This window comes from Enterococcus gallinarum (assembly GCF_021496385.1).
GTDB lineage: Bacteria > Bacillota > Bacilli > Lactobacillales > Enterococcaceae > Enterococcus_D > Enterococcus_D gallinarum.
In genome coordinates this window covers 3209971-3267641 of the sequence record NZ_CP050816.1, presented here as the reverse complement: position 1 = coordinate 3267641, position 57671 = coordinate 3209971, and the positions used below count along the sequence as shown (strand labels likewise).

51 protein-coding genes (2 of these 51 only partly in view) are annotated in these 57671 nt (G+C 40.0%); 45 read left to right on the top strand and 6 right to left on the bottom strand.

Annotated features, from left to right (window positions below; all coding sequences use genetic code 11):
• From HED61_RS15735 to HED61_RS15705, 7 genes are all read left to right on the top strand, one after another.
• A protein-coding gene (locus HED61_RS15735) for a GNAT family N-acetyltransferase (RefSeq protein ID WP_081131899.1) crosses the window boundary here: on the top strand, nt 1-107 show its 3' portion. It extends 367 nt beyond the left edge of the window; the window shows 107 of its 474 coding nt (coding positions 368-474); the start codon falls outside the window, past its left edge; its stop codon occupies nt 105-107.
• A 224-nt stretch (nt 108-331) separates the two neighbouring features.
• Nucleotides 332-2941, top strand: a complete 2610-nt coding sequence (mgtA, locus tag HED61_RS15730) for a magnesium-translocating P-type ATPase (protein ID WP_234981438.1) — start codon at nt 332-334, stop codon at nt 2939-2941.
• A 593-nt stretch (nt 2942-3534) separates the two neighbouring features.
• Nucleotides 3535-3687, top strand: coding sequence for a hypothetical protein (locus HED61_RS15725; RefSeq protein WP_167757166.1), 153 nt, complete (start codon nt 3535-3537; stop codon nt 3685-3687).
• A gap of 95 nt (nt 3688-3782) precedes the next feature.
• Entirely contained in the window at nt 3783-4253 is a 471-nt protein-coding gene (locus HED61_RS15720) for a hypothetical protein (RefSeq protein ID WP_219645082.1), read from the top strand.
• Nucleotides 4254-4264: 11 nt separating this feature from the next.
• Entirely contained in the window at nt 4265-4930 is a 666-nt protein-coding gene (locus HED61_RS15715) for a cell division ATP-binding protein FtsE (RefSeq protein WP_219645083.1), read from the top strand.
• 95 nt (nt 4931-5025) lie between these two features.
• Complete coding sequence (locus tag HED61_RS15710; RefSeq protein WP_234981401.1) at nt 5026-5622, top strand: hypothetical protein; 597 nt, start codon at nt 5026-5028, stop codon at nt 5620-5622.
• A gap of 6 nt (nt 5623-5628) precedes the next feature.
• Nucleotides 5629-7764, top strand: a complete 2136-nt coding sequence (locus HED61_RS15705) for a peptidase domain-containing ABC transporter (RefSeq protein ID WP_219645085.1) — start codon at nt 5629-5631, stop codon at nt 7762-7764.
• Here HED61_RS15705 and HED61_RS15700 read toward each other — a convergent pair.
• The 3 genes from HED61_RS15700 to HED61_RS15690 all read right to left on the bottom strand — a co-directional run bounded on the left by HED61_RS15700 (nt 7745) and on the right by HED61_RS15690 (nt 10146).
• A complete protein-coding gene (locus tag HED61_RS15700) occupies nt 7745-7942 on the bottom strand; it encodes a hypothetical protein (RefSeq protein ID WP_135172159.1) in 198 nt (65 codons plus the stop codon). The genes HED61_RS15705 and HED61_RS15700 overlap by 20 nt on opposite strands.
• A complete protein-coding gene (locus HED61_RS15695; protein WP_228073923.1) occupies nt 7918-9309 on the bottom strand; it encodes an MATE family efflux transporter in 1392 nt (463 codons plus the stop codon). Before HED61_RS15695 ends, HED61_RS15700 begins: the two co-directional genes overlap by 25 nt.
• 210 nt (nt 9310-9519) lie before the next feature.
• A complete protein-coding gene (locus HED61_RS15690; RefSeq protein ID WP_219645086.1) occupies nt 9520-10146 on the bottom strand; it encodes a helix-turn-helix domain-containing protein in 627 nt (208 codons plus the stop codon).
• A gap of 604 nt (nt 10147-10750) precedes the next feature.
• Between HED61_RS15690 and HED61_RS15685 the strand changes: the two genes are divergently transcribed.
• From HED61_RS15685 to HED61_RS15675, 3 genes are all read left to right on the top strand, one after another.
• Entirely contained in the window at nt 10751-13699 is a 2949-nt protein-coding gene (locus HED61_RS15685) for a MucBP domain-containing protein (RefSeq protein WP_219645087.1), read from the top strand.
• 425 nt (nt 13700-14124) lie between these two features.
• Nucleotides 14125-15468 carry a ribosome small subunit-dependent GTPase A gene (gene rsgA, locus HED61_RS15680; RefSeq protein WP_219645088.1) on the top strand — a complete coding sequence of 448 codons (1344 nt, stop codon included), beginning with the start codon at nt 14125-14127 and terminating at the stop codon, nt 15466-15468.
• 30 nt (nt 15469-15498) lie between these two features.
• The gene (locus HED61_RS15675; protein WP_086268995.1) at nt 15499-15927 is read left to right on the top strand and encodes a VOC family protein; all 429 of its coding nucleotides are present in this window, start codon (nt 15499-15501) and stop codon (nt 15925-15927) included.
• Between the two features lie 166 nt (nt 15928-16093).
• Here HED61_RS15675 and HED61_RS15670 read toward each other — a convergent pair whose 3' ends face one another.
• Nucleotides 16094-17395: a PTS sugar transporter subunit IIC gene (locus HED61_RS15670; RefSeq protein WP_029486393.1), complete on the bottom strand. Its 1302-nt coding sequence runs from the start codon at nt 17393-17395 to the stop codon at nt 16094-16096.
• An 11-nt stretch (nt 17396-17406) separates the two neighbouring features.
• Complete coding sequence (locus HED61_RS15665; RefSeq protein ID WP_003125462.1) at nt 17407-18024, bottom strand: AAA family ATPase; 618 nt, start codon at nt 18022-18024, stop codon at nt 17407-17409.
• A gap of 40 nt (nt 18025-18064) precedes the next feature.
• Between HED61_RS15665 and HED61_RS15660 the strand changes: the two genes are divergently transcribed.
• The 28 genes from HED61_RS15660 (at nt 18065) to HED61_RS15525 (ending at nt 49555) form a co-directional block, all read left to right on the top strand.
• Nucleotides 18065-18757, top strand: coding sequence for a MurR/RpiR family transcriptional regulator (locus HED61_RS15660; RefSeq protein ID WP_219645089.1), 693 nt, complete (start codon nt 18065-18067; stop codon nt 18755-18757).
• Nucleotides 18758-18949: 192 nt separating this feature from the next.
• The gene (locus HED61_RS15655; RefSeq protein ID WP_219645090.1) at nt 18950-19672 is read left to right on the top strand and encodes an ABC transporter ATP-binding protein; all 723 of its coding nucleotides are present in this window, start codon (nt 18950-18952) and stop codon (nt 19670-19672) included.
• 2 nt (nt 19673-19674) lie between these two features.
• The gene (locus HED61_RS15650) at nt 19675-20391 is read left to right on the top strand and encodes an ABC transporter permease (RefSeq protein ID WP_219645091.1); all 717 of its coding nucleotides are present in this window, start codon (nt 19675-19677) and stop codon (nt 20389-20391) included.
• A 143-nt stretch (nt 20392-20534) separates the two neighbouring features.
• Nucleotides 20535-22520, top strand: coding sequence for a HelD family protein (locus HED61_RS15645; RefSeq protein WP_219645092.1), 1986 nt, complete (start codon nt 20535-20537; stop codon nt 22518-22520).
• A gap of 10 nt (nt 22521-22530) precedes the next feature.
• A complete protein-coding gene (locus tag HED61_RS15640; RefSeq protein WP_219645093.1) occupies nt 22531-23301 on the top strand; it encodes a MerR family transcriptional regulator in 771 nt (256 codons plus the stop codon).
• 56 nt (nt 23302-23357) lie between these two features.
• Entirely contained in the window at nt 23358-24044 is a 687-nt protein-coding gene (locus tag HED61_RS15635) for a M23 family metallopeptidase (RefSeq protein ID WP_219645094.1), read from the top strand.
• A gap of 271 nt (nt 24045-24315) precedes the next feature.
• Nucleotides 24316-25911: a type I restriction-modification system subunit M gene (locus tag HED61_RS15630; protein WP_219645095.1), complete on the top strand. Its 1596-nt coding sequence runs from the start codon at nt 24316-24318 to the stop codon at nt 25909-25911.
• Nucleotides 25901-27067, top strand: a complete 1167-nt coding sequence (locus tag HED61_RS15625; protein WP_103300131.1) for a restriction endonuclease subunit S — start codon at nt 25901-25903, stop codon at nt 27065-27067. The genes HED61_RS15630 and HED61_RS15625 overlap by 11 nt, the downstream gene beginning before the upstream one ends.
• A 12-nt stretch (nt 27068-27079) precedes the next feature.
• Entirely contained in the window at nt 27080-30229 is a 3150-nt protein-coding gene (locus HED61_RS15620; RefSeq protein WP_219645096.1) for a type I restriction endonuclease subunit R, read from the top strand.
• Between the two features lie 67 nt (nt 30230-30296).
• Nucleotides 30297-31220, top strand: coding sequence for a DUF5655 domain-containing protein (locus HED61_RS15615; RefSeq protein WP_219645097.1), 924 nt, complete (start codon nt 30297-30299; stop codon nt 31218-31220).
• A 231-nt stretch (nt 31221-31451) separates the two neighbouring features.
• A complete protein-coding gene (locus tag HED61_RS15610; RefSeq protein WP_219645098.1) occupies nt 31452-31787 on the top strand; it encodes a nucleotide pyrophosphohydrolase in 336 nt (111 codons plus the stop codon).
• An 860-nt stretch (nt 31788-32647) separates the two neighbouring features.
• The gene (locus tag HED61_RS15605) at nt 32648-33916 is read left to right on the top strand and encodes a PTS sugar transporter subunit IIC (protein WP_219645099.1); all 1269 of its coding nucleotides are present in this window, start codon (nt 32648-32650) and stop codon (nt 33914-33916) included.
• A 29-nt stretch (nt 33917-33945) separates the two neighbouring features.
• Nucleotides 33946-34869, top strand: coding sequence for a DUF7916 family protein (locus HED61_RS15600; RefSeq protein ID WP_021150459.1), 924 nt, complete (start codon nt 33946-33948; stop codon nt 34867-34869).
• 424 nt (nt 34870-35293) lie between these two features.
• Nucleotides 35294-35710, top strand: coding sequence for a PTS sugar transporter subunit IIA (locus tag HED61_RS15595; RefSeq protein WP_103300139.1), 417 nt, complete (start codon nt 35294-35296; stop codon nt 35708-35710).
• The gene (locus tag HED61_RS15590) at nt 35707-36177 is read left to right on the top strand and encodes a PTS sugar transporter subunit IIB (protein ID WP_176332902.1); all 471 of its coding nucleotides are present in this window, start codon (nt 35707-35709) and stop codon (nt 36175-36177) included. Before HED61_RS15595 ends, HED61_RS15590 begins: the two co-directional genes overlap by 4 nt.
• A 12-nt stretch (nt 36178-36189) precedes the next feature.
• Nucleotides 36190-36957, top strand: coding sequence for a PTS mannose/fructose/sorbose/N-acetylgalactosamine transporter subunit IIC (locus tag HED61_RS15585; protein ID WP_081131920.1), 768 nt, complete (start codon nt 36190-36192; stop codon nt 36955-36957).
• Between the two features lie 12 nt (nt 36958-36969).
• Entirely contained in the window at nt 36970-37782 is an 813-nt protein-coding gene (locus tag HED61_RS15580; RefSeq protein ID WP_219645100.1) for a PTS system mannose/fructose/sorbose family transporter subunit IID, read from the top strand.
• Between the two features lie 54 nt (nt 37783-37836).
• Complete coding sequence (locus tag HED61_RS15575; protein WP_230322291.1) at nt 37837-38802, top strand: SIS domain-containing protein; 966 nt, start codon at nt 37837-37839, stop codon at nt 38800-38802.
• 369 nt (nt 38803-39171) lie between these two features.
• Nucleotides 39172-41898 carry a sigma 54-interacting transcriptional regulator gene (locus tag HED61_RS15570; protein WP_138371216.1) on the top strand — a complete coding sequence of 909 codons (2727 nt, stop codon included), beginning with the start codon at nt 39172-39174 and terminating at the stop codon, nt 41896-41898.
• 10 nt (nt 41899-41908) lie between these two features.
• Entirely contained in the window at nt 41909-42535 is a 627-nt protein-coding gene (locus tag HED61_RS15565; protein WP_219645101.1) for an HAD family hydrolase, read from the top strand.
• A 469-nt stretch (nt 42536-43004) separates the two neighbouring features.
• Nucleotides 43005-43607, top strand: a complete 603-nt coding sequence (xrtG, locus tag HED61_RS15560; RefSeq protein WP_113849266.1) for an exosortase family protein XrtG — start codon at nt 43005-43007, stop codon at nt 43605-43607.
• Nucleotides 43607-44941 (top strand): TIGR03111 family XrtG-associated glycosyltransferase, encoded by a 1335-nt coding sequence (locus HED61_RS15555; RefSeq protein ID WP_103300143.1) that lies wholly within the window; start codon nt 43607-43609, stop codon nt 44939-44941. Before xrtG ends, HED61_RS15555 begins: the two co-directional genes overlap by 1 nt.
• Nucleotides 44942-44947: 6 nt before the next feature.
• The gene (locus tag HED61_RS15550; protein ID WP_113849268.1) at nt 44948-45319 is read left to right on the top strand and encodes a 6-carboxytetrahydropterin synthase; all 372 of its coding nucleotides are present in this window, start codon (nt 44948-44950) and stop codon (nt 45317-45319) included.
• 13 nt (nt 45320-45332) lie between these two features.
• Complete coding sequence (locus HED61_RS15545; protein ID WP_219645102.1) at nt 45333-46037, top strand: glycosyltransferase family protein; 705 nt, start codon at nt 45333-45335, stop codon at nt 46035-46037.
• Between the two features lie 21 nt (nt 46038-46058).
• Entirely contained in the window at nt 46059-46874 is an 816-nt protein-coding gene (locus HED61_RS15540; RefSeq protein ID WP_219645103.1) for a glycosyltransferase family protein, read from the top strand.
• A complete protein-coding gene (locus tag HED61_RS15535) occupies nt 46874-47581 on the top strand; it encodes an EAL domain-containing protein (protein WP_021150446.1) in 708 nt (235 codons plus the stop codon). The genes HED61_RS15540 and HED61_RS15535 overlap by 1 nt, the downstream gene beginning before the upstream one ends.
• A 17-nt stretch (nt 47582-47598) precedes the next feature.
• Nucleotides 47599-48768, top strand: coding sequence for a GGDEF domain-containing protein (locus HED61_RS15530; protein WP_219645104.1), 1170 nt, complete (start codon nt 47599-47601; stop codon nt 48766-48768).
• A gap of 109 nt (nt 48769-48877) precedes the next feature.
• Nucleotides 48878-49555: a Firmicu-CTERM sorting domain-containing protein gene (locus HED61_RS15525; protein WP_229073454.1), complete on the top strand. Its 678-nt coding sequence runs from the start codon at nt 48878-48880 to the stop codon at nt 49553-49555.
• A gap of 152 nt (nt 49556-49707) precedes the next feature.
• Here the strand turns inward: HED61_RS15525 and HED61_RS15520 are convergent, their stop codons facing one another.
• Nucleotides 49708-50703, bottom strand: a complete 996-nt coding sequence (locus tag HED61_RS15520; RefSeq protein WP_103300147.1) for a LacI family DNA-binding transcriptional regulator — start codon at nt 50701-50703, stop codon at nt 49708-49710.
• A 179-nt stretch (nt 50704-50882) separates the two neighbouring features.
• On the opposite strand from HED61_RS15520, the gene HED61_RS15515 reads away from it, so the two are divergent.
• The 7 genes in view from HED61_RS15515 to HED61_RS15485 are tightly spaced (at most 58 nt apart) and all read left to right on the top strand, a layout consistent with a single transcriptional unit that may run on beyond the window.
• Nucleotides 50883-52202, top strand: coding sequence for an ABC transporter substrate-binding protein (locus HED61_RS15515; RefSeq protein WP_103300148.1), 1320 nt, complete (start codon nt 50883-50885; stop codon nt 52200-52202).
• On the top strand, nt 52202-53077 hold the full coding sequence (locus HED61_RS15510; RefSeq protein ID WP_003125478.1) for a carbohydrate ABC transporter permease: 876 nt from the start codon (nt 52202-52204) through the stop codon (nt 53075-53077). Before HED61_RS15515 ends, HED61_RS15510 begins: the two co-directional genes overlap by 1 nt.
• A gap of 58 nt (nt 53078-53135) precedes the next feature.
• A complete protein-coding gene (locus tag HED61_RS15505) occupies nt 53136-53900 on the top strand; it encodes a carbohydrate ABC transporter permease (protein ID WP_234981399.1) in 765 nt (254 codons plus the stop codon).
• A gap of 12 nt (nt 53901-53912) precedes the next feature.
• Nucleotides 53913-55421, top strand: coding sequence for an alpha-amylase family glycosyl hydrolase (locus tag HED61_RS15500; protein ID WP_219645106.1), 1509 nt, complete (start codon nt 53913-53915; stop codon nt 55419-55421).
• Nucleotides 55418-56323 carry a DUF1861 family protein gene (locus HED61_RS15495; RefSeq protein ID WP_219645107.1) on the top strand — a complete coding sequence of 302 codons (906 nt, stop codon included), beginning with the start codon at nt 55418-55420 and terminating at the stop codon, nt 56321-56323. Before HED61_RS15500 ends, HED61_RS15495 begins: the two co-directional genes overlap by 4 nt.
• Nucleotides 56324-56334: 11 nt before the next feature.
• Nucleotides 56335-57402, top strand: a complete 1068-nt coding sequence (locus HED61_RS15490; RefSeq protein ID WP_219645108.1) for a BtaManbiosPhlase — start codon at nt 56335-56337, stop codon at nt 57400-57402.
• On the top strand, nt 57399-57671 hold the 5' portion of the coding sequence (locus HED61_RS15485) for a phospho-sugar mutase (RefSeq protein WP_219645109.1). It continues 1431 nt past the right edge of the window; 273 of the gene's 1704 nt are visible here — the first part of the coding sequence; its start codon is at nt 57399-57401; the stop codon falls past the right edge of the window. Before HED61_RS15490 ends, HED61_RS15485 begins: the two co-directional genes overlap by 4 nt.

The window sequence follows — 57671 nt, the reverse complement described above, 5'->3', positions numbered from 1 at the left end:
CAGAAGCCTATCAAGCAGATGCTTTGATCTTGAAGGTTTTCAAAAAAGACTTGTCAGTTGACCGATATTTTTTCAACCGGAAGGAGATGAAAACAAATGGACGATAGTCATTCGATACCAAAGGGTTTGGCAGAAGAGGAACAAAGAGATAGTCAGATACTATTGTCTATTTGTTTTTAGCGCCTTCTTCTTCAAACCCTCGCAAAAAAACAACAATGCTAGGAAACAATTTTCTTGATCATTCGAAGAGAGTTGTGGCGAACTATTTGGAGAGAAGGTAGAAAAAGTGGAAACAAAAAAACGACCTATTCAAAGCATTAATTACGGATTAATGGCAAAAAAAACGATCGAAACGATCTATGAAACCTTTCAGACTTCTAAAAGAGGACTGACTGAAGGACAAGCAATCGCGGCTAGGAACAAGTATGGATCAAATCAAATTTCCTATGGAAAGAAGACCCCATTCATTATGGAAGTCTTAAAAGCGTATATCACTCCCTTTACATTAGTGCTGATTGGGTTAGGGATTACCTCTTTTATCACTGAAGTCGTTATTGCGGCACCAGAGGAACGGGATTATTTTGGCAGTGGGATAATCTTTGTCATGATTTTGATTAGCGGCACCATGACGTTGATTCAATCTGTGCAATCAAATAAGGCTGCCGAAAAACTAAAGTCATTGGTTAAGGTTACTGCGACAGTGAAGCGTAAAAGCGTCTACGCAGAAGTACCGATGGAAGAAATCGTCTGTGGAGATATTGTGAAATTGTCTGCGGGAGACATGATTCCAGCGGATATCCGCTTGACTGCAACGAAAGACTTGTTTATTTCTCAATCTGCTTTAACGGGAGAAAGTTATCCGGTTGAAAAAAATGCCGAAGCAGTTGTTACAAGCCGTGATTCTGAAACAAGCTATGAAAATTTAGCCTTTATGGGAAGCAATGTCATCAGTGGTACAGCGGAAGGGGTTGTGATCGCTACTGGCAACCATACTCTTTTCGGTGATGTGGCAAAGTCATTGTCCACTAAGCCTATTCGAACCAGCTTTGAGTTAGGGATTCGCAAAACCTCGTTCTTATTCATCAAGTTCATGGCATTAATGGCACCGACGGTCATTGTCATTAATGGTTTCACGAAAGGCGATTGGATGGAAGCATTCCTGTTTGGCTTGTCAGTAGCTGTTGGGCTGACGCCAGAAATGTTGCCGATGATCGTAACAACGAATTTGGTCAAAGGCGCAACTGGAATGGCGAAAAAAGGCACTGTGATCAAGAACTTAAATGCGATCCAAAACTTTGGTGCGATCGATATCCTCTGTACGGATAAAACTGGCACGCTAACGCAAGACAAGATTATTTTAGAGTACCATTTGGATTTGACTGGAGAAGAAGATGAGCGAGTATTGCGGCATGCCTATCTTAACAGCTATTACCAAACCGGATTGAAGAACTTATTAGATGTTGCGATCATTGATGCGGCTAAAAAAGAATTAGGAGTCCCTGATCTCCCATATAAAAAGATCGACGAGATTCCCTTTGATTTTGAACGGAGACGAATGAGTGTGGTCGTAGAAGATCCGTCTGGAAAAACACAAATGATCACCAAAGGCGCAATCGAGGAAATGCTCAGCATCTCAAGTTATGTAGATTTCAAAGGAAAGGTGACTGCATTAACTGAGGAGATAAAACAAGAAGTTCTAAAAAAAGTCAATGAACTAAATGAAGATGGGCTACGTGTGATCGGGGTAGCTCAAAAAACGAATCCAAGCGTGGTAGGTGAATTTTCTGTAGCAGATGAATCTGAGATGGTTCTCATTGGGTATCTAGCGTTTTTGGATCCGCCAAAAGAAACCACGAAACAAGCACTGGAAACGTTAAAGAAACACGGAGTTGGCGTGAAAGTGTTAACTGGCGACAATGCGTTAGTAACGCAGTCTGTATGTCAGCAAGTTGGATTAGGGGCAGAAAAGCTGATCAGTGGAGAAGACATTCTAAATGTATCGGATAAAAAACTTAGTCAACTTGTTGAAAAATACAATGTTTTCGTCAAATTGAACCCGCAGCAAAAGCAGCGAATTACCGGGATTTTGAGAGAAAATGGGCACACAGTAGGATTTTTAGGAGATGGGATCAATGATGCGCCAGCAATGAAGGCAGCAGATGTCGGAATCTCAGTAGATACGGCAGTAGATATTGCCAAAGAATCGGCCGATGTTATTTTGTTAGAAAAAGATTTAATGATTTTAGAACGTGGGATCATTTCAGGACGAGAAACCTTTGGGAATATCATGAAATATATCAAGGCGACCGCAAGTTCTAATTTCGGCAATATGTTTTCGGTTCTCGTTGCTAGCACGTTTCTGCCATTTTTGCCAATGTTGCCGTTACAGATTCTTTTCCTCAACCTTATTTACGATATTTCCTGTGTATCGATTCCTTGGGACCACATGGATAAAGAATACTTGGATAAACCAAAGCGCTGGGATGCATCGAGTATCGGTAAATTTATGATTTGGTTAGGTCCAACAAGTTCAGTGTTTGATATTACTACCTATTTATTGATGTACTTCATTATTTGTCCAGCGGTAGTTGGTGGCGATTTCCATACGTTGACGCCAGAACAACAAGTCGCTTTTATCGCTGTCTTTCATGCTGGCTGGTTTGTAGAATCGTTATGGTCGCAAACACTCGTGCTCCACGCCTTGCGGACACCAAAGATTCCATTTATCCAAAGCCGCGGCTCATTCATTATGACAGCGATCACTTCATTAGGAATTGCCGTCGGGACATTCTTACCGTTTACGAACTTTGGCCAAAGTTTAGGCATGGCAGTTCTTCCATCAGCGTACTGGCTATGGCTGACCGCAACCATCATTGCCTACTTAGCCCTAGTAACGATTGTCAAACGTTTCTACATTCATCGTTATCAAGAATTGCTCTGAAAAAAAAATCTTTGACCGTAGAGCAAAAAATTTACCTTTAATAATCAGATAGGCTTTAAAGCAGTCCAGTAGATATGACCGAAGGATGTAGTCTTTTAGAAGAGTTGTCGTAGTAATGATTTAGCGTTTTTGATGGTAAAACAGGTTTTCTTGAGCGAAGCAGAGACGATTCAACTAGTAACTATGAAAAGACAGAAGTGATTGCGATTTGGATGGCCCGAGGATCAGGTGATAGCCTATTTTACCGGTGATCTGAAAAATATGCTTGCTTCTTTAGATCAAGCAACTCTTTGGTATAGTCAATGAAGAAAATAATCTTAGTTGGATTTCTAAATAGAGAGAATGTTGAATGCTCCACATTCTCTCTATTTGTTTTACCTTTTAATAATGAAGCGTATTTCTCTTTTTTCTATGTTTTAGCAGAAGCGCCAAAGTGATCATCCATCTATGACAGGAGCTTTTTCGTTTCCAAATATCGCCTGTTAAATTTTTGTATTTTGAAAATAAATTTATATTGTAATTGTTATAAATAAATATTATCATTATATTTGTAATATTCGGAATATTATAGCATTAAGAAGGAGGTAGTCCATATGAGGACAATGACTGAGACAGAAACTCGTTCTGTTAAAGGTGGATTTCATTGGCATTGTTGGGTATGTGGTGCTGGTGGCGGTACAAAAGCTGGTTACTTGCGTCATGTTCAAACAAATTCATTCCATATTTTCATTTCGTATTGGTCGTAAACCCGACTATCATTAGCATGCTATAATAATCAATTGATGGAAGAATGCTATAATTATTTGATTATAGTATTCTTTTTTAGGAGATGGATGCACGGATGCGCATAATAGATAAATGTATACTTTTAGGAATAACATTGGTATCTTTGGCAGCTTGTACAAATCCTGAGAGTTTAATCGAAAAAGATAGAAAATCAGAGGAAGAAAAAATCCTTGAGACCTTTTCTGATAAAGAAATCATCAAGCTAGCAGACTTGGATATCCAATTGAAAGAGGTAGAACAATCCAATGAGGGAGATCGGTCGGTGATCTCACTGACATTAGTGGTCATCAGTGACTCTTTACCGGAAAAAACCGAAATCGATAATCATATTTTCTCAGTAACTGCAGAACAGAATCAAGAACCCCTGACATCCATTGATGCGATTGATTCTTTTGTTTTAGACAACAAAAAAGAGCTAACCTATCGCTTTATCCTACATTCGAATACAGAAGTGGTTCTTTTCACTTTTGACTACATGAATAACTCGCAACATATGACCAAACACTACGATGTATATCTAGAGTAGGGGGAAATGTGATGATTCAGTTTAGAGATGTAACCATCCATTCATTAGCCAAAAAAGAAGTACTCACCAAGGTCACCCAACTATTTCCAGATGATAAACCTAGTTACATTATTGGTAAAAGTGGTGCAGGAAAGTCGACGATACTCAAAGCAATTTTTGGCGAAGTTCCTGTAGCTTCTGGAGAAATCATCTTAAATGATGAAGAACTGAACTATGATACACTGCCCGACACTCTCTCCAATCGACGGAAAATTGGCTTTATTTTTCAGGATTTTCGATTGATTGAATCTTTTACAGTATTTGAGAATATTGCCTATGTCCTTCATATCAAAAATGAACCTGTAGAAAAAATTCGTTATGAAGTCGAACAACTAGCTTTTGAGCTAGGCATAGAAGAGAAGTTAGCTGACTATTGCCATCAGCTCTCTGGCGGAGAACAACAACGAGTGGCGATTGCTCGTGCATTGATCAAGCAGCCGCAGGTTATTCTTGCAGATGAGCCAACAGGGAATTTGGACCCACTCCGTGGGAAAGAGATTATTCAGCTTATCAATAGTCTTTCGTTACAAAAGAAAATCACGACACTGATCGTTACACATGACTATACGCTTATTCCAGAAAATAGTAACGTCTATCAATTAGAGAACCAGCAAGTGCTAAAACTAGGTGAACAGTAGTAAATCGTTTACCAGAAGGGAGCAATAGGTGCTGTCGGATGAATCAGATAAAGAATTCAATCAGGATTATCAAAAAGAAAATAAGCAGAAACAAGTTGGTACTATCACGATTCTTCACACCTACGTTTTTTTCAGTCGTCTTAGTTGAAGGAATGTTACGATTGTATCTTTTCTTTTATGTATTCAGATCATTTCAAGAGCAAGAAAACAAACGTATTCCATTATTGGCAAAACTGTTAAATCCAAACACTGGTGATGAACTAGCCTTGTTTCTTTCAATATTAGAAATCAGCAGTTTGATTATGATGGTTGCCGGTGCAGCCTATTTGTTCTTTTTTTCTGTTCTTTCACTTAAAAGAGAACGAATTTTAGAAGAAACAGAATTAAGAGTGAAAGCAAGTTTAGGGGTTTCGCCCAAAATCTTAACTTTTGAGTTTATAGGCGAATCGATGGTGACAATGATTGTGGCATCCGTAATGAGTATAGGCTTGGTGAACCTGTTGTATACGAGCATCTACATATTGTTTCAATCAAGTTGGGTAGCAGCCTATTTGATTGCTCCGCTTACTCTTTTTGTTCACTACGATTTAGTCATTAGTGGCTTATTGCTGCTTTTTCTGACTGTATTGACTGGTCATACCTATTTTAGAATCAAAAACCAATATTATAACCATCGGTGGAAAAGGAGCTGAATTTCCATGCTGAAGAGGGTGAGACAAAATGAACAAAAAGATTGTGGGGCTGCTGCCTTTGCGACATTGGCTAATTTATGCGGAAGAAAGATGTCCTTGGCTGAGGCAAGGGATTTAACCAGAAGTAACAGCACAGGAGCAACTTTACAGGGACTGATTGAAGCAGGAAGTAAAGTTGGCTTAACAGCCGAAGGATTAGAAGGATCGATTGGAGAACTAAGGGACGGTATCAGAAGCAAAGAGATTAACCTGCCTTTCATTGCTTTAGTCGTATTGGAAACAGGACTTTCTCATTTTTTGGTAGTAGAGGAATGGTCTGACACTAAGATAAAAGTATTCGATCCTGCACAAGGAGTAAAAAAGATTTCTGTAGGATATTTCGAAAAAATCTGGGGAGGATATATCGTTATCTTCCATAAGACAGAGTTGTTTTCCCCCGAGCAGACAACTTCTATTTCATATTATGGGACGCTTTTTTTTAAAGAGAAGTCACGTCTGTTGCTGGTTCTGCTTTTTTCCGTGGTTATCGCCCTTTTTTCTTTTCTGGGAAGTTTTTCCTATCAACGCATTATAGACTCGTTTATTTTGAACAGCGAATCTGCCATTCATGAGGAACATGCGCATACTTCAATTTTTGAAGAAGCATTCCACGAGATCTTGTATAATTTTCAATATTTGATTTTAGCTGTAGTTATATTGTATCTTTTTCAAGCAATCCTAAGTATTGTTCGCGCTTTCTTTATTGCAAATGTCTCTAAAAGAATGAATGACGATCTCTTTGCAGCTTTTTTTAAGAAAATTCTTTTTATGAAAGCGACTAATTTAAGAGCGAGAGATTCAGGCGAATTGATCACGCGTTATAATATCACAACGCAAGTACAACAAGTATTGACAAGACTTGTGCTCTCTATTTTTTTAGAAATATTTGTGGCTATTACTGGTGGAGCGATTTTATATATTATAAACAAGCAATTATTTCTTGTTACTACAGGGATTCTTTTAGGGTATACCGCTGTAAGTATAATTTTTATTAAACCATTAAACAAAATCAACAATGAATTGATCGAGAAAAATGCGCGAACATTAAATGTGTTGAATGAGACATTTACTGGATTTGAAACGATCAAACTTTTTCAAAGAGAGTCGTTTTTTTTAGGAAAATTTCTGAAGCAGGCCAAATCGTTTACTCATACTGGGAAATATAGTGTGATCTTACAAAATAGCCAAGCTAGCTTCATTCTTTTGCTTGAGTCATTGGGAACAATTCTTGTGTTGTGGCAAGGAAGTACGCTGGTTGTTGCTGATAAATTGAGTTTAGGCGCTCTGATTGCATTTATCTCACTGATTACTTTTTATACCTCACCGGTTCGAAATATTATCGAGTATCAAAGAGAAATTCAAAATGTCCTTGTAATGATGAGAAAGCTCAGTGATGTGATGGATGATGTAAGTGAGGAAAATGAAGAAGAAAACGAAGTATTGAACGATACTCTGAAGAAAGAGTGGCGATCAATAGAGTTTAAGGACATTTACTTCTCCTATGCCGCAGACAGCTATATCATTAATAATCTATCTGTTAGATTCAAAGCTGGGATGTCCTATGCTTTGGTGGGCAAAAGCGGGAGTGGGAAAACAACATTTATGCATCTTCTTTCTTCCTTATACAGCCCGGATAAAGGAACGATTTTGCTGAATGATGAAGAAATACATGAGAACAAGAAAAACTACAGAAAACAGATTGCTTATGCATCAAATGATCCATTCTTAATGTTCGGAACAATTAGAGAAAATCTGACATTAGGAATGGAGGTCAGTGATGAAGGCTATCTTATTGAAGTATTAGAGGCAGTAGGTGTCACTGAAATGACGAACAGCTTTGCAAATGGGTTAGATACTGTTGTGCTGGAGAATGGGGAAAATTTATCGAGTGGTCAAAAACAGAGAATCGCAATTGCTCGTGCTCTGTTAAAAAAACCGAAAATTCTATTATTGGATGAAGCATTCAGCAATTTAGACACCAATAGTAAACTGGGAATCCTCAAATTTATTGAAAGCAAATTAAAATCCTGTATACGCATATATGTTTCTCACGATGACTTAGTTTCTTCAAAAGTGGATGAAATCATTCGATTTGGCTCGTAACTAATGAATTTGGAAGACTATACAAAACAGAAGCAACAAAATAAACGGTTGCTCCTGTTTTGTAAACGGAAAGCTTAAGCCATAGACGGGGAATTTTTTTACTAGTACTGGTGATTGTCACTACGGCAAAGATTGGCAATATCTTCCAAACACCTAAGTCAACTGATGATGATGCCATTTCTTTCCTCGAAAACGCAGCAAGAAGATCAAACCTCGAACACCCCATTCCAAAGTCATCACAAAATAGATCCCCGTTAAACCGTAACCCCAAACGATGCCGACTAGATAGCCCATACCGATTCTGAAGATCCACATCGATAGTAACGAAGTCAAGGTAGTGAAATTGGCATCGCCAGCTGCCCGAAGAGCTGATGGAAGAATAAAGCCAATGCTCCATGTCAAAAAATGCATCACAATGGCAATCAGATACAAGCGATAAATGTCCGGTAAAATGGCAGCGGGTGGATTGAACAGCTTCATGCCTAGCGGAAAGAAGGGCAATAAACTTAAGTCAACTAGGAGAAAGGCAATCATTCCAGTAATAACAAAGGTTTTGGTCAGCTTTCTTGCATCAACAATATTACCTCGACCAATGCATTGTCCGACGATCGGGACGAGTGACGTAGCTAATGCACTCGGAACGATTTCAGAAATTTGGATCCAAGAAGAAGCAATCGCATTCGCAGCAATTACGTTCGTTCCAAAGCTGACGATCATTGTTTGTATAATGATTTTCCCACCATTAAAGAAAATAGATTCCGCTGCAAAGGGAATGCTGACTTTCAACACTCGAGCGATCAATGGAATCTGAATGCGGAGAAAATCTTCCTTCTTTAACAAAAAAAGGGAACGATTTGCTCGTAAAGTATAAAAGGCAAAGAGCATACCAAGAAATCGCGAGATCAGCAATGAAGTAATTAACCCAATCATTCCCATTTCAAAAATGCTGATGAATACAACATTACCAACAATATAAACGAAATTCATGAGTAATGAGAGCTTTAAAGACGCTTTGGTACGGCCAATTCCCCGCAAACTTCCATTGGTTCCTTCGATGACCGCTTGCATGGGATAAGAAGCCAATAAACCCAGTAAATAAAGTTGTGCGTTTGCTAGAACAAGCGGTTCTGCATGACCGAATAAAAGATGCAAGATTCCTTGATGGAAACAGGCGATGAGAAGACTGATCATCAAAGCCATCAACACTGCACCATAAACAGTCCCACTGCAAACTTTACTTAGCTGCTTCATTTCTTTTTTGCCAAAATATTGTGCCATCAGCACGGTTCCACCTAATCCTACAGCAGTGAAGGCATTAACGAGGAAAAAGTGCAGACTGCCAACCATGCTGACTGCGCTGACCGCAGTGGTTCCAGCCGAACTGATCATAGCGGTATTGATAAAATTAAAACTGACCAAAAAAAATTGATCGAGGACAACTGGAAAAACAAGCGACAAAATAAAACGATGCGACACATCTTGACCAGAATAAAAATGTTTGATCCGACCCACAATGCTACTGACTGTTGAATGGACAGTTTTCAAGGAGACACATCCTTAATTTTATTGAAATGCACACGTGTTCATTTCAATGCTATCCTTTCTAGCTGCTTCTGTCAATGAGGAAAAACAGTTACAGCACAAATTTGTGGTTGTACAAAAAGACGACCGAAATTCCTATAATTTCGGTCGTCTTTTATTTTGATGGACATTGAGAGCATGCGTTCGTCAGGCTCTATTTTTTATTAGCCAAGGTTAAAAGACAAATTTACGTCGGTCAAAGATCAGCAAAATCCCAGTTGCTTTGAAAGCTAGATAGATAAAATGACCATAGTTATGACCAATCTCAGTTAAGACGGATGAATTGGCAGTTCGATTTGACCAATAAGTAAAGCCTAAAATAATCGTTAGTATCAGAAGTCCTTTACTAATTGTGAGAACAATCGTTTTGATTGAAAGAGTCTTTTTTTTGAGAATAAAAAAAGCAATCAAAAGGATTATATCTGCTAAAAGCAGAAAGTGGCTGATGCTCGTCCAAAGAGAAAGAGTGCCAGTTGGTGTCAAGAAATCCACAAAAACACAAAGGATCACAACAATTAAATTTAATAGATAAGGAATCCGATAAAAAATTGTTTGGTTTGTTTCTTGTAAGAGATCATTGTCGACTTCGCTATTTGGCATTTCCTGATCTGTGATTAACAAGGAATCTAAATTTATTTGATACAACTCACTTATTTTTACTAATGTATCAATATCTGGCGTACTCCGATTGTTTTCCCAATTTGAGATGGTCTGTCTAGTCACGAATAGTTTTTCGGAAACTTCTTGTTGTGTAAAGCCCATTTTTAAGCGGCTTTCCTTCATTTTTTCTGCTAAGCTCATTTTTCTGCTCCTTTAGATTTATCCTATCATAGGTTGAAAAAAACTAGCAACTTTTAAGTTGCGATACTTGAAGACTTCACAAAATAGGATCGCACCCTGACTAAATTAAAAAATAATGATAGTTCCATTATTTATTTTATTGGAAAGAGAGATGCTCGTTTTTTCATTTCATGAATGAGTGCATTTAGGACAAGTTTTGTTTTGGTGATCTGCAGCTTTTTTTTATGGAATAAGGCAAAAGTTGCTATCTGTTAAGTTAGAAAAGTTTACTGCAGAAAAAAGATATACAATGAATCCTGTTTTTATAAAATGCTGATATACCAATGATGCAAAGAATCTTTGCGTTGATTTGACATGTGTTTGCTTGATAAAAGAAGTTCATTAGACATAAACTTCATACGAGGTGATTGGGATGCAAAGAAAGTAATTTGTGGAATAAATGTTTGATTAAGAGAATTGTTTTTATGACCGAACAGAAAACGAATGAAACCAAATGATTGATGGAATCAAATAATTGTAAATTAAAAAAAGATAAATTATACTGTTTTGACATCTGAAATAAGCGAGTTTAATTTTAAAAGGAAGAAGGTTAAGGTGAATGTTTGTGAAACAGAGAATTAAGATTTATTTGTCAGTAATCATCCTTTTAAGTGCAGCATTAGGGATACCTGCATTTACAGTTTATGCTGAGTCTCAAACGATGGCTGTTTTAGAAGATGCACAAGAAACACAAGAGACTTCAGTGGAAAGTCAAACGAAGGAAAAGATGTTAGCTGTCACAAGTTCAACGACAAGTTCTACTGATGATCTACCTTCCTCAAGTCTAGTATCGGAGCAGACAGATAACAGTCAAAAAAGAAGTGAAGAGACAGAACAAAATACAGACGAGAGGGAGACGCAGGTTTCAACAGATGAAAAATCACAATCTTCTGCAGAAATAGAGTCTCGAGCGGCTAAAGTAGCGGAAGCACAGTTGAAGATCCATGTTTCGGATAGCAACGTTAATCAAGGGATTTCGGGTGCTTATTTTACCTTTACTTCTGTGCATTCAGGCGCAGAATACTTATTAGTTACTGACATAAATGGCGATATTTCTGTTAATGTACCCGCAGGAGCATATATGTTGAAACAAGTTGGTACAACTGACCAAAAAGAAAATTATGCTTTTACTTCCACGGGAAATTCTATCGAACTTCAACCAGGTGAAGTGAAGTCTTTATCTTTATATGAACGGCATATCACTGGCGAATATGCTTTTGGTAATAGCCCGGATACCATTCATCTCCCAGTTGGGGGAACATTTGACTTTACTACGCAAGCACTAGGAATTGAAGCGTTCAAACTGAATTTTTCAGGTGCGATTGAAAAAAGTATTTCTGCATCACAAATCTATCCCTATTACAGCAATGTTGATACAAGTGTGCCTGGAAGTTATGTGGCGATATTTATGGCAAGGCAAGCTACCTATAGTGTGAATACAACACATGTTGTCCATGTAATCGTTGATCCGGCAAGTGTAGGCGAAGTGACAGTCAAGTATGTCGACACAGATGGGAATGAAATCCATCAGGAGCAATCATTAACAGGAGCTGTGGGAGAAACGTATGATACAACTACAACTGACTATCAGCTAGCAATCGATGGGTATACATTAGATACTACGCAGTTACCGGATAATATGACGGGCACTTTCAGTGATACAGCCCAAACCGTGACCTACGTTTATACCAAAGATCCCATCCATGCAGCAGATGTGATGGTGGAATATGTGGATAATGAAGGAAATCAAATACACGAACCACAAACACTAAGTGGTAATATTGGGGAAAAGTACGATGTCAGCACGCCAACGTATCAGTTAACAATCGATGGCTATACATTAGATAGTACGCAATTACCAGACAACATGACGGCCACTTTCAGTGAAAATGCGCAAACAGTGACTTACGTCTACATCAAAGATCCCGTTCCCGCCGCGGATGTAACAATTGAATATGTGGATAGTGAAGGAAACCAACTTCACGAATCGCAAATCTTAAAAGGCACTATTGGGGAAAAATACGATGTCAGCACGCCAACGTATCAGTTAACGATTGATGGGTATACACTAGACAAAAATCAATTACCAGATAATATGACTGGAGTTTTCAGTGATACAGCCCAAACAGTGACCTACGTCTACACTAAAGATCCGATGCTAGCAGCGGATGTAACAATTGAATATGTGGATAGTGAAGGAAACCAACTTCACGAATCGCAAATCTTAAAAGGCACTATTGGGGAAGAGTATGATGCCAGCACGCCAACGTATCAGCTAACAATCGATGGCTATACATTAGATAGTACGCAATTACCAGACAACATGACGGGCACTTTCAGTGATACAGCCCAAACAGTGACCTACGTCTACACTAAAGATCCGATGCTAGCAGCGGATGTAACAATTGAATATGTGGATAGTGAAGGAAACCAACTTCACGAATCGCAAATCTTAAAAGGCAATATTGGGGAAAAATACGATGCCAGTACGCCAACGTATCAGCTAACGATTGACGGCTACACATTAGATGCTACGCAATTACCAGATAATATAACTGGAGTTTTCAGTGATACAGCCCAAACCGTGACTTACGTCTACACCAAAGATCCTGTTCCGGCAGCGGATGTGACAATCAAGTATGTGGATAGTGAAGGCAAAGAAATACATGAATCACAAGCAATAAGTGGAAAAATTGGGGAAAAATACGATGCCAGTACGCCAGACTATCAGTTGACAATCGATGGGTATACATTAGATACTACGCAGTTACCGGATAAGATGACGGGCACCTTCAGTGATACAGCCCAAACAGTGACCTACGTCTACACCAAAGATCCTGTTCCGGCAGCGGATGTAATGATTAAATATGTGGATAACGAGGGCAAAGAAATTCACAAGTCAAAAACCTTAACAGGTAATATTGGGGAAAAGTATGATGCCAGCACGCCAACGTATCAGCTAACAATCGATGGGTATACATTAAATACTACGCAATTACCGGATAATATGACGGGCACTTTTAGTGATACAGCCCAAACCGTGACTTACACGTATACAAAAAATCCCTTCCTAGCAGCAGATGTAACGGTAAAATATGTGGATAATGAAGGAAACCAAATTCACGAATCACAAACCCTAATAGGCAACATTGGGGAAAAGTATGATGCTAGTACGCCAGACTATCAGTTACCAATTGATGGTTATACACTAGACACAAATCAATTGCCAGACAACATGACCGGGACTTTCAATGAAACTGAACAAACAGTGACTTATGTCTACACAAAAAATACTTTTCAAATAATCGATAATTCGAAACAAGTAACGTCGAATACAAAAACTGAGAACAATAACATAAAAACAAATCTAAAGGTAACAACTGCTAGAACAGCTAAAACAACATCCACAGCCCAAAGAACATTGCCTCAAACAAATGAAAAAAGCAATGGCTATCTTTTTCTTGGATTGGGCTTGACGAGCTTTGTAGGCTGGGTCTTATGGCGCAGAAAATGATGAATACACACATTGTTTGAAGTTCAATAGAAACTTTTGCTAGCTTTCAATGACATTCGTTGAAGCTAGCAGAAGCGATATTGACTCAGAGAAAGCGATTTGTTATACTGACCCTGAAAATAACTATGCCATCTAATATGATGAATGGAGTATGCTTGGTGAGTGTCACAGATATCTAATCAATAAGCTGAATAGACAAATAAACAGAGGTTTATTTGTTGTGCTTGTAGAAGTGATATCTGTCGATAAAGAGGATTATTGTGATCTCAGACGATAGGATGACTATCGTCTTTTTTTATACCCTTAGATGGCTGATTATTTTAGACAGGTATCTCTTTATTACGAAGAGGAATTTCAATGACTGAAGGGATTGGGGGCCTTCTAGTTGAAGAATAATTCCTTTTCTGAAGTAGGAGAGAAAACAAATGAATACAAGAAAAACGACTGATTTAATTGAAACAAAGGCCCAAATCACAGCTGTTCATAAGGATATCTTTGAACTAATGAGTGAACGTGGAAGAGGATTTGCACAAATAAAACGTGGCAGCTATTCCACAACCCAAGAGAATTATCCGGTAACGGGGGATTATGTCATGGTCGATTGGCGGGGGCAAGATCATAGTCTGATTCTGCGAACATTGCCTCGAAGGGCTGCTCTTGCTCGTGCCAATGAAGCAGAAAACAAGGCGCAGATCATTGCCGCAAATTTTGATTATGTGTTTATCCTGCAAGCATTAAACCGAGACTTTAACCTTCGCCGTTTAGAGCGTTACTTAACGCTTGCCTGGCAGTCTGGGGGGATTCCGATCATCATTTTGACTAAAAGTGATCTTGGAGAAGAGAATGCAACAAAGATTGCTGCCGTCCAACAGATGGCCATTGGCACTAATGTCCATGCGATCAGTACTTTTACTGAATCTGGAATCGCTGAACTTGATCCATATTTCCAACCCAATAAAACCGTTGTTTTAGTCGGTTCATCTGGCGTTGGGAAATCAACGTTGGTTAATTATCTAATGGGCAAAAACGTGATGAGAACGAAAACTATTCGTGAGAAAGATGGCCGAGGCAGACACGCCACGAGTCACAGACAATTACTAGTGTTAAGAAATGGTGCCAAAATCATTGATACACCAGGAATGAGAGAAGTTGGGATTTGGGATGCTACCGATGGATTGAAACAGAGCTTTGCTGATGTAGAAAGTTATTTTGGGCAATGCAAATTTAAGGATTGCCACCATCAAAGTGAGCCAGGATGTGCCATCAAAGAAGCATTGCGAGCAGAGAAATTGTCTTTAGACAGATGGGAAAGCTATCTTAAACTACACGCAGAAGCAAAATATACGGACGATAAAACAGCCTATTTGAAAGAAAAGACAAACAGGGAAAAAGGTGTCAGTAAAATGGTGCGTCAACTAAAAAGCGATTACCGACAGACGGCTTGTTTTGACAGTTTTATCTGTGAAGAATGCGGTCGACCGGTAAATCCTGAAAATGCAGGTAGTCAGCATCGCAACCACTGTCCCCACTGTTTAACGAGTCTTCATGCGGATACTCTTCCCGGAGACCGAGCTTCTTTGTGCCGAGGGAAGATGGATCCTATCAGTATTTGGTCCAAGGAGGATGGCGAATGGGCAATCATTCACCGTTGCCGAAATTGTGGTACTCTAAAGACGAATCGAATTGCGGCTGACGACAATCAGGAAAAACTCATTCACTTGGCAACAAGAGCGATTCAGTACCCACCCTTTGCTATCGAGAACTGTTAACTGTTTTGGTTTATAACGAAAGGAGAGCCACTGATGTATCAAATCCACCACATTCAAATTACTGTCAACGATGTAAAAAAAGCGGAACCCTTTTATGATCAATTGTTCCATTTGTTAGGTTTTGATGTTCAAAAGAAATATTCAGGCTATCTCGAACATGCCGACATGGAAGTAGTAGAGTATTTGAGTGATACCTTTGATTTTGGGATCTGTTCGCCAAAGCAAGAATGGATCAATGAGACAATTGATTCTAGAAAGCCTGGTTCCCTCCAACACATTGCTTTTAAAGCAGAAAGCAGGGAAGCCGTAGACGCGATCTATCCAAAAATCAAAGCACTAGGAGTAAAGATTCTTCATGGGAAACCAATGGAATACAAAGAACGGATCGCGCCTAATTATTATGCACTATTCTTTGAGACGCCAGAAGGCCTCCGCTTTGAAATCTTTCATTATGCCTAAACCTGTGCTGACTTTTCAGGTCTTTTAAATGAAGGAGTTTTAACCAAAAAAGACAAATCCTTTTCTGATTCGAATCGAGTTGATTCGATGAATGGGAAAGGATTTGTCTTTTTTTTAGTATAAAGCAAAATCATTTAGCTGTTCTAGTTTTTGTTACGAAGAATGGTTATAGATTTTGATCGACTAATTTTGTCTTATTGTTCTCCATTACTTTAAAGAATGGATAGTAAATGAAGATACTGATTACGATCAACAGTAGGCAAAAGAGAATGTTGCGCCAGTCCATACTTGAAAGATAAGCTTGTGCAAAAAATGGTGTGAAGGAAGGATCAACGATAAAGCCAATACCGATCCATCCAAGACTCTGAGCAAAGTAGGTCAGCAATAACGAAATGATCGGAGTGACCAAAAATGGGATTGCTAGAATGGGATTAAAAACGATTGGCAAGCCAAAGATCACTGGTTCGTTGATGGAGCATATTCCAGGAATCAAGGACAATTTTCCGATGGTGCGATATTCGGGAACTTTGCTTCGCATCATCAATAAAACCAATCCCAAAGTACCACCAGCTCCGCCAAGGACTGAAATCCGAAACATTTGTAAGTTCATTAAGTGTGTCATGGTTTCGCCATTTGCCATTTGCTCGGCATTCAAGCCAGTTTGAGCCATTCCCAGTGTAAAGACGATGGGAAAGATGATTGAAGAGCCGTTGATGCCAAACAGCCATAAGATATTACCTAAGGTCACGATCAACAAGAAACCGCCGAGACTGCCAGCGATGTTCGTTGCAGGAGTCAGAACTTCCATCACTGCTTCAGGAAAGATTTTGTTTGTTGCTGCTAAGAAGATCAAATTGATCCCATAGAAGATGATGATATTTGTCAACAGCGGAACGAGCATATTGATGAAGGTTGCCACCATGGGTGGAACGGTATCTGGCAGTTTCAATTTGATCTGTTTCACTTCAAACAAACGATTGATTTCTACCACTAACAAGCCGATGATGATTGCGACGAAGAGTCCGTTTGTTCCTAGAAAATTGAGGCTGATCGCGCCTTCTTTCACTGGTGTACAAACCATTAGAAAAATGACGGATGCAACCATACCATTCATGGAAGGGTTGATTTTGTATTCATTTGCAAGAGAGAAGGCAATCCCAAAGACGCTGATGAAACCAATGATGCCCATCGTCAATTGATAAGGTGCGGTGATGAGATCATAATTTGCTACAGCGAAATCTTTCCAGCCAGCCATAAATGTCATAAAGATATTGGCTGTTTCAGGATGGTACTGATCCATGTTGATGGGAGGGTTGGCAAAGATTAGAAAAAAAGATCCGATAACAATAAAGGGTAGTCCAAACATCATACCGCTGGATATAGCTTTTAAGTGGCGCTGATTGCCGATTTTTGCTGCGATGGGGCTTAGGACATCATTCAGCTTCATGATAAATGCAGAGTTTTCCATGTAACTTCCTCCTATACTTGCCAAGGATTGAATGAAAACGCGCTTGGCACAACGTGATCTGGATCATAGTTCTCGATGATTTTTTCGTATTGTTCTTTGTAGTCATTAGTGACTTTTGCTTGTGGGATTACTTTGCTGGCTTCATGTAAGAAGTGTTCGGAACCACGACCCATTTCCTGCCCGCGGACAGTATGTTTATCCAAGGCAATATCAGGAATTTCTGGAACATAGCCCATCGCGAAACTCTTGATCACAATATTCTTGAGTAAGTCTGATGAGCGGTCTTTTTCCGACTGACATAAGTAACGAATCGCATGGAAGAAATACATTGCCCGATCGGATTCGTTGTATTGGAATTCCTTGCGCATCGTGTTTAAGTTATTGATCATAATGGCAGCCATTGGATTTCCCATACCTACATCTTCAACACTGATCGCTAGTAATCTTCTCCAGAGTTTTTCTTCAAATTGCGGCGAGGTGATATACATTTCATAGGCAAATTCACATGCCTCTTTTTCTTTGCCTCGACGGATCGATTTTTGCAATGCCGAGATAACTTCATCTCCGCGTAAACCGTTGCGGGTCGTCATTTTTGCCCAGGGATCTTGAATAAATTTCGTTTCTGTCATGATATAATACTCCTAATTGATAAAATTTGAGGTGGATCTTATGGATGTTGAAATGCTTATAGATAAATACCAACTGAATGATTCAGAAGCAGAAGTCTTGCGGTTTATGAAAAAAAATCGGCAGTCAGTAAAAACTATCGGGATTCGCGATGTGGCTAAAGCATCCTATGTCTCTACAGCAACAATCATCAATATGGCCAAGAAAATTGGCTATTCCGGTTATAGCGAGTTGGTTTTTGCACTAGGTAACAGCCAATCGGATATTGCGATGCCAAGCACTTTCTCCGATGAGGAAAAGGCGGCATTTATCGATTTACTCTCTGAGTATCGCGACAAGCGCATCATGATCCTTGGCTCCGGTTTCTCTCAGAATCTCGCCAATTATTTTTCGGAATCTCTTAATTTATATGGCTTTCGTGCGACTGCCAATAGTCATCTGGAATTTCTTAGACAGCAAGTGCAGCAAGACATTCTGCTCGTTATTATTTCTAATTCTGGGGATACAGTTCGGTTAGCTGAGCTAGCGAAAATGGCTAACGACCACCATATCGATGTGATTGCTTTTGTTGGTCAAAAAAATTCAAAAATCGGCAGCCTAGCCACACTGACCATTAGCACAGAAACATATACTCCCAAAAGAATCTCCGATTACCAACCGAATCTTTTCTTTGGCACAACACTGAACCAATTTGAGCTTTTGCTAAGTGCAGCACTGAAGGCTATTTTTGAATAGAAGAACGATGTGGCCACTGTTTCTTCAAAACCTAGTATAAAGAATCTCTTTTGAAATGTAAGTGTTTTCCCTTTGTTCTGAACATGTTTAGGAATTTGCAAACTTGTTTAGAAAAAATTTCTATTCCCTCCACTATCCCATCATTGTTTGATTTTCGGCTAAACTGAGTCCAGATCAGATGGGAGGGAATGTATGAACAAACAAGCAGCGATACAGGTTCATGGATTGAGCAAAACATTTGGGAAGAAACGAGTGATTGATGATCTTAGTTTCACAGTCGAAAAGGGCACCATCTTTGGTTTGTTAGGACATAACGGGGCAGGGAAATCCACGACGATCGATTGTATTTTGGGCACGCAAAAATGTGATTCAGCAAGGATCTCGCTTTTGGGAAGAGATCCTAAGGCTGAACGGAAACGACTGTTTCAGTATGTGGGGGTCCAATTCCAAGAATCTGCCTTTCAAAATCAATTGAAGGTAAGAGAGATTTGCGAGATCACCCATTCGTTGTACGAAAACCCGCTAAACTGGAAGCAGGCGCTCCATGAATTTGGCCTTGTCTCTAAATTGAATTCATTTCTCGGAATATTATCGGGGGGCGAGAAACAGAAGCTATGTATCCTTTTGGCTATCATGGGGAATCCGCAAATCATTTTTTTGGATGAATTGACAACCGGACTGGACCCCCAGGCCCGGCGCGAGGTTTGGCGATACTTGCTCGCTTTAAAAGACAAGGGGGTCACTATCTTTCTGACCTCTCATTACATGGATGAAGTGGAAACGCTGTGTGATCGGATTCTAGTGTTAAACAAAGGCAAAGAAGTTGCTAGCGGGACGGTAGCTGATATTCTAGCAAAAGTGAATAAGAGGAATCTCGAAGAGGCTTTCTTGACGCTTGCTGGGGAGGAAGTGTAGGAATGAAAACATTTTGGTTGTTGTATCAATCAGAAGCAAAACTTTCTATGAGAGAGATGTCTTCAGTGATCTTTGGGATTTTTGTTCCAGTCGGGATCATTTGTCTGATGGCATTTATGGATCCGGACAATCACTCCTTGAATACGAACTTTGTCGCTGTCTCAACCGTCGGGATTTGTTCAGCTGGTGTGATGGGGCTTCCGCTAGCATTGTCTTCTTATCGGGAACGCAAGATCTTAAAGCGATATCAAGTAACACCGATCAGCCCGGCACAGTTACTTTTCGCCCATCTGTTGTTTTGTTTTACGATCAGTATTGTTTCCATGCTGTTGATATTAGGCGTTTTGATCACGTTTTTCCAATTTTCCTATGTCGGTCATTGGGGGCAATTTATTTCTGCCTATTTGTTGGTGATGGTTTCGATCCATGCCATCGGGTTGATCGTCGCCAGCTTGTCTCCTAGCGAAAAAGCCACTGGTGCGATCAATTCAGCGATTTTCTTTCCGATGTTTTTTCTTTCAGGAGCAACCGTTCCATATGAAATCTTGCCAACCGGCTTACAGAAGGTTGCCGATGTCATGCCACTGACTCAAGGAATCAAATTGCTGAAGGCAGTCACATTCCATGAAGAAACAGGAATCTTTTTCACGATAACACTTTTAGTGGTCATTACATTGATCGGTCTATTTGTTGCGATCAGATATTTCCGTTGGGAGTAAAAGCAGTTCAAATAAGTGGACCAAGCAGAAAAAGGATGCAGATTTTGATCGCTGCATCCTTTTTCTTTGCGATACCAAACCCTACACTATACCACCAATGTATAGTTTCTTGCTAAACTCCTGAAAGAAAGGTGGTTTAAGAGATGACGATGACCAATGAAAACAGCTACTTAACAGACGTGACTAAAAAGATCACCGCGCAAATCCAAGAACTTGAAACAACGGTGGATACCAATGAACAAGCCTACAAAGAAATCAAAAAATATACGGTGGATTATAAAAACGAATTAGACAAATACGAAGTCTATAACCATCAGCAGAACTTATCGTTTATCGATAAACGGAATACCTTTGAGACCAATCGCATCGCAAAATTGTCGTATCTGCAAGAAACACCTTATTTTTCTCGGATCGACTTTCAATTTGACGGGGAAGAGGAAGCCGAGAAATTTTATATTGGCAGATATGGGTTTGTCGACAATTACGGGCAGCAACTGGTCTATGATTGGCGCGCACCGATCTCTTCTTTGTATTATGATTTTCCTTTAGGGAGCGCTTATTATGAGTCGATGGGAAAGAAATTTACCGGCAGCTTGCAATTGAAGCGACAATTTGACATCAAGAATGGCACAATCCGTTTCTTGGTAGACAGCAACGACGCCTTGAACGACGACTTTTTGATCAATGAACTGAGTAAGCACACGACCAAAGAGATGAAAACCATCATTCACACGATCCAAAAGGAGCAAAATGAAGCGATCAGAGATTCCAAAACAAAAAATTTACTGATTCAAGGGGTTGCCGGTTCTGGAAAAACTTCCATCGCATTGCATCGGATCGCCTACCTGCTTTATCAAAAAAGGGCAGAACTCGCCGCATCGGAGGTGTTGATTTTATCTCCCAATGAGGTCTTCTCTGATTACATTTCCACTGTGTTGCCTGAATTAGGCGAGGATGATCTCTTTCAATCAGATATCACACAGTTGATGCAGCCATTGATGGGTGAATCACTGGTGATTGGTGATCGTCAAGGGGAAATCGCAGCAATCCTCAGCAAGCCTCAATCGAAAAAAGCCCAGTCCTATCTCCATAAACGGTCTGCATTCTTCTTTGGGGCCATGGGTGAGTACCTCGAAACGATCCCAAAGAAGCTGTTCCGTGAAGACATAGTGATCGAGCCGGACATCCGTCTTACAAAACAGCAAATCCAAGCAGCGTTTATCAACCTTCCAACCGCAGCCCTTTGGCAGCAAATAAAAGAATTGGCACAACGCTTGTCCAAAGAGTTGCCTGGCGATCAAAATAAATCTGCGGCATGGATTGCCCGTGAATTAAAGAAGCGAACTGGAATCACCCAGCCATTGAGGGAATATGAAAAATTCCTAGCCACGCAAAAAGAAGTGTTGATCAGAGAAGAAAATACGCTTGCCTATTCCGATGCCTTCCCGTATCTTTTTTTTAAATGGAAGATCGTAGGACTGCCGATCAATCACCAAATCAAGCATCTTGTCATTGATGAAATGCAAGATTATTCTCTGCTCCAATTTTATTTACTGGATCAATTGTTTCCCTGTCAAAAAACGATCTGCGGAGATGTTAGCCAAAATCTACTCAGTGAGGATCCGGATTTTTTGACCCAAATACAAACAATCATTCCCGACAGCCGCGTGATTACCTTCAATAGGAGTTACCGATCCAGCTATGAAATCATGTCCTATGCCAAACGCTTTACCACCAATCAGGATCTCCAGCCGGTGGAACGTCACGGAAAAGCAGTGGCAGAGATCCACCTAACAAAAGAGCAAGACAAATGGATGGAACTTCGGCAGCAGATTGCTTCTTTTCAACAATCGTCGTATCGAACCTGTGGCATTATCTGTCAGACCGAAGCCGCAATGACTGCGATCAAACAGCAGCTTGTTGAGGTCCCCTTGACTTGCCTGACAAAAGAGACAAAAGCAATGGCAGAAGGAGTAATCCTTACCACGCCTCAATTTGCGAAAGGATTGGAATTTGACAAAGTGATCTTGCCGGATGTCCACGCGCATCAGCTAACAAAAAAGAGCAACTTGCTTTATACTAGTTGCTCTCGGGCGCTGCATGAACTAACATTGTTAGTAACAAGCTAGGAGGGGGAGAATGAAGACCTATAGCACTTCCGAAGTTGCCAAAATCGTTGGCTTTCACCCAAATACCATTCGCCGCTATGAAGAATGGGCATTGATCCCCACGCCGCTGCGCAAGCAGAATGGCTATCGGATCTACACTGACTACCATCTAGAATTGATCAAAACAGCGCGCATCGCTTTCCAGATTGAAGTTCTTCAGTCTGGGCTGCGAGAGCGGATGCGAGAGATGATCAAAGCATTAGCAAATTACGACTTTGATCACGCACAAACCTTGTTGGATCAGTATATCGTCGCGGTCGATCAAGAAATCGCGCAAGCCGAAGAAGCCATCCACATCGTGGAACATTTGCTGAAAGGAGAGTCCGCAGACAGTAAGCTTTCCTTCAAGCGAAGAGAAGCAGCAGATTACTTAGGTGTCACCACCGATGCGCTGCGAAATTGGGAATTAAACGGACTTCTTACCTTAAAGCGCAGTCGGAATGGGTACCGTATTTATGAAATGGACGACTTGAACCGCTTGAAAATCATTCGGATTCTACGCTCTGCCAACTATTCATTAGAAGCCATCTTGCGATTACTCAATTCTCTGGATCAATCGCAGGAACCAGACATTAAGTCTGTTCTAAACCAACCCGATCCCGACGAAGACATCATTTCTGTCTGTGACCGTTTGATTGCATCCTTAGAAAAAGCCAAAGAAAACGCCCTCGGATTAACAGCCAAGATCAAGCAATTACAGAAACTCTCTACAACGCTAGAAAGCCCTCCCGCCAGCCATTGAACACTGTTGAAAAAAATGCACCGAGAGGAACCATCTGTAGAATTGGAGGAAAAACCATGGATCCATTCAAAAGCCCCATCCGCATCGAGTTTCCCTTAAGGGGAGAGTGGCAAGCCCCCACGACCCCTGTCAAACGCGTCCCCAGTCATGGAACCAATCGTATGGGAATGAGGTATGCCTTTGATTTTGTCCAAGTCAATTGGAATAAGCCCCATAAGCCGTTTTATGATACCTCTTTTGCCAGATATTTCCTATCCGGTGTACCATTAGCGAACTGTTACTGTTGGGATCAACCAATCTACGCCCCATGTGATGGTGAAGTCATTGCTGTGGTTGACGGTATTCCGGAACGGCAAACCGTTCATTGGTTATCCGACGGCGCTCTCGCAATCAAAAATGCCCGCACCTTTAATGAATATCAAGACGATTTTAGCCAAATCGCTGGCAACTATTTAATCGTGAAACACGCCCCACAAGTCTATCTCGCTTTCGTTCATTTGCAGACCAACTCCATCGCTGTAGCTGTCGGTCAACAGTTGCAAAAAGGCGAGTTTCTAGGAAACGTCGGTCACTCTGGCAACTCCACCTCGCCTCATTTGCACTTTCAAGTCATGGACAGCGACGACATTGCCCATGCCAAAGGCTTACCCTTCGTCTTCGAGAAGTATGAACTCTATCAGGATAATCATTGGGAAATGGTCTATGATCAATGGCCTTCGGATACGGATCGGGTGAGGTATTGAGGGAAAGCGACATTTTCCCAATTGAGTCAGCAAATATTCCTTCATTATCTGTTTGCTTATCGAACGTATGTTTCTTATAATAGGGATGTATCTCTATGCTAAATTTCTATCGCTGGAGGGTTACTTGATAGGGATAGAGAAGACATTTTTGATAACATAATGAATAAAAATCAAAGAAAGCATAAAAAGAAGAAATTACCCAAAACTTCTTCTTTTTGTGTTTTATAGTGATAAAATTAGGAAAAGAACGAAATATAGGAGTGTGCATGTAGTGGGACAAGAATTGAATCAGCGACTATTTAGTGCAGCGGACAATCTTCGCAGCAAAATGGATGCATCAGAATATAAAAACTATCTTTTAGGCTTGATTTTTTACAAATATCTTTCAGATAAATTATTGCAACAAGTTGTTCTATTAGCAGATGAATCCTTAGAAGAATATGATGAAGTCGAGAAGCAGACGAAATTGTATCAAGAGTTACTGGCAGATGAAGATTCAAGAGAAGATTTGTTAGCAACGATTGTGGATACTTTAGGTTATGAAATCGAACCCAATCGCTTGTTTAATGTCTTAGCTGATCAAGCAAAACAAAATATCTTTCAGTTAAATGATTTGAACAAAGGGTTTACCGAGCTGTCATCAAAATTTGAGCAATTTAATGGGTTGTTTGATGATGTCGATTTACAATCAAAAAAACTTGGTTCGGATGACCAGCAACGAAATGTCACAATAACTGAAGTATTAAAGAAACTGAATGATATTGATGTATTGGGACATGACGGCGATGTGATTGGAGATGCTTATGAATTTTTGATCAGCCAATTTGCTTCCGAAGCGGGAAAGAAAGCTGGTGAGTTCTACACACCAAAAAAGGTTTCTGAAATGATGGCGCAAATTGTAACTATTGATCAAGAAGAAAAAAAATTATTCAGCGTTTTCGATCCGACAATGGGATCAGGCTCTTTAATGCTGAATGTACGGAATTATTTGAAATATCCTGAGAATGTCAAGTATCACGGTCAGGAAATGAATACCACAACTTTTAATTTAGCAAAAATGAACCTAATTCTTCATGGTGTAGACGCAGAAGATATGAATTTGAGAAACGGCGATACGCTTAATAAAGATTGGCCTACTGATGAGCCCTATTTATTTGATTCAGTAGTGATGAATCCTCCATATTCAGCGAAATGGTCTGCAGATGCGACCTTTTTAGATGATTCCCGATTTAACCGATATGGAAAACTAGCGCCAAAATCTAAAGCTGACTTTGCTTTTCTTCTTCATGGTTTTTATCATTTAAAAGATTCTGGAACGATGGCAATTGTCTTGCCTCATGGTGTGCTGTTTCGTGGTGCAGCTGAAGGGGTTATTCGAAAGAAATTACTCGAAGATGGTAGCATCTATGCAGTCATTGGCATGCCAGCAAATCTTTTCTTTGGCACATCGATTCCAACAACAGTGATTATTTTGAAAAAGAATCGTGAAACACGGGATGTCTTATTTATTGATGCTAGCAATGAATTTATTAAAGGAAAAAATCAAAATAAATTATCAGTCGAGAACGTAGAGAAAATTGTTTCGACTTACAAAAACAGAGCAACTGAAGATAAATATGCTTATTTAGCCAGTTTTGATGAAATAAAAGAAAATGATTTTAACTTAAACATTCCTCGCTATGTTGATACATTTGAAGAAGAAGAAAGTATTGATATGAAGAATGTAGGGAATGAAGTCAAACAGATTCGCCAAGAAAAGCACGCATTAGAAAAAGAGTTATTTTCTACCATCGCTGCTTTTGAGACAAATGATGAAAATAAAGAATGGCTTCAAGGTGCGTTAGAGGTGTTTAAACATGATGAATAAGAATAAACCAGAAATTCGCTTCCCAGGATTCACTGAAGAATGGGAACAGCGTAAGTTGGGAGATGAAGTACATGATGTTGGAACCGGTAGAAGTTCATTTATTTCTGGAATTGAAAAATCTAGTGACAATCCATATGCAGTGCTAGGTTCTACTTCGGTAATTTCTTATGATAGAGAATTTGACTATAGTGGAGATTTCATCCTAACTGCTCGTGTTGGGGCCAATGCTGGAACTTTATATAAATACTCTGGTGATGCTAAAATTAGCGATAATACGGTTTATATTCAATCTCTGAATTTAGATTTTGTTTATTATATTCTAACTAATTTTGATTTAAAGCGGTTGTCCTTTGGAACAGGTCAACCACTAGTGAAAGCAAGTGAATTAAAAAATTTAAAGATAATGTTTCCTAGAGATGGAGATGAGCAACAAAAAATCGGCACTTTCTTCAAACAACTAGACGATACTATCGCTCTTCATCAGCGCGAGCTAGAGCTACTAAAAGAAACCAAAAAAGGATTTTTACAAAAAATGTTTCCCAAAGAAGGAGAAAAAGTTCCAGAAATTCGTTTCCCGGGATTTACTGAAGAATGGGAACAGCGTAAGGTTTTTGAAATTTCAAAAGTTACTTATGGTGGTGGTACCCCTAAAACTAATACAAAAGAATTTTGGAACGGTAACATTCCATGGATTCAAAGTAGCGATTTAGAAATTAACAGATTATTTAATGTTTCTCCTAAAAAGAAAATTACGAATGAAGCTGTTAAAAAATCTGCAGCAAAAATTATTCCTCCTAACTCAATTGCGATAGTTACACGAGTGGGGGTTGGTAAATTAGCATTAATGCCTTTTGAGTATGCTACTAGCCAAGATTTTTTATCACTTTCAGAGTTACAAATAGATTCATATTTTGGAATCTTCTCTTTATATTCTATGCTTCAAAAAGAGCTTAAGAATATACAAGGAACATCTATTAAAGGAATGACTAAGTCAGATTTATTAGAGAAAAAAGTGACTATTCCAAAAAAATATGAAGAACAACAAAAAATCGGTAACTTCTTTAAACAACTCGACGACACGATCACCCTTCATCAGCGCGAGCTAGATTTGCTAAAAGAAACCAAAAAAGGGTTTCTGCAAAAATTATTTGTCTAAGGAGGTGTGGGAATGAAAATAAATCATCGTGACGAAGCCGAAGTAGAAAGTCACCTGATTCATATATTAGGCGAAGGACACAATCAATGGGTGTACCGGTCAGAGTTAAAGACAGAAGCTGATTTATGGCAAAATCTCCGTGAGAAAATTACCCATAATAATCTTTCAGAAATTGGTGAACATCCTTTAACTGATAAAGAATTTGAAACCATTAAAACAGAATTACTATTGAAAACTCAAACGCCTTTTGATGCAGCGAAATGGTTAAAGGGAGAAAATGGCATTGCTCGAATCAAGATTGATCGTGAAGATGCTTCTTTAGGATCAATCTCGCTGATTCTTTATTCTAACCAAGACGTAGGTGGGGGCTTGTCGACGTATGAAGTTGTGAATCAAATTGCCAAACAAGGCAGTAGTGCGGACGCACGCGACCGCCGTTTTGATGTAACATTATTGATCAGTGGCTTGCCAATTGTTCAAATTGAATTAAAGCAGGTCACTGCAAAAGACGGTGTTTTTCAAGCCTTTAACCAAATAAAAAAATATGCTGAAGAAGGCGTCTTTCGTAATAACATCTTTTCAACGCTTCAATTGTTTGTTGTCTCGAACGAGCAAACGACACGCTATTTTGCCAATGCGATGCCCAAAGACATGCATCGGAAATTTTTGTTTAGTTGGCGGACAAGAGACAACAAAAAAGTAGATAATCTTTATGAATTTTGTAAGCAAGTGTTGAATATCCCAGATGCGCATCGGCTTATCGCTAACTACACGATTGTGAGCGAAGATCAAGACAATAAAACCTTAATGGTCTTACATCCCTATCAGGTACATGCGATAGAGGCATTATTTGTGGCGGCCAATAAGCATCAATCCGGCTATGTTTGGCATGCAACTGGTTCAGGAAAAACGTTGACAAGTTTTGTTGCAACTAAACTTTTAGCGCGCAAGTCTGGTATTGATCGTACGATTATGCTGGTGGATCGCAAGGACTTAGATAATCAAACCACCAATGAATTTACAAAATTTGCCTCAGAATTTAATACAGGAATATCTTCTGGGGATGCGAAAGCCAATAGTTTAATTGTCGGAACTGGCAATGCAAAAGAGCTAGGCAAAACACTTTTGGCTGATGCAAATGCCAATGTAATCATTATTACCACCCGTCAAAAGCTAGATGCAGCTTTGAAATATGCCAAAAAACAAGAAGCCAAAAATGGAACCAAGCGATTTGAAAAGCTGATCGGTCAACATATTGTTTTTGTCGTGGATGAATGCCACCGCGCTTTAAGTGCTGAAAATATGGAGGAAATCAAGCAGTTCTTCCCAAACTCTACTTGGTTCGGCTTTACAGGAACGCCAATTTTTGAAGTGAATAAGAAGCAGGCACAAGGACAATTGGCTCGTAATACTCGAGATCAGTATGGAGATGTTTTACACACCTATACAATCAAAAATGCCTTAGAAGATGGTTCAGTATTGGGCTTTCAAGTAGAGCATGAAAATACCATTGAACCAACCTCTCTAGATAATCGCATTCACCAGAAATTACTTGAAGTTGAAAAATATGCCAAATACTCTCCAGAACAAATCAATTTGGTTGTGGATAATATGGATCAAATGAAAAAGGAGAGTTACATTGAGCCGATTGTTTATGAATCAGAGGAGCATATTCAGAAAGTGATCCATAAAATCTTTCGTCCTAATAATGCCTATACAAAATTCGATTTTAGAAATGGACGACCAACAAAATCTGCTATTTTGACAACAAGCTCCATTGATATGGCAAAGAGATACTATCAAGCGATCAAAGAAATGACGAAAGAATCAGATTGGCTTCAAAAAGAATTCCCTGATCAACCGATTCGTGAAGGAAGAACGATGGAGGATCCGGATTTTCCGCGAATTGCCATTACATACTCTCTGGATGAGAATGCAGCAAGTGCCAAAGAAAAGCAAGATGAAATGCAGCAGATTATTTCAGAATACAATGAGTATTACCAGACAGCGTGGACAATCGCAGAAATTGAACGCTATAACGGAGATATCAATAATCGTTTAGCACGGAAACGAGCGGAATTTAAGCAATTCGGTAAGCAAATTGATTTAGTGATTGTCGTTGATCGGCTTTTAACAGGGTTTGATGCCCCTACGATCCAAACATTGTTTGTCGATCGAAATCTAGAATATGCAGGATTGATTCAAGCCTTCTCACGAACCAATCGCACATATCCTGAAAAGAGCAAAGGCTTAGTCGTTACATTTAGAAAACCAGCGACAATGGAATATAATGTGACAGAAGCTACAAAGCTATATTCAGAAGCACAAGAAGAATCCGGGTTGATTTATCCAACCTATGAAGAATCAAAAGCACGCTTTGAAAAGGCATATAAGCAATTACAAACATTTACTGTAATACCTGGAACAACTGAGAATACTCCGATAGAAACCCGAGTAGATTATGTGAAAGCTTTTCAAGAGTTGAATAAGGCTTATGAAGCATTGGTTACGTATGACAATTACAATGAAGAGATGGAACAATCAGATGTTTTAAAAGAACAGGTTTCTATCTTAGAAGAACAAGTTGGCTTTTATGAAACAATCAAGGGTTCTTTGGTAGATGAGCAAGAGGAAGAAGGAGGTATGAATTTTTCAGCTATTGAGTTTTATAGCGACAATTCAATCCGACTGTATGACATTGACTCCTCATATATTGATCAATTATTAGGTACTTATGCAGCCAATAGTTCAGATGTACGTGAAGAAATTGAGAAAGCTTTGAAGAAATTAAACAAAACTGAGTGCGTCAAAGAAGTGTATCGACAAATCTTGAATGCCATAGATTCCGGAGAGCTTGATGTGAAAGAAGATATTTTTGCCATCAAACGACGCTTCTTTGTGCAAGCAAGAGATCAAATGATTCATACGTTCTCAAATGAATGGAATGTTTCTGCAAATGAACTTCACTATTCAAGTATTCAATATGTTGTTGGAGAAGATCCTATTCCGAATATGAAAGGGATTATCCAAAGTAAAGATTTTGAGGCCTACAAAGAAAAACATCCAACCGCGAAGCCATTCCAATACCCGCAACAAATGAAGCGAGCATGGAGAACTGTGTTGGATGAAACCTTGATCCCTCTAGAAAATGAACTAAGGTAGGTAAAGAATGAAGGGAAAGTAATTGAAGTAGCTGGTTTTTATTCTTCTGAAAAGGTGGTTGAGTTATTTGGCGCTTTATCAATTGAGCAACCTGAAAATGAAAGAAATTAAAGAAGAAGTTTTTGCTAAAGAAAGGCAATTGCAAGAACTCATTGAGGAAAACTTAGAAACATTATTTAATTTGGACTTTGTTGCTTCAGAATTTACTGTAGGTAATTTTCGGTTAGATACGGTAGCTTATGATTCTGATACTAAAAGTTTTGTAATAATTGAATATAAAAAAGGAAAACGATACAGTGTAATTGATCAAGGGTATGCCTATCTTAATACTTTGTTGGCTCATAAGGGCGATTTTGTTTTAAAGTACAATGAGTATTATCCAAATCAGTTAAAAAAAATTGTTGATATTGATTGGTCACAGACTCGTATTATTTTTGTGGCAAATGAATATACAGAGTATCAATATGGAGCAATTAATAACCCCAAGCTACCAATAGATTTAGTAATTGCTAAAAAATATAAGAATGATCTTGTTACTATTGAATCATTAACAAAAACAAGCAATATAAATTCGTCTAAACAAAGTGATGATGAAGCATTAGAACGTGGATTGTCAAAAGAAATTAGGCTTTATACAGAGAAAGAGCATATGTTGAAAGGCTCAGAAGAAATTCAAGATCTCTATAAAGAATTAAAAGATATTATATTAACTTGGGATAATGATATTAAAGTAAAAGCGGTTAAGCATTACAATTCATTCAAGTTAAAGCGAAATATTGTTGATATTCAAATTCAAAAAAGCTCTCTCAAGATTTGGATTAACTTGAAATCAGGTGAATTAAATGATTCACGAAATTTAGCAAGAGATGTGAGTAAAATTGGTCATTGGGGAAAAGGGGACTATGAGGTCATCATGAGAAATAATCAAGAAATTGAGTATATTGCTAGCTTGATTAAACAATCATGGAAGTATCATAAATATCAAGGATAGAAGTAATTACTTTTAAACAGAAATCTAAAAGAATAGATTTACTCATATTTATCAGAAAGCTACGGTGATATTTCAAACTAATTCTGTAATGCCAACTATTTTTTAAGCTTCGAGAAAATACTGGATAGAAAATGAAGCTGTGAAGATAAAAACGTTATTAGCTAATTAATCTATCCGACACGCTATCTCAAAAGAGCAAGGTAGCTATTCATTAGAGCAAAAGGAGAAACTATGATTCACAAAGAAACCTCCATGGAATTAATCAATAAATTTCGTGATGAACGGAATTGGCGTCAATTTCACAATGAGAAAGATTTGGCGCTTTCGATTTCAATCGAAGCCGCAGAATTGCTGGAGATCTTTCAATGGAAATCTTCGGAAGAGGCGCTGAAAGATTTTGAACACCTCAAAGAAGAAATTGCCGACGTGTTGATCTACAGTTATATGCTGGCGGATAATCTAAAGCTAGATGTTGATGAGATCATCAAAGAGAAACTGCAGAAAAATGCGGTGAAATATCCGGTGGAACAAAGCAAGGATTCCAAGAAGAAATACCGGGAGTTATGAGTAATAGTCTGATAAAAGAGACCAGAATCGGAAGGATTCTTGGTCTCTTTTTGAGGAGGGGTGTCGGTAGAAATCGGGCGCGGACACTTAACATCCATCTTCTATAATTTTACTTGAATCGCTTTGTTAGAAAGAAAACACTGCAACACAAGAAACAATAACCTTCCCTGTTATCTATGTTCCTACAAGAGGAGCAGCAATACCTCTATCTCCGTTTGTTTTTGCTAAAAGAATAGCACGCTTTTCATTCCACATAGAAAGACGTCCATATTCTGAAATTTTTATTCATTTTTTCTCAGATGTTAGCTTGCAAACCCTTTCAAGATTCGCTACACTAATAACCGAATAGGAACCAAAAAAATAGGCACCTTATCACTCTGCGGGAACAGAGGGATAAGGCCCTGATCAGTCACAACTTTAAGACAGATGACCAATCAAGTTGCCATAGTTGAACGCCATCGGCATCAACGTGTTTATTGTACCCAAAAATCTGCTGGATTTCTAGTGGTAGCAGGTATTTTGTGGGAAATTTTCACAGGATGCCCGACGCTTATTTTGCTATGTCAAAGGCATTGGACAGTCTTGTCCGATGCCTTTTTTTGTTGGATGCATTCATGCGCAGGATGGGTCCAATAGATCAACAAGCAAGAAGCCTACTAAAATCTGTTTCCCAAAATAGGCAGTCATAGCTGAACGAGAAATGCAGGAAATGATCAGTAGTTTGGCGTGCAGCACTTCTATCCTAGGCTCAGAAGATGGCAAGCCTTGGTTTCTATTCGTTTTTTCTTGCACGGTAGGTGATAACAGGCTGTTTCTTGGACGAAGACAAGCCATAATGAAAGAGAAAATGGAGGGGAAAGATGAAAAAAATTGAACAGTGGATGGAAAGATTTCTTTTACCTATTGCGGTCAGAGTGGGAAATATTAAAGGCTTGATTGCTATCAGAGATGGTATTGCGTTGGCGATGCCTCTGATTATTATTGGTAGTGTGTTTTTGATTATCAGTAGTTTCCCGATTTCCGGATGGACAGAGGGGATAGGTAAGCTGGCAGATGGACGATTGTTGCAGATGATGAACCATGTGGTAAATTCTTCTTTTGGGATCATGGGTTTGATTGCTGCTTTTGGGATTGGCCGCGGAATGGCGAACCAGTATCAGGTAGACGGGACCAGTGCTGGTGTATTAGCTGTATCCGCCTGGTTGATCTTAACACCCAATATTCTCAGTGAGGAAGGGCAAGGAATTCCAGTGACGTATTTAGGCAGTCGAGGGATTTTCATTGCGATCGTTGTGGGATTAATAACTGCTTGGATTTTTCAATGGTTTATTCGACGCAATATTGTTATCAAGATGCCTGAAAGCGTACCGCCAGCAGTCAGTCGGAGCTTTGCGGCGTTGATTCCTGGAACGGTCATTTTACTGTTGGCATTTTTATTGGCGTTTATAATCGATTTATCTGCTTTTGAAAATGCCCATATGCTCTTGGCCACCAGCTTAGCCGGACCGTTGGGGTTTATTGGCGGAACATTAGCCGGTGCCATGTTGACGGTCTTCTTAAATAGTCTTTTCTGGTTTATGGGGATTCACGGAGGCAATATTGTCGGTTCAGTGACGGGACCAATCTTTTTGGCGAATACAGATGCGAATCGGCTGGCTTTTCAGAGTGGACAGGAATTGCCGCAGATTTTGACTTCTCAATTTTTCGATATGTTTGCTTATATTGGCGGTGGTGGAGCAGTCCTTGGGTTAGTGATTGCCTTGTTGTTCTTCGGTAAAAGTGCTCAGTCAAAAGCTCTTAAACCGATTGCTTCGGTGCCAAATCTATTTAATATCAGTGAGCCAGTGATGTTTGGCCTGCCAGTCATGTTAAATATGAATCTGTTGATACCATTTCTATTGACGCCAGTTATTAATGTAGTTATTGCATATACCGCAACGAATGCCGGCCTATTGCACAAGACGATTGGTGTGGCAGTCCCTTGGACAACACCCCCATTAATCAGCGGCTTTTTAGCGACGGGACATATTTCTGGGGTGATCTGGCAATTGATTATCATCGGCGTGGATATCTTGTGCTACTTACCATTCTTTTTACTGGTAGATAAGGCGCAACGAGACGTAGAATAGAAGTGAATAAAGAGAGAGGAGCAAAAAAGATGAAACGATTGATTAGTGCAACCGCTAGTGAAATTGCAAAAATGTCTAGGGAGGAACTGAAGCAAAGCATCAAAGCCAGTGAAGGTCGGGTGGTCTTGTCTGAAAATGTGGTGCTGCATCCTCCTTTAGAAGCAAATATTACCTACAGTGAGTTTTCTCGTGCCTATGGGGCTGATTTAATTTTATTAAACGGTTTTGATACAGAAAATCCAGTTATTCTAGGAATGTATGGCGAAAATTCATTGAGTCAGGTGACGTCAACAGATAAATCCGAGATTATTCGCGAGTTGAAAAGACTCGTTGGATTGCCGATTGGCGTGAACCTAGAGCCAGTGGATCTGACTGCTCAAATGGCTGAAGATCGGATAACGATTGCCTCAGGACGACAAGCCACAAAAGAAACCTTCCAAAAAGCCAATCAGCTAGGCTTTGATTTCATTTGTCTGACAGGCAATCCCGGGGTTGGGGTGAGTAATCAAGCGATTGTTGAAGCAATCAAAGAAGCCAGAAAATCCTTTACTGGATTGATCATTGCTGGGAAAATGCATGGTGCCGGTGTAAGTGAACCAGTAGTCGATCAATCGGTGGTTCATCAAATGATTGCTGCTGGGGCAGATGTTTTATTGGTTCCGGCGATTGGCACAGTTCCCGGTGTGAATGAGGAACTGCTGCAAGCGGTGATAGACGATGCGCATTCGCAAGATGTCTTAGTGATGAGCGCAATCGGCACCAGTCAAGAGAGTGCCGAACCAGAAACCATTCGTGAAATTGCCTTGAGAAATAAAATTTTAGGCGTTGATATTCAGCATATTGGTGATGCAAATATGGGGATATATGGAATTGAGAATATTACCGTCTTATCAAACGCAATTCGTGGTAAACGACATACGGCTGCAAGACTGGCACGATCGGTGAATCGTTAGCCGATAATAGGAGTGAATTTTAAAGAGTCGTGGAGACGTATGGTAGGTATATAGTAGAGATGTGTAGTAGAGATATGTAGTAGAGATACGTAGTAGAGATATGTAGAGATATATGTAATAGAAACGTGTTGAAAGGAATTGCCAGCTGCACAAGCTTTCAATTGGATGGCAACCGTCAATGCTCATTGATTAAGCTAGTTTAGGCAACCCCTACAAAAAGCAGCATTTTAAATAACTAACAATACTTCAAGCTCTTGGAAATGTTTCCAAGAGCTTTTTTTGCCCAACACTCCCACCCAACACTCTCTCAGCACACTTTTTTCCAGTGTTGAGAGCCGGCAGGATCCTTGCTATGACAGCGCTTTAGAAAGTTGGCACGCCTTTTGCTTATAGAAAGGTGTAAACAGACAGGAGGGTTAATGATATGGCAACAATCATTCTAGCAAGCCATGGAGAGTTATCTCAAGGATTAAAACAGACTGCTGCAATGATTATAGGAGATCATTCGAACATTTATGCATTATCTGCTTTTCGAGACGAAGATCAACCGATGACAGAGCAAATTCAGAATATATTAGCCAAAGTAGACTTGGCAGACACGTATATTCTTACAGATATTCTTGGAGGGAGTGTCAACAACGACCTGCTGGGGGTCGTTCAAGAGCACCCCGATTTGGAACTGATCACTGGAATGAATCTTCCATTGGTGATCACACTTGCTACACAAGTCAACCGAGTCTCGCAAGAAGAATTAGCAGCTATTATTCAGGAAAGTCAGCGATCTATTGTGAATTGTAAGAAATTACTAGTCGAAGCAACAGCAGAGGAGGATGAATTATGATCAAATTAGTACGGATCGACCATCGCTTGTTACATGGTCAGGTTGTTTTTTCATGGAGTAAGTTTTTTAATATCAACCGTATTATTGTCGCAAACGATGAAGCTGCCAATGATGAATTCAAGAAGATGTCGTTGAATCTTTCCAAACCGGCGGGCATCAAGCTAACGATTTTAGCAACGGATCAACTGATCGCTAAAATGCCTAAGATCGAACAACTCGCCGAAAACATCATGATCATTTTTGGGAATACCCATGAGACGCGGCGATTTATTGAAGCATATCCTAAAGTCAAAGAGATCAATTATGGCGGAATCATCAAAAAAGCCGGCTCAAAGCAATACAGCAATGCCATTTTTTTGACAGAGGCGGAAGCAGAAGATGCGCGCAAAATGAAAGATCTGGGGATCGTGCAGTATATGCAGCAGGTACCAACCTCTAAGAAAGAGGATTTAAATACAATGCTATAAAGGAGGAAAAAAATGCTCATTCGGTCGATTGTATTAGGTTTAATTGGTGTTTTTTGTATTTTGGATTCACGGCTGTTGGGAAGGTTGAACTTTGAGCGACCTTTGATCGTTAGTACATTAGTTGGTCTAGCGTTAGGAGATTTGGAAAAAGGGTTGATCGTCGGTGCCTCATTGGAATTGATGTCTTTGGGACTTGTCAATATTGGAGCGGCAGCACCACCTGACATGAATATGGCGTCGATCATTGCGACATCTTTTGCTATTTTATCAAATGCCAATGCAGAGGCTGCATTGACGATTGCGATTCCAATCTCTGTTTTAGGACAAATGCTCGGGATTCTCATGCGAACGATTTTATCGAATTTGACACACGCGGCAGACAAATTTATTGAGCAAGGGAAGTTTAATCAAGCCCGAAGAATTCATATTTTCTATGGGACGGGCTTATACGCACTGATGTATTTCATTCCGATATTCATGGCCATTTATTTTGGCACGAACTTAGTCACACAAGTCGTTGAGGCTATTCCGCAATGGCTGACAGATGGCTTGACGGTGGCTAGTAAGATCTTGCCAGCTTATGGGTTTGCGTTGTTGCTGCAAACGATGCTGACGAAAAAAATGGTCGCATTTCTATTTCTAGGGTTCTTGATCACGGCTTATTCTGGTTTAAGTGTGACTGGAGTTGCGGCCTTTGCTTGTATTGTGGCTTTTGTCATGGTTCAAGTAGGAAATCGAGCAGGCAAGCCGCAAGACCCAGATCCATTAGATGACTTATAAGGAGGTTCATTCATGAAAAAGAAAGATCCAAATGTATGGAAATATCGTCAGTTTTTCTGGCGCTCATGGGCGATTCAAGCGTCTTGGAACTATGAAAGACAGATGAATATGGGCTTTATGTATGGTATCGCACCGATTTTGGATGCCATCTATAAGAATCCTGAAGATGAGCAAAGAAAAAAAGAGGCTTACGAACGACACATGATGTACTACAACTGTACGCCGCAAACAAGTGCCTTTGTTCTAGGATTAGCTTCATCGATGGAAGAACAATATTACGAAGATCCAGTTAGTTTCAATCCGGAATCTATTAGTGCGGTGAAGACTTCTTTGATGGGACCTTTATCAGGGGTGGGTGATTCCTTCTTTCAAGGAACCATTCGCGTATTGGCATTTGGTCTAGGAATCAACCTAGCCCAGCAAGGCAGTATCTTGGGCCCAATCTTAGCCATGATCGTTTCCTTCTTGCCATCCTTTTTTGTGACTTATTATGGGGGCAAGATCGGCTACACCATGGGAAACAAGTATTTAGCCAAACTTTATCAAGAAGGCTTAATGGACAAGGTGATGTACATTTGTTCCATTGTAGGATTGATGGTGATTGGCTCCATGATCGCCAGTATGATCGGGATCACGACACCGATTCAAATGAGTGAAGCATTCGTGTTACAGGATGTCTTAGATAATGTCATGCCTCAGATTCTGCCATTAGGCATCACGTTCTTGATGTATTGGCTGTTGCAGAAAAAAGTGAAAACAGGGTGGATGTTAGCAATCTGTTTGATCGGTGGGATCGTGATGAGTCTTTTAGGAATACTTGCATAAGTGAACCAACCATTTATGGTTTATGGTTAAAAATTTAAAGGAGGAATTCATTCAATGAATCCAAAACAAATTGTCCAAGAAATTGTCAAAGAGAAAGAGGTAAAATCGATTGTCTTCGTTGGCTGCGGCGCCTCTAAAGCAGACCTATATCCAGCTAAGTATTTTCTCGACCAAAATGCGAAGCAATTACGGATCAGTCATTATACAGCCAACGAATTCAATCATGCGACACCTGCTTCCCTTGATGAAACGACTGTCGTTATTTCAGCTTCTTTAGGAGGTACGACTCCTGAAACCGTTGAAGCAAATGCAGTTGCGAAAGAAAAAGGTGCCACTGTCATTAGTTTAACACGAAGCGTAGATTCACCGTTAACAAAAGATGCAGATTATGTTATCTACCATCGCTTTGCAGAAAATTATGCCGCAAAACTGGAGAAGACCGGCTTCTGTTTGGAATTGGCAGTTGAATTGCTTCATCAAATTGAAGGCTATGAACACTATGATGCCATGATGGCAGGCTTTGCTACTATCTATGATTTATCACAAAAGAGTGCCGAATCTGCCCGCAAGCAAGCAAAAGCTTTCGCTCAACGCTTCAAAGATGAGCAAGTCATTTATGTGATGAGTAGCGGTGCGACCCATGAAGTGGCTTATTCCACGTCGATTTGTTTGTTGATGGAAATGCAATGGATCCACTCAGGCACATTCCATTCTGGCGAATTTTTCCATGGTCCTTTCGAGATCGTGGACAAAGATGTACCGTTTATCTTATTGATGAATGATGGAAAAACCAGAGAGATCGATGCGCGGGCATTAACCTTCTTGGAACGCTTTGATACGAAAACAGAAGTAGTCGATGCTTTAGACTATGGCTTGTCGGCTCATATCAGCAAAGAAGTGCTTGATTACTTCAACCCATTCGTGATCACCGCTGTGTTTAGAGTCTATGCAGAAGAACTTTCTGAAGCAAGAGAACATCCATTGACGAAAAGACGTTACATGTGGAAACTAACTTACTAATAAAGAACTTACTAAAAAATGGTGATTGAAGTCAACAACCGACGACATGATCCCAACAATCGCAAAGATGGAGGCCTCTCGTGACAGTGTCGCGAGAGGATTTGTTGGAATAGTACCATCCCTCCTGCGATTTTTCTTTGATTCGGAGAGTCGGTACAAATCTCCTTGTTGTGTCGCTGATGGGACCGGTTCTTTGCATCGATATTTGTCGGAAAACAATTTTGCAGTCAGAATTAGCAGCGGGATTCTTGTGATAATGATCTGCTATTTTAGGAGAAATCGCTTGGTTTTTCTCAGATCAAAGCCTCAAGATAAGGTAAAATAAATGGATCTTGGAAAGAGCGTAAATTCAATGAGGGAGTGGCAAATATGAAGACGTTAAACAATTATTTATTTAAGTTGACTTCAAAAATTGAAGAGATCGATGCGGCTTGTTTCTCGGCAAATAAGATTGCCAATGCAATGAATCTGAATCGCAGTACAGTCAGCAGCTACCTGAATGAAGGCGTGCGGCAAGGGGAATTGATCAAAGTCAAAACGTATCCCGTCTTATTTTTACATAGAAAAGGCTTAGAAGATCAAGGCTATGTCCTCTCTAAGAGTGAGTATGACTCCCTTGATTTTCTAAAAAAGGACGCTCCTGAGTCCGTTTTTCAAAAAGTGATTGGTGCGACGGGAAGTTTAAAAGAGAGCATTGATCAAATAAAAACAGCGGTACTTTATCCAAATCAGGGATTGCCATTGCTGTTAGTAGGTGCCAGCGGTTCAGGAAAGACCTTTTTGGCGAGTAAAATCTATGCCTATGCATTGGAAGAACACGTCTTGCAGCCGAAAAGTCCCTACATTGCCTATAATTGTGCCCAGTATTTTAATAATCCGGAATTGCTGTCTGCTGCACTCTTTGGCTATACCAAAGGGGCTTTCACGGGTGCCAATGAGCACCATAGCGGTCTACTTGAAAAAGCGGATGGCGGGATTCTCTTTTTAGACGAAGTCCACCGGTTATCAGAAGAAGGGCAGGAGAAACTGTTCACCTTTATGGACACGGGGGAGTATTCCCCGATGGGAGACAATAGTGTCCGTCGAAAAGCCAATGTCCGGCTGATTTTTGCGACGACAGAGAACATTTACACCACTTTTTTGCCCACTTTTCTGCGAAGGTTGCCGGTGATCGTTACATTGCCTACCTTTCAGCAACGCCCTTTATCAGAAAGGCTAGCGCTGATTGATGAATTTTTCCTGAATGAGAGCAAAATCTTAGATCGGAATCTGACCGTTTCTGATCAATTGATCGATTTTTTGATGAATAGCGATTTTGATGGCAACGTGGGCAATATCAAGAATATCATTAAATATGCCTGCGGCAATGCCTATGTCCATCAGAAACAGAAGCCCACGGTTCAAATCAAATTATTGGATATGCCGATCGAATACAGCAGCAAATTCAAAGAAAATTTTACAAAACCTCGAAAAAATTCCAGCGATCGGCACTATTCGCCTACGGATCAGAACAAAAATCTTTTAAGCACGAACAGCAACGATCTGCTGATCCAATTTTTTGATGAGATGTTTTTAGAATTTACTGAAGTCATCAATGACAACAAAAACTTCAAAGAGTACATGAATCGGCTATCGAAGAAAGTGACCCGCATCATGGATGCGTTTATTTTTCAAGAGTCCTATGATGAGGAACACTCGATTTATTCGGTATTGGTGTATCATATCCGTCAAACCATCGATTTTCTCCATGACAGCTATGGCTTTGAGCAAGACGGCAATCGCGTGATCACATTGGCAAACTATCTCTATATCAAAGGCAATTATGCCTATTTTGATGATCGAAAAGAGAATGTGGCATTGAAAGAGACATTCCGTGAATTTTTAAAAAATATTGCCGAGACGCCGTACCTTTACGCGAAAAAGATCTTGTACCACTTGTCCCAAAATCTAGACTTGACAGTCGAAGAAGAGGATATCTATTTTATGACGATCTTCTTTTATAGCTTGAATAGTGCAACGGTTCAAACTGGCGTCAAGAGTGTCGTCTTGGCTCACGGATATTCGACCGCTAGCAGTTTGGCGAATGTGGCCAATCGGATATTGGGGAAAAATGTCTTTCAAGCCTATGATATGCCGATCGATATTTCATTGCGTAAAATAGAAGCACAGATCCTTCGCTATATCAGCGAGAACCGCACTGATCATGGCTTGATTTTGTTAGTCGATATGGGTTCTCTCAATCAGTTGGGCGAGTCGTTGAAAAAGCAGCTAAAAGGACCATTACTGATTATTGACCATGTGAACACCCCCTTATTATTGGAAGTGGGTCAGGCCGTATTGTCTGGGAACAGTTTGACAGAGATTAATGAGAAAATCCAAGCACAGTTTACGATTCAAAAGCAATTAGTCCTTCCTGTCGTCAAGAAGAAAAAAGCCATCATCACTTGCTGTTACACAGGGATCGGCAGTGCACGACAGATTCAAGAAATCTTGATTCGCTGCTTGGGAGAAAAAGCTGAAGAGTTAGAGATCATTCCCTACGATTATAAAAAATTATTTGAGAATAAAAACTATGAGATTCCCTTTCAACTCTATGATGTATTAATGATCGTTGGCACAGAGAATCCGCAGATCCCCCATGTTCCTTATATTGGGTTAGACTGTTTGATCAATGGGGAGGCGATCGGGACCTTTATCAATTGCCTTTATGGCAATTTTGAGATTGAAGAGGAGACGCTAAAAGAAGATCTGATCTTTAATTTTTCCCTCAGTAAGATCGTTGAGAACTTGACGATCTTAGATGCCGATAAAGTATTGACGTCGGTCCAATCGGCCATCAGTGAAATCGAGAAACTAAGAACGCAGAAATTTTCAAATAATCAACTGTTTCTCTTGTATTTACACTGTTGTTGTATGATCGAACGTATTTTACGCAAAGAGTCTGTCGATGAACAAGAAGATCTGGCGGCTTATAAAAAAGAACATAAAAAACAAATGGAGTTGATTCATTTGGCATTCAGTAATATCGAGAAAGAATATACGATCCAAGTCCCTGATTTGGAAGTGCGCTTGCTGAACGATATTATCGAAGGATAGGAGCAGAGGTATGCAAAAAGGAATTATTTTTGATATGGATGGGGTACTGATCGATAGTGAAGTCTACTATTTCAAGCGCAGAATGAATTTCTTTGCGGAAGTACAGCTGTCACCAGGATCCCGGGCGATCAATGATTATGTGGGAAAGACAGAAGCAGAGATTTGGCAGATGCTGGTTCCAGAGAATCCTTCTTTGAGAGCAGAACTGAAAACAACTTATCGCGCTTATCAAAAGCAGCATCCCATTGATTTTGAACAAGCGTTAAGAAAAGAAGTAAAACCGGTTCTTAAAAAATTATCAGCCGCTGGCATCCCCATGGCTCTTGCTTCTTCTTCTCCACGGCGGATGATTGACGAGATGTTGACGGCGTGTCAACTGCAGTCTTATTTCTGTTATGTGATCAGTGGGGAAGAGCTGACTCAAAGCAAGCCCCACCCGGAGATCTATCAACTGGCACAAAGCCATTTAGACTGCGAGCAGATCGCAGCCGTAGAGGACTCGCCAATCGGCATTCAATCTGCCAAAGCAGCTGGTATTTATACGATTGCGCTGAAGCAGCCCTTTGATGTCGATCAAAGCCAGGCGGATCAGATGATTGACAGTCTGGAAGAGTTGTTATCTTTATTCATTGAGTAACAAACAGCGATTATCCCATCTTCCCTTTTACAACGCGCTATCTGTGAACATTTTTCTGTTTAGTGTTGCATTCTTTGACAGGTGTTTTCAGATGGTAAATCAGCCATTTAAATAAAGGAGCGTTGACAGCGTGCTTGTCAATGCTCCTTTATTATTTTTCTTTTGTATGATTTGAGAAAACTGAGTGCACAAATAGGCGGCGATGAGTATTTATTAACAAGTCCTTGGGCTCTTTGGTGATAAAAAATAAGAGGATTTTAATATTTGTAAGAATCTATTGCCAAGTAAACCTTGCAGATTTACAATGTAAAAACGGACCATTTTCTGAAATAAATTTGATTGATTACATTTTTTTTAGTGTGTAAAATAGACAAAGTGACAATGGTCTATGCTCAAAAAAGATTGTTATTTGTTGATCATAGTGACTGTTGCAACGATTAGGATGAAAAAAAAGAAAAAGGGTTGAAAAATGAACATATACGTATTGATTGGCATAGTTGTTTGGCTGTATTTGTTGTCTGTGATGAAACGCTCCAAACTCTCAGCCTTTTATTTTATTCTGGGAAGTGTCGGCCTGTTTTATTTACTGATTGTATTCAGCCGACCTTACTGGGTGTGGTTTTTGACACAATTAGTGATCAAAGTCGTGGATTTATTTGGTTCCTTTGCCAATGTGACGGAAGAATTTAGTCAGTATAGCTTGATTGTGATCCACAGCGCCAAAGAGCAGATGTCTTTGTATGTTGATTACGAGTGTTCAGGCGTCATCGAAACGGCTGCTTATTTAGGCTTGCTGGCATTTTATCCTTTATACAATCGACAGGAAAAAGTGTTTTATGCTCTCTTTGGGACGTTGTGGATTTTTGTGAGTAATGTTATCAGATTACTCTTTGTTGTGGCATTTGTTCATTTCGGCGGCAGCGATGCTTATTTCCTCGCTCACTCGATTTTGGGTCGATTGTTCTTCTATGGACTTGTGATCACATTGTACTATCATACATTTACGTATTCTCAAGTCGCCAGAAGTTTGTATGAGAAGAAGAATCGCTTGTTTAGGAGAGGGGAGCACTGATGGATTACTTATTCAATTTAACCTTGACGCAGATGGGGTTCTGGATTACTTGGCTGTTGATTCCTTTACTCGTAGAGATCATCCCAGGAATCTATTCCACCTGTTTCTTGTTTGTGAAAAATTTCCAAAAGAAGCAACTGGACATTCCAGAAAAACTGCCCTTTATCTCAGTGATCGTCCCTGTTTATAATTCAGCCGAGACACTGTATGCTTGCATTCGTTCGATCAATGAATCGACGTATCCGAATGAGAACATTCAAATTCTCTTAGCAGATAATGGCAGTACCGATGAGAGTTTTGCAGTATTCAATGAGGCGCACAATCACTTCAATCAGCTGAATATGCATTGGATCCGCACTGAACAAGGCAAAGCCCAGGCGTTGAATTCCGCGATCTATGACAGTATTGGGACTTACATTATCAATATTGATAGCGATGGGTTCTTGGAACCTACGGCACTCATGAACATGGTTTTGAAGTTCGAGAATGACTATAGCATCTCTGCAATGTCTGGTACGGTCTTAACGCAAAAAGAAGCAATCAAAAAGACCAAATCACCTATGGTTCGCTGGCTGCAAAAAAGTGAGTACATTGAGTATGCCCAGTCTTTTTTGGCTGGACGGAATGTCGAAGCGTTGAATAATCAGTTGTTCACAATGGCTGGCGCTTTCTCTGGTTTCAGAAAAGAAGTTTTGGTCAATACGTATCTTTATAACACAGACACTGTCGGTGAAGATACTGATATGACTTTTCAAATCAGGCATCGTCTGAAAGAAAAAGTTTCTTTATGCGAGAATGCTATTTTTTATGTTGAACCAATTCAAAGTGTTGACGAATTGTATATTCAACGGCAAAGATGGCAACGAGGTGAGGTAGAAGTAGCAAAAGAGTTTTCCGAAGAACAAGTCGGTTTAGGGAATTTCTTTAAAAACTTTCTGGTACGCCGCCTGATCATCGACCATACCTTCATTTTTCCAAAAATGATTTGGCTTTTCGCCAGCGCCGTTTTATTGTTTTTTGGTTATACGGCAAAAATATTGTTGCTGTCGTATTTGCTTATTTACTTGCTCTATTTCGTTGACTCGCTGCTCAAATTCATCAGTATCTCTTTACTCCTGAAATCATTTAAATCTGACCAGCGATTTTACATGAAATTATGGGGAGAGGTCATTACGTTTCCACTTTACAATTTCCTTGTCTCTTGGTTCCGTTTGATTGGAATCATTAACGGAATCACGTCTCCTGCAAAATGGAATACGACGCCAATCTCTAAAGAAATGAGCCAGATCAAAGACACTATCACCCAAGATATAATGAAAATTAGAAAGAAGTGACCTCAAATGGTGGAAAAACGCTGTATCTATAAATTTAAATCTCATGTGAATGCCAGTCATGCGATGCGCTGGGAAGGTGGTATGGGTGCTAAGCATAACCATACTTGGGAAATTATTTGTGAGATCAAATCTCAAGATGATGAGATGCATCTGTTTGAAGAAATAGAAGGGGTGCTGAAAGACTTTTTCCAACCTTTCTCTGGTAGTTTTTTGAATGAAATGCCGCCATTTTTGGAAATCAATCCCTCTGTCGAAAATGTGACCAATTATTTTTATGACCAATTATCCCTACGACTAGCAGCGATCCAAACAGAACTGATTCGCATCGAAGTAGGGGAATCACCTACTCGCTTTTATTGCATTGAAAAACAAGCATAGGTTGAGGTGGAAAATGAAATCAAAATTTTTTATCGCAGGTAATCGGATCATCAATGGTCTATTTTGCTTATTCTTTGGGTTGACACTGATCTTTGCTTTGATTTCACCAAATATGACGATCGGCGATAACTCGGTCTTTGGAACAAGCACCACTTTAGCAACCACGTTTTTCGTTTTGGGGTCCATTGCATTCATCATTGCGGTGTACTGTTATCCAAAAGTCCAGCAGTTTTTAACTTGGCTTTTTGTGACCCATCGCTATGTGACGGTCACGGTATTCGTCTTAGGAGTATTGGCTTGGCAAATCGTCTTCGTCTCGTTTTTGCATTCGGCGATCGGCTGGGATGTCGCGGCTATCCATGATGCCTTGACGGATACAACGAATCCTGAGATTGTTGCTTATTATAGTTTGAACCAAAATAATTTGCCGATTCTTTTGTGGCAGCACCAATTAGCAGAATGGTTTTCTACAACTTCTTGGCTGTTCTTTGATTCTGTCACCTTGTTCTTAGTCAATCTTTCAGCCCTATTCAATATACTGACGATTCGTCTGCTATGCAAAAAATATCTAGTGCCTGCCATTTATCTGCATGGCGCTTGGCTACTGGTATTTCCTTCGATCATTGTGCCTTATACAGATACGTGGGTTCTACCTTTTGTTTCAGCAAGTCTATTCTTCTATGCCATCATGATTAAAAAAGAGCTTCCGACTAAATAAAACCTGTTAGGTGCAGTTGGTTTGGGGATTGCTGCGGTAGTCGGTTATTTCATCAAACCTTCGGCGCTGATCCTCCTAATTGCTGTTCTATTGATCGAAACAATCAGCTTTTTTGCCAAGAAATGGCAATCAAAAGGGCGCATCGTTTTGCTGATGATTACTTTGATTACGGCTGGCGGCACGTATGCTGTATGCAATCATCAATTAGAAAATCAACAATACATTGCCATTGATGAAAGTCGGGCCATCCCGATGATCCATTTCATGAATATTGGCTTGACGAATGACGGTGGATATAGTGCTGAAGATGCGCAAGCAATGGCAGAATTGCCAACAAAACAAGCAAAAATCGATTACTCGAAAGAAAAAATCCAAGAGCGGCTAAAAGAAAGAGGCGTTCTTGGCTATATCAGTTTTCTTTTTCAAAAGCACCGCAACAATACCGCAGATGGGACGTTTGCGTGGTTGAAAGAAGGTTCGTTCATTCAAGAAGGAGAGACTCCGAAGGGCAAAGGCTTTACCCGCTGGCTGCAAGAAGGCTATTATTTATACGGAAATCGAATTGCCGATTTTCGTTTCATGGCACAAATCTGGTGGGTGATCTGCTTGCTTATCATCGCTTTTGGTTGGAAACGGCAAGGCAAGTACGAACAGATGCTGCGGTTGAGTTTGATAGGCGGCTTCCTCTTCCTGCTTTTGTTCGAAGGTGGGCGTAGTCGTTATTTGATTCAGTTTTTACCATTCTTTTTATTATTGGCAAGCCTTACGATGGGTGATAGTATACGTTTTGTTAAGCGAATTTTTACACTGGATCAAAGGATCAAGGGGGATAAATAATGAATTATGATGAATTGAAATTTTATGGACAGGGGATCCATCATGCAAAGACGAAGGAAATTGTTTTTTTTGAATTATTGTTGAGAAAAGAAGACAATAAAAACATTTTCCCTAAAGATTCTTATTTATCAATGATCAGCCAGCAGGAAGAGCATCAACAGTATGTAAAATGGCTGCAAAAAACATTGACCCGAATTTTAGAAGCCAACCCGACGAAGCGGTTTAGTTTTAATCTCGACCCGCAAGAACTGGAGTACGAAGAGACCTTTGATCTACTTGAGAACTTAAAGGAATACAAGCAGCGACTGATTATTGAGATCACAGAAAAACCGCCAATGAAGAGAAACTACCCTTATTTTTCCGCAGTCAATGTGGAGGCCTTCAAGAAAATCGCTCAGTATGGCTACCAAATCGCATTAGATGATATTGGCCAAGGCATCAACTCTTTGGACAATGTTTTGGAATTGAAGAATTATTTTCAGATCGTCAAATTTTCGGCATTGTCTTTTCAAAAGAAGGTTTCAGAAGATATTCTTCAGAAAATCATCGTGCTGTTTGCAAGCATCGCTGTCCAATTAGATAAAACCTTTGTCGTCGAGGGAATTGAAAATCAAAAATTTGCTAGTTGGTTAGAAACAAATGTTTGTTGTTATCATCAAGGCTATCTCTACTCGACACCGGAAAAAATAGTGACCATCGATTATTAAGGAGCGTGCTATGTTTGATGGATATCATATTATGGCTATATTATACAATCGTTCGTCTAATTGTTGTTCTAGGTGTTGTATTCCTTGACTACTTGATTTATTTATCGATGAAAGAATCCATTTTTTTGAAAACGAAAGCTGTTCTTAGAAAAATTTCTTGGATTGGTATCATGATTATCAGTTTGGTGATTTTGCAAGGGGTGCCCGTGTTATCGGAAAATCTTCTGCAAGATCGCTATACCACGCTTATTCAAAATATGGATCTACAATTGATCGTTCTTTTTTATTTTTTGCATATGCTCAAAGGAACCATGATGCTGCACTTCAATGTGTTCGTATCTATTGCCATCACCTTTTATTATATGTACCAAGGGGAATACCAGACGATTCAAAATTATTTTATAGCAATCATCACGATTGTGCTGATTTACACTTGTTGTCGGATAGTCTTACAGTTAAAAGACAAAAATCTGAATAATATCGGTGTCTATTTCTTGCTGACATTATTTTATGGTGCGTCCTGGGGGGTAAAGATGTATCCGGCATTAGATTTTAGGTTTGCCGGCTATCTTTTCTTCTTACTAAATTTTGTTATGTTGATGATTCTGGTTCGTATGATCAATAAGTTGGTGCGAAGGCAGTTGACGAAATTCGATAACTTGTCTCTTGAAGCACGAACCGATTTTTTAACAGGGATCGGGAATCGGCTGAGTTTTGACCGGGAGTTTAGCCAACGTTTTGCACTTTCTCATACCAAGGAAAATTTAGTTTTTGCTATGGTCGACATTGATTACTTTAAACGGATCAACGATGATTATGGCCATGATATCGGGGATATCATTATAAAAAACGTAGCTAAAATCATTAGTCAAACCCTTTTTCAGTACCAACTTGAAAGTCAAGTCTTTCGTATTGGCGGGGAAGAGTTTGGGATTTTGTTTCAAGAAAAAAGCCAACACGATATTACAGAGATTTTAGAAACGATTAGTAAAAGAGTAAGTAATTTTTCTTTGAATATCCAAGGGGAAGAAGTTCGAGTTACGATTTCAGCCGGCGTTTCCCGTTGCCGAAAAACGGACACCGATAAAGAAGATCTATACAAGCGAGCAGACAAGTATTTGTATATCGCAAAAAGAGAAGGGCGCAATGCCATTTTTATGGAGGGAAAGATCAAACATATTTCTTAGAGATCAAACTTCCTTTCCTAGATGCACGTCAATGAAAACCAAAAGGAACAATGTTCATTTCTTTAGGCGGCGTTTCGCGAGCTTAAAGAAAGTTAGAAGGAGCAAAAAAATGAGAAAATATTATCCATTGATTTTAAGTATCTTAGCTGTAGTAAGTGTCTTTATACCAATCAATGCCCATGCGGACAATAAATACGGGATCGTCATTGACGGTGCTTTCAGTGACTGGTCAGGTTTACCGATGACGGAATTGTCTTTTTCGTATGAAAATGGACAGAACATCAAACATGCCAGTCTGGTCACCGATGAAGCAAATCTATATTTTTATTTGAACATGGCACCAGAAGGACACAATTACCATAACTTACAGCCTAGTGGACACAAGCTGACGATCGGAAACAAAGTATTCTGGATGACATTCAACAATACGTTTCCAAGTGAAGACTTATCCGTTATTGGACAAACCAAAGACGTGCAAGTCAATTTTTGGGCAGAGGATAATTCCGTTAATGTAACGATCCCCGGGAAACTTACGCGTGTAAAAACGGATTTCAGTGACACTTCCTACTCAGATGAAGTAGAAGTTGCGATTCCTTTTGAACAGCTGAAAGTAGAAGCAACCAGCAGTCAAACGATCACTTATAGCAACGCCAATCTAGGGGAACAAACCATCACAGTCACAGGAGGAAGCACCGGTCCGTGGATCCTGGCCGGAATTGCCGTCGTGATTGCAGGTTATTCTTTTTGGAAAATTAGAGGGAAATCTCTTAAAGCAATCAAGAATTAATTCGCCTTCTTTTCTGGTTTGCTGCTTGATCCAATGACTCTCGTTTCTCTTGGAGATTCGCCTGCTTCGCTTAGGGGGAAGTAACCAGTACAATAGATTCAACAAAAACAAAGCGCTAAATTCTACCTTGTGGGAGAATTTAGCGCTTTGTTTTAATTTGCTTTAATAAGTCGAACAGATTCTCGGATGTTCAGCTGCGGAACGATTTGCTGATGGACGATTGGCTCTTGGGGATGGGCGATTCGATGGACCAATGTTCGAATCGCCAACTGGCCCATAAACTGTAGATCGGTAGCGATATTTGTCAATTGAGGAATCGCCATGCGTGTAAATTCAGTTTCATCAAAACAAATCACACTGATATCTTTGGGGATCGTGTAACCAGAAGATTGAAGATAACTGTTTAACATGAAAGCTAGCCCAGAATTCACGCAAAACCATGCATCTGGCATTTGTTTTATATTCTTTAAGCTGTTAAATAAAGCACCTTGAGATTCTTCAATTTCTGTGATTTCAATCGTAGGATCATTTGTTAGATTGTGTTCTCGTAAAGCCCGTTGATACCCGCGATAACGCTCAAGATAGCTGGGAGAAAATGCTGTATCACCAATAAAGCCAATTCGCTTCATTCCATTTTCAATCAGAAGTGAGATGGCTTGGAACGTTCCGTCGGTGTTTTTTGTCAAGATGGCATCTGCTGTGAGTGAAGGATCATGGTGATCGATCAATGTGACAGGAAGCCCAGTATCAATTACTTTCTTGATGTAGGCATTTTTACTATGAGACAGGATCAGGATACCGTCATACTTTTTTAAGTTTGGCGGAAGCTTTAGGCTAAGTAAGTCTTCCTCTGTAATGGTATAAGTATCAAGTTTGATCGCTGTTTTTTGAGCTTCTACTTCTGCACTTTTAACGATCTCGCCAAAAAAACTCGTTTGAGAAAAAGCAAATTCGGTTGCCATCAATAAGAATGACATCGTGGTATCTTCATTCATCGTTTGATAACGATAGCCTAATTCATCTGCTTTGTTTTTAACGAGTAATTTGGTTTGTTGACTGACACCAGGCTTATTTCTCAACGCCTGTGAGACAGAATTTTTTGAGATGCCCAATGCATCGGCAATATCTTGCATAGAGGCTTTTTTCATATTTTCACCTTATTTCTCCTAGTCTTATATTGATTATACCATAATGTTACAAAATTAATAGCCTGAAATAATTACAAAAGTAATGTTGTAATTATAATTACGTAATGTTGACAATTAAAATGACGGGTGGTATGATGACGGTGTAAAAAGAAATCGCTTACTATTTAGGAGGAACGATCATGAAAATGAAAAAAATGCTTTTTGGTATTGCTGCGGTAGTGGCAGGGACAGTTTTATTCACTGGTTGTAGCAATCAATCAAAAGAGAGCGGTTCTGGGGCAACTGATGGGAAGACAAAGATTACTTTTTGGGCTGCACCCAATCCAACACAATTGAAGTATTGGCAAGAAATGGCCGCAGACTTTGAGAAACAAAATGAAGACATTACAGTTGAAGTTTCTCAAATGAAGGAAAGTCCATCTTCTGAAGCAACAATCCAAAGTGCGATTGCTTCTAACACCGCACCAACATTATCTGAAAACATCAATCGTAGTTTTGCTGCCCAGTTGGCTGCTAGTCAGGCTATTTTACCATTAGAAAAACAAGATTCTTTCGATACGATCGTCAAAGCTCGTAATATGAGTCAAACCATCGATAGTTGGAAATTCTCTGATGGTAGTCAATACGTGCTACCTGTTTATTCCAATCCGATTTTGTTTGGCTGGCGATTAGATAGTTTGAAAGAATTAGGCTTTGAAGAAGTGCCAAGAACCTATTCAGATTTATTGAAAGTCGTCGACAAAATCAAAGGAACGGACAAAGCACTTTGGGCGAAAAAAGACTTAGCAGATCCAACGGCTTGGATGCGTTGGTTTGATTTCTTCCCACTCTACAATGCGGCCAGTGAAGGTGCGAGCTTTGTCGAAAACAATCAATTCACAGCTAATGAAGCAGCCATGACAGATGTATTTGGTTTGATGCATACATTAGCGGATGCAAAAGTACTGCGCACCGGTGAAGCAACGGATCCCTTTGAAAACGGCGATAGTATTATGACCGATTTGGGTCCTTGGACGTTCCCTAACTGGGAAGAAAAATACCCAGAGCTGAAGTTTGGTGAAAACTACACGGTTACTACGCCTGTGGTACCTGATGCTTTAGCGGATGCAGAACAAGTATCCACCTATGCAGATGCTAAAGGAATCGTGATGTACGCCCAAGCAACAGAAGAAGAACAAGCGGCAGCGATGAAATTCTTGGAATTTGTTTATTCAGATGAAAACAACGACATGAAATTACTAGAAATGACTTCGCTTATTCCAGCGCGTGATGATGCAACAGAAAACGATGCTTTCAAAGCCTACTTTGAAGAAAATCCAGCGATGAAAGTCTACGCAGAGAATGTACCGTATGCGGTTCCAGCAATGGACAACGAGAAATACAATGACATTCAGCAAGTATTTGGCGAACAAGCATGGGTGCCAGTTGTTCGGGGTGAAAAAGATGCGAAAACAGCTGTGAGCGATGCGAAGACGGCTGTCGAAGGGGCGCTTCAATAATGAGTAAGAACACAAAATTGGGCTGGTCATTTACCAGCCCCTATCTGATTTTTACATTGATTTTCTTTCTACTTCCTTTATTTTGGTCATTTTGGCTAGCATTAACGAGTTGGAATATGATTTCACCGACCGTTGAATTTGTTGGATTTCAGAATTTTATTGATGCGATAAAAAGTCCAGCGATCCAATCTGCATTCGTTGTTACATACAAATTTCTGATTATCTTTGTACCAATGGCGCTGGTTCTTTCGATGGTGATTGCGCTATTAGTCAATAGCCTGCCAAAGCTGAAGGGGTTATACATGGTGGCTTTCTTCTTGCCTTATCTATCAAGCGGGGTTGTCACTTCTTTGATCGTCAAAGGATTGCTTTCCTACAACGGTCCCTTTAATACCTTCTTGCGAACCAGACTAGGCTGGGATATTGATTGGCTAGGTAATCCCCATGCAGCCATCATCATCGTTTCTCTGATGATCGCTTGGAAGATGTCTGGCTACTATGCGCTGATCCTAATTTCGGGCTTAGGGAATATCAACAAAGAAGTGTATGAAGCAGCGGCAATCGATGGTGCGAGTCCTTGGACAAGGTTTTGGAAAATCACCTTTCCCATGTTGTACCCAGCATTCTTTACGGTTACAGTTCTGGCGGTGGGGATCAGCTTTGGTATCTTCACAGAGGTCTACCAGTTGACAGGAGGCGGACCAAACTTTGCGACCAATACATGGCAAATGGAAATCTACAATCAAGCCTTTGTTAATTTGAAATCCGGCTACGCGTCTGCAGTTGCACTAATGGCTTCTGTCGTTACTTTTGCATCTATCGGCGTTATTCGGAAGTTACTAGAAAAGTGGGGTGAAAAAAATGGTTGGCAATAAACGAACGAAGGGAAAGAACAGTGTCCTATATCTAGTAACCACCCTGGTGATGCTCCTCATGACGTTTCCTTTTGTCTATCTTGTTTTGCACTCGTTTGCTGCTTGGGATCAAGTCGATCGAAAAATTATCCCGACCACTTTTAGCTTACGTTCTTGGACGTGGCTGTTTGCCGGTTCGGCCACTTCAGCAGATGTTCCTTGGATCGGTGCATTCGTGAATACAACGATCGTGGCTACGATCGCAACGTTTTTAATGATGGTCTTTGCATTGATGGTAGGGTATGCGCTTGCCAAAATCGAATTTAAAGGGAAGAAATTCGTGAATCATTTTATTCTCTTTCAAATGTTTTTCCCAGCGATCATTTTGCTGATCCCCCAATTTCTAATGGTGACCAAAGTGGGATTACTGGATTCTTATGCTGGAATGATCATTCCGACTGCAATTAGTTTATGGGCGATTTTTATGTATACCAACTTTTTCAAAGCCATTCCCGATGCGTTGATCGAGGCTGCAAAGTTGGATGGGGCAACGGAAATGCAAGTGTTATTCAAAGTGGTATTGCCAATGTCTAAGTCGATCACAACGGTGATTTTTCTTTTCCTATTCACGGATCGTTGGACGAACCTGCTTTGGGATATGATCGTTTCAAAGAGTGATGCGACTGTTACGCTGAATGTCTTGATTTCGCAAATGTTTGGGCCCTATGGGACATATCCAGGACCAATGTATGCAGCCTCTGTGTTGCTCACGTTACCATTGATCCTTTTGTTTTTGATTTTTTCAAAACGATTCCAAGATGGGATGCAATTTACACTGAAGTAAGGAGTCCAACGAATGTGGTGGGAAAATGCTGTGTTTTATGAAATTTATATTGCCTCCTTTGCAGATAGTGATGGGGATGGAATCGGCGATATCAATGGGATTCGCAAAAAATTGCCTTATTTAAAAGAATTCGGTATAGATGCCCTCTGGCTAACACCATTTTATCCGTCTCCTAGAGTCGATAATGGGTATGATGTCTCCGATTATTGTGCGGTTGATCCTCAGTATGGTACTTTAGCCGCTTTTGATCTCCTTGTGGAAGAAGCGCATCAGCTAGAAATGAGAATTATCATTGATGTCGTAGTTAATCATACTTCTACCAAACATCCTTGGTTCATCGAATCAGCCAGTGGCAAAGAACATCCAAAGCGAGACTGGTATATTTGGCGGGATCAACCAAACAACTGGGAAAGTTTTTTTGGTGGATCTGCTTGGAAGTATGATGCGGCTACGGACCAATATTATTACCATAGCTTTGCCGAAGAGCAAGCAGACTTGAACTGGCAGAATCAAGAAGTGAAACAAGCCGTTTTTGATGTCTTGCAATTTTGGCTAGGCAGAGGTGTCGATGGGTTCCGTTTTGATGTCATCAACAATTTGACGGTCAGTGATCAATTTATTGATAATCCAGTGAGAAAAGATGGGAAACAAGATCATTGCAATGATGTGAACCAGCCGGGGATCAAACATGTGTTAAAGGAATTAAATCAGTGGATCAAAACAGTCGATCCGTCAATTTTTACAGTGGCTGAAATTAGCTCGGATCAACTAGCACGGATCAACAGTTATACAGAAGATGGATTGTTCGATACTGCATTTCATTTTAATTTGGGCAGCATGGAAGAATTGGATCTTGAGAAACTAACTAGAGATTTTAAAGAAATGAGTCAACAAAAGAAAATTCCTACGCTGTTCTTTAACAGCCACGACATGAGCCGTTCATGGCAGCGACTGGCAAAAGAAAACCGCGACATCTATCGCTTATTGACCGTGTTTCTGTTGATCAATCGTGGCATTCCCTTTTTATTTCAGGGAGAAGAACAAGGTGTCGGTGACTATTTGCCTCAGCAGCTAGCTGATATCAGGGATATTCAAGCAAAAAATAAATACCAAGAAGAACTGATTTTAAGAGGAAAGTCACACGCTTTAATAATGGCCAACCAAGTGAATCGTGACCGCTCGAGGGGCATGCTTCCGTGGCTATCAAATCAGCAAAGCGGTTGGATCGGATTGGCAGCGGTGAACCAGGAGGCGAAGGAGATTTTGGCAGATTATCAAGATCTGATTCGGTTGCGAAAAACAGAAGGACCTTTTACAGCCATCCGCAACATTGAGTTAACAGGAGATTGCTTGAGTTATCAAACGGAAAGCCTACAAATTATTTTAAATTTTGGACAGCCGATCAAGCACTCGTTAGAAGGAAATCGAAAGACCATTTTTGGAAATGGCATGTTAAGTGAAGATGGTCACTGGGTTCATCTGCCGGCAAAGGCATGTTGGATTGGAAAGGAGCAGCTATGATTTATATCAAGCAATTATTGCAGGAGTATCGAAATGAGAAAGCCAAAGTAGTCAAAGAAGCCGCAATTTTGCGATTCAGCGGTGTGGGTGATCAAGATGTTTATAATATCACTGCCCCTTTTGAATTGTCGGGGAAAGAAGTGATTGCAGGTCGCATTGAATCAAGAGACAGTGAAGTTTCCACTGTCAGTTTATTTGAAGAGGTTGAAACAAACAGGTGGACACTAATCGCTGATAGTATCGAACTTTCTTTACAGGATCCTTTTTATACCCGAATTGACGGAAAAGTCATCCTTGGGGGGGTTGAAGTTGTTTTTCTAGAAGATGGCACAGCGAATTGGCGTACGGTTTTTTATCACTTGGCGACTCTTTCCGAAGCAAAGAAAATCTTTGAGGGGCCGTGGGGGATGAAAGACTTGCGCTTGAAACAATTATCTTCTGGAGAAATCCTAGTGCTGACACGACCGCAAGGAACTAAAGGTGGCCGAGGCAAGATAGGTGCAACGATCGTTCACGCGCTTAGTGATTTGACCATTGAAATAATTACAGAAGCCCCGTTACTGTCTGACCAGTTCTGTGAAAGCGAATGGGGTGGCGGCAATGAGATCCATGAGATTGATGGCGACATTTGGGTCTTAGGCCATATCGCGAATTTCGATGATCAAGGAAATCGTCATTATTATGCGATGGTTTTCTGTCTGGAACGAAATCAATTTGCTATGACACAGGCAAAAATTATTGCAGAAAGAAACGATTTCCAACAAGGACCAATGAAACGCTCAGATTTAGAAGATGTCGTCTTTAGCGGCGGACTTCACATTTACGAAGATCATATCGTGCTATATGCTGGTATCAGTGATGCAGGCGCGCAGAAAATCAAACTAGAAAATCCATTTAGATAGAGGTTAAGCAGATGAAAATAGAACGTTTTAATAAAAATCCATTGATCACTCCCGCAGATGTGAAACCATTACATGAAGGGTATGAAGTGATTGGCGCCTTTAATGGTGGAGTAGCAAAATACAACGATGAAGTCTTACTTTTATTACGTGTGGCAGAGCGCCCAATCTCTGACGACCCTAACGTTATCAAAGCGCCTGTATTTGATCCAAGAACACAAACGATGGAAGTATTAACATTCCACCGAGATGATCCGGATTATGATTTTGACGATCCGAGAATGATCCGCAAAAAAGATAAGTTGGATAGTTTTGTCTATCTGACATCTCTTTCTTATATTCGAATTGCCCGCAGTAAAGATGGGCATCATTTTACGATTGATGAGGAGGCATTCTTGTATCCTTTCAATGAATATCAATCATATGGCATCGAAGACGCGCGATGCACACAGATTGGCGATACTTACTATATCAACTTTAGTTCTGTCTCACCAATGGGTGTTTGTGATTCATTAGTAGCTACCAAGGATTTTCAATCCTATCAAGATTTAGGGAATATCTTTGCACCAGAGAACAAAGATGTGCTGATTTTTCCAGAACAAATCAACGGGCGTTATTACGCCTTACACCGTCCTTCTCTGAAAAGTATTGGCAACTATGACATTTGGATTGCTTCTTCGCCAGATTTAGTTAGCTGGGGACAGCACCGGCATTTACTAGGGATTCGTGAAGATTGTTGGGATAGTGGGCGTGTAGGTGGAGGGCTAGTTCCTATTAAAACCGACGAAGGCTGGCTGATTATTTATCATGGTGCGACTCCCGAACATCGCTATTGTATGGGCGCAGCATTAGTAGACTTGCAAGACCCAACAAGAGTCATTGCTAGAAGCCAAAAACCAATCATGGAACCAGAAGCTGATTATGAAAAGAATGGGTTCTTCGGCGATGTCGTCTTTGGCTGTGGTGGTATTCTAGTTGCTGATCAATTGACGATGTATTATGGTGTAGCAGATACTTCAATGGCTGGCTGCACCTTGTCGATTGCAGAGATTCTCAAACAATTAAAAGAGGGAGCAAAATGAATTGGCAACGAAAATATCAAGAATGGTTAGATTTTCCATCTTTGGAAGCAAACTTGAAAGATCAGCTGCTCGCTCTGTCTGATCCTGCTGTGATAGAAGAACACTTTTATGACTATTTGGCTTTTGGGACAGGGGGGATGCGGGGAGAGCTAGGCGTTGGCATCAACCGAATCAATGACTACACCATTAAGCGGGCAGCGCTTGGATTAGCTCGCTATGTTCAAAAAGCGCATGCTGAACAACAGGGGGTAGTGATTTCTTTTGATAAT

Coding starts and splice junctions, on each gene's coding strand:
- mgtA (WP_234981438.1), top strand. CDS start 332: ATGGCAAAAAAAACGATCGAAACGATCTATGAAACCTTTCAGACTTCT.
- HED61_RS15725 (WP_167757166.1), top strand. CDS start 3,535: ATGAGGACAATGACTGAGACAGAAACTCGTTCTGTTAAAGGTGGATTT.
- HED61_RS15720 (WP_219645082.1), top strand. CDS start 3,783: ATGCGCATAATAGATAAATGTATACTTTTAGGAATAACATTGGTATCT.
- HED61_RS15715 (WP_219645083.1), top strand. CDS start 4,265: ATGATTCAGTTTAGAGATGTAACCATCCATTCATTAGCCAAAAAAGAA.
- HED61_RS15705 (WP_219645085.1), top strand. CDS start 5,629: ATGCTGAAGAGGGTGAGACAAAATGAACAAAAAGATTGTGGGGCTGCT.
- HED61_RS15700 (WP_135172159.1), bottom strand. CDS start 7,942: ATGGCATCATCATCAGTTGACTTAGGTGTTTGGAAGATATTGCCAATC.
- HED61_RS15690 (WP_219645086.1), bottom strand. CDS start 10,146: ATGAGCTTAGCAGAAAAAATGAAGGAAAGCCGCTTAAAAATGGGCTTT.
- rsgA (WP_219645088.1), top strand. CDS start 14,125: ATGAATACAAGAAAAACGACTGATTTAATTGAAACAAAGGCCCAAATC.
- HED61_RS15670 (WP_029486393.1), bottom strand. CDS start 17,395: ATGGAAAACTCTGCATTTATCATGAAGCTGAATGATGTCCTAAGCCCC.
- HED61_RS15665 (WP_003125462.1), bottom strand. CDS start 18,024: ATGACAGAAACGAAATTTATTCAAGATCCCTGGGCAAAAATGACGACC.
- HED61_RS15660 (WP_219645089.1), top strand. CDS start 18,065: ATGGATGTTGAAATGCTTATAGATAAATACCAACTGAATGATTCAGAA.
- HED61_RS15655 (WP_219645090.1), top strand. CDS start 18,950: ATGAACAAACAAGCAGCGATACAGGTTCATGGATTGAGCAAAACATTT.
- HED61_RS15650 (WP_219645091.1), top strand. CDS start 19,675: ATGAAAACATTTTGGTTGTTGTATCAATCAGAAGCAAAACTTTCTATG.
- HED61_RS15645 (WP_219645092.1), top strand. CDS start 20,535: ATGACGATGACCAATGAAAACAGCTACTTAACAGACGTGACTAAAAAG.
- HED61_RS15640 (WP_219645093.1), top strand. CDS start 22,531: ATGAAGACCTATAGCACTTCCGAAGTTGCCAAAATCGTTGGCTTTCAC.
- HED61_RS15635 (WP_219645094.1), top strand. CDS start 23,358: ATGGATCCATTCAAAAGCCCCATCCGCATCGAGTTTCCCTTAAGGGGA.
- HED61_RS15625 (WP_103300131.1), top strand. CDS start 25,901: ATGATGAATAAGAATAAACCAGAAATTCGCTTCCCAGGATTCACTGAA.
- HED61_RS15620 (WP_219645096.1), top strand. CDS start 27,080: ATGAAAATAAATCATCGTGACGAAGCCGAAGTAGAAAGTCACCTGATT.
- HED61_RS15610 (WP_219645098.1), top strand. CDS start 31,452: ATGATTCACAAAGAAACCTCCATGGAATTAATCAATAAATTTCGTGAT.
- HED61_RS15605 (WP_219645099.1), top strand. CDS start 32,648: ATGAAAAAAATTGAACAGTGGATGGAAAGATTTCTTTTACCTATTGCG.
- HED61_RS15600 (WP_021150459.1), top strand. CDS start 33,946: ATGAAACGATTGATTAGTGCAACCGCTAGTGAAATTGCAAAAATGTCT.
- HED61_RS15595 (WP_103300139.1), top strand. CDS start 35,294: ATGGCAACAATCATTCTAGCAAGCCATGGAGAGTTATCTCAAGGATTA.
- HED61_RS15590 (WP_176332902.1), top strand. CDS start 35,707: ATGATCAAATTAGTACGGATCGACCATCGCTTGTTACATGGTCAGGTT.
- HED61_RS15585 (WP_081131920.1), top strand. CDS start 36,190: ATGCTCATTCGGTCGATTGTATTAGGTTTAATTGGTGTTTTTTGTATT.
- HED61_RS15580 (WP_219645100.1), top strand. CDS start 36,970: ATGAAAAAGAAAGATCCAAATGTATGGAAATATCGTCAGTTTTTCTGG.
- HED61_RS15575 (WP_230322291.1), top strand. CDS start 37,837: ATGAATCCAAAACAAATTGTCCAAGAAATTGTCAAAGAGAAAGAGGTA.
- HED61_RS15570 (WP_138371216.1), top strand. CDS start 39,172: ATGAAGACGTTAAACAATTATTTATTTAAGTTGACTTCAAAAATTGAA.
- HED61_RS15565 (WP_219645101.1), top strand. CDS start 41,909: ATGCAAAAAGGAATTATTTTTGATATGGATGGGGTACTGATCGATAGT.
- xrtG (WP_113849266.1), top strand. CDS start 43,005: ATGAACATATACGTATTGATTGGCATAGTTGTTTGGCTGTATTTGTTG.
- HED61_RS15555 (WP_103300143.1), top strand. CDS start 43,607: ATGGATTACTTATTCAATTTAACCTTGACGCAGATGGGGTTCTGGATT.
- HED61_RS15550 (WP_113849268.1), top strand. CDS start 44,948: ATGGTGGAAAAACGCTGTATCTATAAATTTAAATCTCATGTGAATGCC.
- HED61_RS15545 (WP_219645102.1), top strand. CDS start 45,333: ATGAAATCAAAATTTTTTATCGCAGGTAATCGGATCATCAATGGTCTA.
- HED61_RS15535 (WP_021150446.1), top strand. CDS start 46,874: ATGAATTATGATGAATTGAAATTTTATGGACAGGGGATCCATCATGCA.
- HED61_RS15530 (WP_219645104.1), top strand. CDS start 47,599: ATGGATATCATATTATGGCTATATTATACAATCGTTCGTCTAATTGTT.
- HED61_RS15525 (WP_229073454.1), top strand. CDS start 48,878: ATGAGAAAATATTATCCATTGATTTTAAGTATCTTAGCTGTAGTAAGT.
- HED61_RS15520 (WP_103300147.1), bottom strand. CDS start 50,703: ATGAAAAAAGCCTCTATGCAAGATATTGCCGATGCATTGGGCATCTCA.
- HED61_RS15515 (WP_103300148.1), top strand. CDS start 50,883: ATGAAAATGAAAAAAATGCTTTTTGGTATTGCTGCGGTAGTGGCAGGG.
- HED61_RS15510 (WP_003125478.1), top strand. CDS start 52,202: ATGAGTAAGAACACAAAATTGGGCTGGTCATTTACCAGCCCCTATCTG.
- HED61_RS15505 (WP_234981399.1), top strand. CDS start 53,136: ATGACGTTTCCTTTTGTCTATCTTGTTTTGCACTCGTTTGCTGCTTGG.
- HED61_RS15500 (WP_219645106.1), top strand. CDS start 53,913: ATGTGGTGGGAAAATGCTGTGTTTTATGAAATTTATATTGCCTCCTTT.
- HED61_RS15495 (WP_219645107.1), top strand. CDS start 55,418: ATGATTTATATCAAGCAATTATTGCAGGAGTATCGAAATGAGAAAGCC.
- HED61_RS15490 (WP_219645108.1), top strand. CDS start 56,335: ATGAAAATAGAACGTTTTAATAAAAATCCATTGATCACTCCCGCAGAT.